General features: G+C 60.3%; 58 protein-coding genes and 1 tRNA gene (1 of these 59 running past the window's edge). 25 read left to right on the top strand and 34 right to left on the bottom strand.

Features of this window, described 5'->3' with window-relative positions; translation table 11 throughout:
- The 5 genes from RHIBUN_RS0120360 to RHIBUN_RS0120335 form a co-directional block, all read right to left on the bottom strand.
- Positions 1-516 carry the 5' portion of a GntR family transcriptional regulator gene (locus RHIBUN_RS0120360; protein ID WP_025660971.1) on the bottom strand. It extends 102 nt beyond the left edge of the window, so the window shows 516 of its 618 coding nt (coding positions 1-516); the start codon lies at positions 514-516; its stop codon lies off the left edge, out of view.
- Positions 517-763: 247 nt separating this feature from the next.
- Positions 764-1,972: an ABC transporter permease gene (locus RHIBUN_RS0120355; protein ID WP_018855009.1), complete on the bottom strand. Its 1,209-nt coding sequence runs from the start codon at positions 1,970-1,972 to the stop codon at positions 764-766.
- A complete protein-coding gene (locus RHIBUN_RS0120350) occupies positions 1,962-2,678 on the bottom strand; it encodes an ABC transporter ATP-binding protein (RefSeq protein ID WP_025660970.1) in 717 nt (238 codons plus the stop codon). The genes RHIBUN_RS0120355 and RHIBUN_RS0120350 overlap by 11 nt, the downstream gene beginning before the upstream one ends.
- Positions 2,679-2,690: 12 nt before the next feature.
- Positions 2,691-3,983: an efflux RND transporter periplasmic adaptor subunit gene (locus tag RHIBUN_RS0120345; RefSeq protein ID WP_025660969.1), complete on the bottom strand. Its 1,293-nt coding sequence runs from the start codon at positions 3,981-3,983 to the stop codon at positions 2,691-2,693.
- A 355-nt stretch (positions 3,984-4,338) separates the two neighbouring features.
- The gene (locus RHIBUN_RS0120335; RefSeq protein ID WP_018855005.1) at positions 4,339-4,530 is read right to left on the bottom strand and encodes a hypothetical protein; all 192 of its coding nucleotides are present in this window, start codon (positions 4,528-4,530) and stop codon (positions 4,339-4,341) included.
- 442 nt (positions 4,531-4,972) lie between these two features.
- Here RHIBUN_RS0120335 and RHIBUN_RS0120330 point away from each other — a divergent pair.
- Positions 4,973-5,048, top strand: a tRNA-Lys gene (locus tag RHIBUN_RS0120330).
- A gap of 65 nt (positions 5,049-5,113) precedes the next feature.
- Here RHIBUN_RS0120330 and RHIBUN_RS37380 read toward each other — a convergent pair.
- Together RHIBUN_RS37380 and RHIBUN_RS0120325 are read right to left on the bottom strand one after the other, a co-directional pair.
- A complete protein-coding gene (locus RHIBUN_RS37380; RefSeq protein WP_169683850.1) occupies positions 5,114-5,299 on the bottom strand; it encodes a hypothetical protein in 186 nt (61 codons plus the stop codon).
- 405 nt (positions 5,300-5,704) lie between these two features.
- On the bottom strand, positions 5,705-5,911 hold the full coding sequence (locus tag RHIBUN_RS0120325; protein WP_018855004.1) for a hypothetical protein: 207 nt from the start codon (positions 5,909-5,911) through the stop codon (positions 5,705-5,707).
- Between the two features lie 782 nt (positions 5,912-6,693).
- Here RHIBUN_RS0120325 and RHIBUN_RS0120320 point away from each other — a divergent pair.
- Positions 6,694-6,945 (top strand): GlsB/YeaQ/YmgE family stress response membrane protein, encoded by a 252-nt coding sequence (locus RHIBUN_RS0120320; protein ID WP_025660968.1) that lies wholly within the window; start codon positions 6,694-6,696, stop codon positions 6,943-6,945.
- A gap of 61 nt (positions 6,946-7,006) precedes the next feature.
- Here RHIBUN_RS0120320 and RHIBUN_RS0120315 read toward each other — a convergent pair whose 3' ends face one another.
- Positions 7,007-7,288, bottom strand: a complete 282-nt coding sequence (locus tag RHIBUN_RS0120315) for a hypothetical protein (RefSeq protein ID WP_007793703.1) — start codon at positions 7,286-7,288, stop codon at positions 7,007-7,009.
- A gap of 217 nt (positions 7,289-7,505) precedes the next feature.
- On the opposite strand from RHIBUN_RS0120315, the gene RHIBUN_RS0120310 reads away from it, so the two are divergent.
- The 6 genes from RHIBUN_RS0120310 to RHIBUN_RS0120285 are packed head-to-tail and all read left to right on the top strand — an operon-like array spanning position 7,506 to position 13,439.
- Positions 7,506-9,398, top strand: a complete 1,893-nt coding sequence (locus tag RHIBUN_RS0120310; protein ID WP_025660967.1) for a peptidylprolyl isomerase — start codon at positions 7,506-7,508, stop codon at positions 9,396-9,398.
- A gap of 16 nt (positions 9,399-9,414) precedes the next feature.
- Positions 9,415-10,431, top strand: coding sequence for an anthranilate phosphoribosyltransferase (gene trpD, locus RHIBUN_RS0120305; protein ID WP_018855001.1), 1,017 nt, complete (start codon positions 9,415-9,417; stop codon positions 10,429-10,431).
- A gap of 9 nt (positions 10,432-10,440) precedes the next feature.
- Positions 10,441-11,253, top strand: a complete 813-nt coding sequence (gene trpC / locus RHIBUN_RS0120300; protein ID WP_025660966.1) for an indole-3-glycerol phosphate synthase TrpC — start codon at positions 10,441-10,443, stop codon at positions 11,251-11,253.
- 1 nt (position 11,254) lies between these two features.
- Complete coding sequence (moaC, locus tag RHIBUN_RS0120295; RefSeq protein WP_025660965.1) at positions 11,255-11,752, top strand: cyclic pyranopterin monophosphate synthase MoaC; 498 nt, start codon at positions 11,255-11,257, stop codon at positions 11,750-11,752.
- Positions 11,749-12,972 carry a gephyrin-like molybdotransferase Glp gene (gene glp, locus RHIBUN_RS0120290; protein ID WP_025660964.1) on the top strand — a complete coding sequence of 408 codons (1,224 nt, stop codon included), beginning with the start codon at positions 11,749-11,751 and terminating at the stop codon, positions 12,970-12,972. The genes moaC and glp overlap by 4 nt, the downstream gene beginning before the upstream one ends.
- A 50-nt stretch (positions 12,973-13,022) precedes the next feature.
- Positions 13,023-13,439, top strand: a complete 417-nt coding sequence (locus RHIBUN_RS0120285) for an ACT domain-containing protein (protein WP_025660963.1) — start codon at positions 13,023-13,025, stop codon at positions 13,437-13,439.
- A 13-nt stretch (positions 13,440-13,452) separates the two neighbouring features.
- Here the strand turns inward: RHIBUN_RS0120285 and RHIBUN_RS0120280 are convergent, their stop codons facing one another.
- The 6 genes from RHIBUN_RS0120280 to RHIBUN_RS0120255 all read right to left on the bottom strand — a co-directional run bounded on the left by RHIBUN_RS0120280 (position 13,453) and on the right by RHIBUN_RS0120255 (position 20,279).
- The gene (locus tag RHIBUN_RS0120280; RefSeq protein ID WP_025660962.1) at positions 13,453-14,148 is read right to left on the bottom strand and encodes a 50S ribosomal protein L11 methyltransferase; all 696 of its coding nucleotides are present in this window, start codon (positions 14,146-14,148) and stop codon (positions 13,453-13,455) included.
- 14 nt (positions 14,149-14,162) lie between these two features.
- Positions 14,163-14,594 (bottom strand): GNAT family N-acetyltransferase, encoded by a 432-nt coding sequence (locus tag RHIBUN_RS0120275; RefSeq protein ID WP_025660961.1) that lies wholly within the window; start codon positions 14,592-14,594, stop codon positions 14,163-14,165.
- Between the two features lie 54 nt (positions 14,595-14,648).
- Positions 14,649-16,523, bottom strand: coding sequence for a DEAD/DEAH box helicase (locus RHIBUN_RS0120270; RefSeq protein WP_025660960.1), 1,875 nt, complete (start codon positions 16,521-16,523; stop codon positions 14,649-14,651).
- Positions 16,524-16,620: 97 nt separating this feature from the next.
- On the bottom strand, positions 16,621-18,480 hold the full coding sequence (locus RHIBUN_RS0120265) for an adenylate/guanylate cyclase domain-containing protein (RefSeq protein WP_025660959.1): 1,860 nt from the start codon (positions 18,478-18,480) through the stop codon (positions 16,621-16,623).
- A 5-nt stretch (positions 18,481-18,485) separates the two neighbouring features.
- Entirely contained in the window at positions 18,486-19,007 is a 522-nt protein-coding gene (locus tag RHIBUN_RS0120260; protein WP_245271696.1) for a FecR family protein, read from the bottom strand.
- A gap of 126 nt (positions 19,008-19,133) precedes the next feature.
- A complete protein-coding gene (locus RHIBUN_RS0120255; RefSeq protein WP_025660957.1) occupies positions 19,134-20,279 on the bottom strand; it encodes a citrate synthase in 1,146 nt (381 codons plus the stop codon).
- Between the two features lie 87 nt (positions 20,280-20,366).
- On the opposite strand from RHIBUN_RS0120255, the gene RHIBUN_RS0120250 reads away from it, so the two are divergent.
- Entirely contained in the window at positions 20,367-21,455 is a 1,089-nt protein-coding gene (locus RHIBUN_RS0120250; protein ID WP_025660956.1) for a citrate synthase/methylcitrate synthase, read from the top strand.
- A gap of 158 nt (positions 21,456-21,613) precedes the next feature.
- On the opposite strand, the gene RHIBUN_RS0120245 is transcribed toward RHIBUN_RS0120250, so the two are convergent.
- The 4 genes from RHIBUN_RS0120245 to RHIBUN_RS0120230 form a co-directional block, all read right to left on the bottom strand.
- A complete protein-coding gene (locus tag RHIBUN_RS0120245) occupies positions 21,614-23,242 on the bottom strand; it encodes a CTP synthase (protein WP_025660955.1) in 1,629 nt (542 codons plus the stop codon).
- A 140-nt stretch (positions 23,243-23,382) separates the two neighbouring features.
- Positions 23,383-23,913, bottom strand: coding sequence for a preprotein translocase subunit SecG (secG, locus tag RHIBUN_RS0120240; protein ID WP_025660954.1), 531 nt, complete (start codon positions 23,911-23,913; stop codon positions 23,383-23,385).
- 107 nt (positions 23,914-24,020) lie between these two features.
- Entirely contained in the window at positions 24,021-24,791 is a 771-nt protein-coding gene (gene tpiA, locus RHIBUN_RS0120235) for a triose-phosphate isomerase (RefSeq protein ID WP_025660953.1), read from the bottom strand.
- 198 nt (positions 24,792-24,989) lie between these two features.
- Entirely contained in the window at positions 24,990-25,874 is an 885-nt protein-coding gene (locus RHIBUN_RS0120230) for a phospholipase (RefSeq protein ID WP_025660952.1), read from the bottom strand.
- 215 nt (positions 25,875-26,089) lie between these two features.
- On the opposite strand from RHIBUN_RS0120230, the gene parE reads away from it, so the two are divergent.
- Complete coding sequence (gene parE / locus RHIBUN_RS0120225; protein WP_025660951.1) at positions 26,090-28,162, top strand: DNA topoisomerase IV subunit B; 2,073 nt, start codon at positions 26,090-26,092, stop codon at positions 28,160-28,162.
- A 5-nt stretch (positions 28,163-28,167) separates the two neighbouring features.
- Here parE and RHIBUN_RS0120220 read toward each other — a convergent pair whose 3' ends face one another.
- Both RHIBUN_RS0120220 and RHIBUN_RS0120215 read right to left on the bottom strand, forming a co-directional pair.
- Entirely contained in the window at positions 28,168-28,623 is a 456-nt protein-coding gene (locus RHIBUN_RS0120220) for an OsmC family protein (RefSeq protein WP_025660950.1), read from the bottom strand.
- Between the two features lie 3 nt (positions 28,624-28,626).
- Positions 28,627-29,244 (bottom strand): GntR family transcriptional regulator, encoded by a 618-nt coding sequence (locus tag RHIBUN_RS0120215; RefSeq protein ID WP_025660949.1) that lies wholly within the window; start codon positions 29,242-29,244, stop codon positions 28,627-28,629.
- Positions 29,245-29,448: 204 nt separating this feature from the next.
- Between RHIBUN_RS0120215 and RHIBUN_RS0120210 the strand changes: the two genes are divergently transcribed.
- Positions 29,449-30,627, top strand: coding sequence for an AI-2E family transporter (locus tag RHIBUN_RS0120210; protein ID WP_025660948.1), 1,179 nt, complete (start codon positions 29,449-29,451; stop codon positions 30,625-30,627).
- Here the strand turns inward: RHIBUN_RS0120210 and RHIBUN_RS0120205 are convergent, their stop codons facing one another.
- The gene (locus RHIBUN_RS0120205) at positions 30,628-31,086 is read right to left on the bottom strand and encodes a GNAT family N-acetyltransferase (RefSeq protein ID WP_025660947.1); all 459 of its coding nucleotides are present in this window, start codon (positions 31,084-31,086) and stop codon (positions 30,628-30,630) included. It lies immediately after the preceding gene.
- 109 nt (positions 31,087-31,195) lie between these two features.
- Here RHIBUN_RS0120205 and RHIBUN_RS0120200 point away from each other — a divergent pair, with 109 nt between their 5' ends.
- Positions 31,196-31,603: a hypothetical protein gene (locus tag RHIBUN_RS0120200; protein WP_025660946.1), complete on the top strand. Its 408-nt coding sequence runs from the start codon at positions 31,196-31,198 to the stop codon at positions 31,601-31,603.
- On the opposite strand, the gene RHIBUN_RS0120195 is transcribed toward RHIBUN_RS0120200, so the two are convergent.
- From RHIBUN_RS0120195 to RHIBUN_RS0120185, 3 genes are all read right to left on the bottom strand, one after another.
- Positions 31,600-32,772: a DUF2336 domain-containing protein gene (locus RHIBUN_RS0120195; protein ID WP_198021166.1), complete on the bottom strand. Its 1,173-nt coding sequence runs from the start codon at positions 32,770-32,772 to the stop codon at positions 31,600-31,602. The genes RHIBUN_RS0120200 and RHIBUN_RS0120195 overlap by 4 nt on opposite strands.
- A gap of 77 nt (positions 32,773-32,849) precedes the next feature.
- Positions 32,850-33,452 carry a flavin reductase family protein gene (locus tag RHIBUN_RS0120190; protein WP_025660944.1) on the bottom strand — a complete coding sequence of 201 codons (603 nt, stop codon included), beginning with the start codon at positions 33,450-33,452 and terminating at the stop codon, positions 32,850-32,852.
- Positions 33,452-34,036 (bottom strand): nitroreductase, encoded by a 585-nt coding sequence (locus tag RHIBUN_RS0120185; RefSeq protein WP_025660943.1) that lies wholly within the window; start codon positions 34,034-34,036, stop codon positions 33,452-33,454. Before RHIBUN_RS0120185 ends, RHIBUN_RS0120190 begins: the two co-directional genes overlap by 1 nt.
- Before the next feature lie 113 nt (positions 34,037-34,149).
- Between RHIBUN_RS0120185 and RHIBUN_RS0120180 the strand changes: the two genes are divergently transcribed.
- A complete protein-coding gene (locus tag RHIBUN_RS0120180) occupies positions 34,150-35,241 on the top strand; it encodes a hypothetical protein (RefSeq protein WP_025660942.1) in 1,092 nt (363 codons plus the stop codon).
- 87 nt (positions 35,242-35,328) lie between these two features.
- On the opposite strand, the gene thrS is transcribed toward RHIBUN_RS0120180, so the two are convergent.
- The 4 genes from thrS to RHIBUN_RS0120155 form a co-directional block, all read right to left on the bottom strand.
- Complete coding sequence (thrS, locus tag RHIBUN_RS0120175; protein WP_025660941.1) at positions 35,329-37,314, bottom strand: threonine--tRNA ligase; 1,986 nt, start codon at positions 37,312-37,314, stop codon at positions 35,329-35,331.
- A 122-nt stretch (positions 37,315-37,436) separates the two neighbouring features.
- A complete protein-coding gene (locus RHIBUN_RS0120170; protein WP_025660940.1) occupies positions 37,437-37,961 on the bottom strand; it encodes a DUF1697 domain-containing protein in 525 nt (174 codons plus the stop codon).
- 137 nt (positions 37,962-38,098) lie between these two features.
- Entirely contained in the window at positions 38,099-38,497 is a 399-nt protein-coding gene (gene yidD / locus RHIBUN_RS0120160; RefSeq protein WP_025660939.1) for a membrane protein insertion efficiency factor YidD, read from the bottom strand.
- A 12-nt stretch (positions 38,498-38,509) separates the two neighbouring features.
- Entirely contained in the window at positions 38,510-38,956 is a 447-nt protein-coding gene (locus RHIBUN_RS0120155; protein ID WP_025660938.1) for an iron-sulfur cluster assembly scaffold protein, read from the bottom strand.
- Between the two features lie 307 nt (positions 38,957-39,263).
- Here RHIBUN_RS0120155 and folE point away from each other — a divergent pair, with 307 nt between their 5' ends.
- From folE to RHIBUN_RS0120135, 3 genes are all read left to right on the top strand, one after another.
- Positions 39,264-39,884 carry a GTP cyclohydrolase I FolE gene (gene folE, locus RHIBUN_RS0120145; protein ID WP_018854970.1) on the top strand — a complete coding sequence of 207 codons (621 nt, stop codon included), beginning with the start codon at positions 39,264-39,266 and terminating at the stop codon, positions 39,882-39,884.
- A gap of 26 nt (positions 39,885-39,910) precedes the next feature.
- Positions 39,911-40,369, top strand: coding sequence for a phosphoribosyl-AMP cyclohydrolase (gene hisI, locus RHIBUN_RS0120140; RefSeq protein ID WP_018854969.1), 459 nt, complete (start codon positions 39,911-39,913; stop codon positions 40,367-40,369).
- Positions 40,370-40,483: 114 nt separating this feature from the next.
- Positions 40,484-41,455 carry a patatin-like phospholipase family protein gene (locus tag RHIBUN_RS0120135; RefSeq protein WP_025660937.1) on the top strand — a complete coding sequence of 324 codons (972 nt, stop codon included), beginning with the start codon at positions 40,484-40,486 and terminating at the stop codon, positions 41,453-41,455.
- 15 nt (positions 41,456-41,470) lie between these two features.
- On the opposite strand, the gene RHIBUN_RS0120130 is transcribed toward RHIBUN_RS0120135, so the two are convergent.
- Both RHIBUN_RS0120130 and RHIBUN_RS0120125 read right to left on the bottom strand, forming a co-directional pair.
- Positions 41,471-41,905: a CBS domain-containing protein gene (locus RHIBUN_RS0120130; protein WP_018854967.1), complete on the bottom strand. Its 435-nt coding sequence runs from the start codon at positions 41,903-41,905 to the stop codon at positions 41,471-41,473.
- 103 nt (positions 41,906-42,008) lie between these two features.
- Entirely contained in the window at positions 42,009-42,767 is a 759-nt protein-coding gene (locus RHIBUN_RS0120125; RefSeq protein ID WP_025660936.1) for a rhomboid family intramembrane serine protease, read from the bottom strand.
- Between the two features lie 292 nt (positions 42,768-43,059).
- Between RHIBUN_RS0120125 and RHIBUN_RS0120120 the strand changes: the two genes are divergently transcribed.
- The 6 genes from RHIBUN_RS0120120 (at position 43,060) to RHIBUN_RS0120095 (ending at position 48,611) form a co-directional block, all read left to right on the top strand.
- On the top strand, positions 43,060-43,698 hold the full coding sequence (locus tag RHIBUN_RS0120120) for a PAS domain-containing protein (protein WP_025660935.1): 639 nt from the start codon (positions 43,060-43,062) through the stop codon (positions 43,696-43,698).
- A gap of 90 nt (positions 43,699-43,788) precedes the next feature.
- A complete protein-coding gene (locus RHIBUN_RS0120115; protein WP_018854964.1) occupies positions 43,789-44,400 on the top strand; it encodes a PilZ domain-containing protein in 612 nt (203 codons plus the stop codon).
- Between the two features lie 646 nt (positions 44,401-45,046).
- On the top strand, positions 45,047-45,652 hold the full coding sequence (locus tag RHIBUN_RS0120110) for a transglutaminase-like cysteine peptidase (RefSeq protein ID WP_025660934.1): 606 nt from the start codon (positions 45,047-45,049) through the stop codon (positions 45,650-45,652).
- 235 nt (positions 45,653-45,887) lie between these two features.
- The gene (locus RHIBUN_RS0120105) at positions 45,888-46,637 is read left to right on the top strand and encodes a hypothetical protein (RefSeq protein ID WP_025660933.1); all 750 of its coding nucleotides are present in this window, start codon (positions 45,888-45,890) and stop codon (positions 46,635-46,637) included.
- Between the two features lie 117 nt (positions 46,638-46,754).
- Positions 46,755-48,224, top strand: a complete 1,470-nt coding sequence (locus RHIBUN_RS0120100) for a serine hydrolase (protein WP_025660932.1) — start codon at positions 46,755-46,757, stop codon at positions 48,222-48,224.
- 108 nt (positions 48,225-48,332) lie between these two features.
- Positions 48,333-48,611: a hypothetical protein gene (locus tag RHIBUN_RS0120095; RefSeq protein ID WP_025660931.1), complete on the top strand. Its 279-nt coding sequence runs from the start codon at positions 48,333-48,335 to the stop codon at positions 48,609-48,611.
- A 5-nt stretch (positions 48,612-48,616) separates the two neighbouring features.
- Here RHIBUN_RS0120095 and RHIBUN_RS0120090 read toward each other — a convergent pair whose 3' ends face one another.
- The gene (locus RHIBUN_RS0120090) at positions 48,617-49,054 is read right to left on the bottom strand and encodes a DUF1489 family protein (protein ID WP_016554039.1); all 438 of its coding nucleotides are present in this window, start codon (positions 49,052-49,054) and stop codon (positions 48,617-48,619) included.
- A gap of 59 nt (positions 49,055-49,113) precedes the next feature.
- Entirely contained in the window at positions 49,114-50,520 is a 1,407-nt protein-coding gene (locus RHIBUN_RS0120085) for an L-serine ammonia-lyase (protein ID WP_025660930.1), read from the bottom strand.
- A 185-nt stretch (positions 50,521-50,705) separates the two neighbouring features.
- Between RHIBUN_RS0120085 and RHIBUN_RS0120080 the strand changes: the two genes are divergently transcribed.
- Both RHIBUN_RS0120080 and RHIBUN_RS0120075 read left to right on the top strand, forming a co-directional pair.
- Positions 50,706-51,470: a DUF599 family protein gene (locus RHIBUN_RS0120080; RefSeq protein ID WP_025660929.1), complete on the top strand. Its 765-nt coding sequence runs from the start codon at positions 50,706-50,708 to the stop codon at positions 51,468-51,470.
- The gene (locus RHIBUN_RS0120075; protein WP_025660928.1) at positions 51,471-52,457 is read left to right on the top strand and encodes a heparan-alpha-glucosaminide N-acetyltransferase; all 987 of its coding nucleotides are present in this window, start codon (positions 51,471-51,473) and stop codon (positions 52,455-52,457) included.
- On the opposite strand, the gene RHIBUN_RS0120070 is transcribed toward RHIBUN_RS0120075, so the two are convergent.
- Together RHIBUN_RS0120070 and mgtE are read right to left on the bottom strand one after the other, a co-directional pair.
- The gene (locus RHIBUN_RS0120070; RefSeq protein ID WP_016554043.1) at positions 52,458-52,850 is read right to left on the bottom strand and encodes a MerR family DNA-binding transcriptional regulator; all 393 of its coding nucleotides are present in this window, start codon (positions 52,848-52,850) and stop codon (positions 52,458-52,460) included.
- 77 nt (positions 52,851-52,927) lie between these two features.
- Positions 52,928-54,340 (bottom strand): magnesium transporter, encoded by a 1,413-nt coding sequence (gene mgtE / locus RHIBUN_RS0120065; protein WP_018854955.1) that lies wholly within the window; start codon positions 54,338-54,340, stop codon positions 52,928-52,930.
- Positions 54,341-54,507: 167 nt separating this feature from the next.
- Between mgtE and RHIBUN_RS33635 the strand changes: the two genes are divergently transcribed.
- The coding region (locus RHIBUN_RS33635; RefSeq protein WP_037217260.1) for a peptide deformylase at positions 54,508-54,785 on the top strand (278 nt) is incomplete at its 3' end.

Raw genomic sequence — 54,785 nt, 5'->3', positions numbered from 1 at the left:
CATGGATTGATCCATCCTGTCGGGACTGCTGGATGCAGACCAGAGCCGACGGGAATGGGTCTGAACCGGTCCGAGCGCCGATGTTATGAAACTGTTCGGGCAGGCTTCTTCCAGGATTTCGTCAAAGGTCTTGTCCGCGGCGAAGAATGCCGCCAAGTCGCCGGTCGTGGCGGACATTTCCATCGTCTGGGCACATTCACCCAGTTCCCTGCGCTGCTCTGATGTCGCAAAGTCGGCTGCCAGGGCGGCAGCGATCGGCTCGAGCTCGCGGCGAACCTGCATGACGTTCTCATGGTCCGTCGGCTTGATTTCGGCCACCTGCAGCCCGACACGCGGCTTCACCACGATGAGCCCTTGCCACGCCAGCTTCTGGATCGCTTCGCGCACCGGCGTGCGTCCGTGACCGGCAAGGTCGATCAGATGCTTCTCGGTAACCAAGGCGCCCGGCTGCAACGTCAGCGTCACGATCGCATGTTCCAGGGTGAGATAGGCACGGTGGCTGAGTGAGTTCTGCATCCGCGTATTCGGCTCCAGAAAGTGTATGCGTGTTGCGAAGCGACTGTAACGTTAATGATATATCAGCGTTCTTTCGAACGGCAAGCCGCGGGAGCGCCTGGATCTTCCGGCGATGCGTCTTCTCAATCACGGTGAAATGGCAAATGGCCTTGCAGCGAGTGGTGACGCAAGAGCGCTGGCCAGCGCCGAGCGCCTAACCCTATGAGGCATGCAGAGCAGCGGCCCGGCCGAAACCAGGCGCCTCCGATCACTCGTGCCTCAATGCGTCGATCGGGTTGAGCTGCGCCGCACTGCGAGCGGGGAAGTAACCGAAGACCATCCCTATCGCGGCGGAGAACGCGAACGCCACAGCGATCATCGTGGGGCTGACCACGAACGGCACCTTCAGCACGGTCACTGCTCCATAACCAAGGCTGACCCCCAGCAAAATCCCTGCGATCCCACCAAACACGGAGAGTGCCACCGCCTCGACAAGGAACTGCAGCAGCACCTGGTTTTCCAGTGCGCCGATCGCCAGGCGTATGCCGATCTCGCGGGTGCGCTCGGTCACTGACACCAGCATGATGTTCATGATCCCGATCCCGCCGACAAGCAGGCTGATCGCGGCGACCGCTCCGAGCAAGCTGGTCAACAGTGTCGTGGTACCGGTCATTGCGTCAGCAATCTGCGTCATGTCATTGACGCTGAAGTCATCGTCACGTCCCGGTACGATCTTGCGCCGCTCCCGAAGCAGGTTTTCGGTTTCGGTCTGAACTTTCGATGTCGACACCCCGTCGCGCGCCGAGATCACGATCATCTGGACATTGGCGTTCGCTTTGCCGCCGACCCGGCGTTGATAGACCTTGACGGGCATGACGACGACATCGTCCTGATCGTTGCCCATGCCGGACTGGCCGCGCTTGGCAAGGACGCCGATGATGCTGCACGAAACCTTGCCGACGCGAATCTGCTGTCCCGTGGGATCGGCGGCGCCGAAGAGTTGCGAGCGTACCGTTTCTCCGAGGATGCAGCGCGGGCGTCCGCGTTCTTCCGCCGCGTCAAAGGTGCGGCCGATCGCCATGTCCCAGTCCTGCGCGATGAAGTAGTCGTTGTTCGTCCCCATCACGGTCGTCGAGTGGCTCTGCCCGCCGTAGATGACGGTCGCGGTCGTCTGATTGAGCGGCGCCGCGGCGCGCAGGCCATTGACCTGATCGCGAATGGCGTCGACGTCCTTGATCGTGAAGCGGCGTGCTTCCGAGCTTGGGCGACCAGGACCGAACTGACCCGGGCGCGCAAACAGCATGTTGGTGCCGAGCCGTGAAAGCTCGGCCGAAACCTGGGCGGTCGTACCATTGCCGATCGTCACCAACGCGATGACGGCCGCCACCCCGATGACCACGCCGAGCACCGTGAGGAAGGAACGAAGCATGTTCCGGCTGATCGCACGCAGCGCAAGTTTCAGCGTCTCAAAGAACATGATCCGCCCTCCCGCGATGCTCGACCTCGGTCTCGAGCTTGCCGTCTATGAAACGCAGCAGGCGCTGAGCGTAGGCAGCAATATCGGGCTCGTGCGTGACCATGACGATCGTGATGCCCTGTTCGCGGTTCAGTCGCGTCATCAGGTGCATGATCTCGACGCTGGTCTTCGTGTCCAGATTGCCGGTTGGCTCATCCGCGAGAAGCAGCGAGGGCTCGGTCACGATCGCCCGGGCAATCGCGACACGTTGCTGCTGGCCGCCGGACAGTTCCTGCGTCTTGTGATGCTCACGCCCGGAAAGCCCCACAAGCCCGAGCGCCTCCTTGGCCTTGCTGTGGCGCTCGCTTGCATGCATGCCGCGATAGATCAGCGGCAACTCGACATTCTCCAACGCCGAGGTGCGCGGCAGCAGGTTGAACCCCTGGAATACGAAGCCGAGCATATGACGGCGCAGCAATGTCAGTTGGCTGCGGTCGAAGCCCTGTGTTGAGACGCCTTGGAAAATGTAGTCGCCGTCGGTGGGCACATCGAGACAACCAAGAATGTTCATGGCCGTCGACTTGCCCGAGCCGGAAGGTCCCATGATGGCGACGAATTCGTGTTCGCGGATCGACAGATCCACCCGGTCGAGGGCGCGGATGGCCGCCTCTCCCTGACCATAGATCTTCGAGACCTGCTTGAATTCGATAAGTGCCGGGCTCTGCATCGTGAGCCTCGCCTACTTCGCCTGCGTAGCGTCGGTAATCACCGCATCGCTTTCCTTCAGGTCACCGGAAACGATCTGAGTGAATTGCCCGTCGGAAGACCCCACCTGGATGATCACTGGTGCCGGCTTGCCTGCTTTCAGCAGCCATACGCGCCGCTTTGCTCCGGTCAGGGCTTCGCCTTGGTTGCCGCTCCGTGGCCCCATGCGCGGTGGTCGGAGCAGGCCGAAGATGCCGCGGCCGCGGGGAGACTCTGCAGCCGGGGGGGCATAGCGAAGGGCCGAATTTGGGATCATCAGGGTATTCTCGACTGCCTCAACGGTGACATCAGCCGTCGCGGTCATGCCAGGACGCAGTAACAGGTCAGCATTGTCGACCGACAGGATCGCCTTGTAGGTCACGACGTTGTTCGTGGTCTCGGATGCAAATCGAATCTGCTTGATCTCGGCCGGAAAGGTCCGGTTGGGATAGGCATCAACCGTGAACGTCGCCTTCTGGCCGACGGCAATCTGACCGACATCGGCCTCGTCGACATCGACCTGCAGTTCCATCTTCCGCAGATCGCCGGCGATGACGAACAGCACCGGCGCGGACAAGGACGCTGCGACCGTTGCGCCGGGATCGACCGAACGCGTGAGAATCACGCCGTTGATCGGCGAGACGATCTTCGCCTTGGCGAGGTTGACTTCGGCCAGCCGCAGATCGGCCTCCGCAGAGAGCACGGCAGCGACGTTGATGTCCTTTGCGGCAACCGCGGAATCGAACTTGTAGCGCGCATCTTCGAGGCTCTGCTGCGTAGAAACGTTGCTCTGAACGAGGTTGCGGGCTCGCTGGAACGAGCTCTGGGCCGACTCGAGGTCGGCGGTCGCCTTCACGACATTCGCTTTGGCCGAATCGAGTTTCGCCCGCGAACTCTTGACGTCCGCCTCAAGCTTGTTCGTATCGAGAGCGGCAAGAACCTCGCCGGCCTTGACCTCGCTGTTATAGTCGACGTTCACCTCGCGAACCGTTCCCGACAGCTCGCTTGATATATCCACTTGCTCTGTCGGCTGCACGGATCCGGTTGCCGTAACCAGCACGGTCAGGTCGCCGCGTTTGATAGGTTGAGTGGCGTAGCTGTATTGGTTGCCTTCTTGCCGCGCATAGAAATAGGCCACCCCGCCGGCCGCAAGAATCAGCAGAAGCAATACCAATAGGCGACCACGCCAACGGCCCTTCGACTGTTTGCGTGAAGCCGCAAGGACGGTCGCCAGGTCGGCGCTCGCCTTGGTCGGCTTGGTTTCGTGCATAGTCTTGACGTCGTTCATTCCGGCCTCGATCAACATGCTGCCAACGCAGCCGCCAGCAAGATGATCATGTCGAAGCTGAACGGCAGATTAGCATCGGCCCGGATTGGCACGAAATGACGGTCGAATGAAATGAAATCTTGGTAATGAAAGTTCAGTTTCCGTAGGCTGAAATGGGACCGAGAGGATTCGCTTTGTATTGGCCGTCGCTCTTAAGCTGGCCTTCGACCTCTTCGATCTGCAGCCGCTGAAACTGCAGAACCGTCGTGGAGAGCTGCAGCCCCTCGCCGGACTGACCGAGTGATGGCCACACCGCAACGGCGACAAAAGCGAATCAACTCGATTTGCTGCAGTCCTTATGCGTTTGATAGAACCATCAATGAACCGGTAGACGCCGCTTGGCGGCCATGAGCAGATCGAGTTCCGTGGCCGATGGCCCGAACTTCTCATAGAGCCGCTTTGCTTCGGTTTCCTCTAGTCTATACTTCCTGGCAAACTCACCGAGGCTGTAAGGTCGCCCGCGCAACACTTTTCGGGTGGTCGTTGTGGGTGTGGTCACGCTGGTCATCGCAGTCTCCTTGTCTGTACAAGGAGCTAGCTAGAGCGTCATGTGACTTTGTGAAGGTATCGACCAGCCTCGGAAAGGATTGATTCGATTAAATCTTTTTCGGTGGAACCTTCTGATCCGTCGCGCATTTATATGCTGAGATTGTGAGCCGAGCCAAGCGGACTCGGCGGCGCGAAAGTATACCCGGATTTTTCCGCTTTCTCCGGGTCGTCAACACTATATTCGAACTTTCGTCCGCCCGGTTCATGACCTCGTTTCCCCCAACTTTTACAAAGCGCCTTCGGGCGCTTTTCTTTTTGGCCGTTTCCAGGGGCCGCCTTTTCAGGCCTAGTCGCAAGAAATGTGCCTAATGCACAGGGAACGGTGATTTTTTGGTTGACCGCAATGGGGCACCTGCATATGTTCCGCGCACTTCCAGCCGGACGCACCGCTCGGCTTCAGGGAGAGCGTAGCTCAGCCGGTAGAGCAACTGACTTTTAATCAGTAGGTCTCGGGTTCGAACCCCGACGCTCTCACCATGAAATCAAAGACTTAGTATAGTTTGGGACGGCGACTGCCTTGCGTCCTCGCACCACGTTCGTGTCTAATAGCTGCACGGGCGGCCGTTACTAGGTCTGAACCCATCTGCACAGGCTGGATTTACAGAGCGATCGCGTAGATAGGCCGATGACGACCCGATTGATGAGGTCTGATCAGGGTTTGTGGTGCAGGCTGAGGTGATTGTGGAAAGGCCGATCAGCGCCACGGCCGCCAGAAATGTGAGAAATATGTGCGTCCGCGCTCCTCCGGGAGGGCCATTGCTCACCGCCGCGCGCGCAATCTAGCGTGTCATCGCAAGCCCGGGCGAGAATTACGGCCCTTTGCCACGGCACAGTTCACGAATCCGCTACCGCCGGCGAGTTCCAGATCCTCTGGGGCATCGCTATGCGGCGTGAGGCACGATGAAGCGAAACTCACCTGATTTTATTCGACAGGTCGCAGATTTTCTTCCTGTAGGTAGTGGGTTGAACTCCACTCCGTGATGTCATCACTCTACTGGCGTGCTGGAAACGCTATTCACTACCCCGGTGCCGCGATGCCTGGACGTGCGGAGATCTTTCCTGCGGGCAAATGCTGCTGCCTTGCCCGCAGATCCGGTGTCCTCGTCCTCGCCCCATTAGCAATGTGACGCCTATCAATGCGACGTCGCCTTCCTGCTGGCCAACAACAGAATGTAGTCATCCGCTGCATCCGCTATTGCCATCGCCACTTCCGCCGGCGCCCACCCCTTTAGTTGCGCATCGCGGATGATCTGATGGAGCGCGGGTTCAACATCGGCGCGGCAATCGAGCAGGCGTTGATCATGAGTAGTGTCATTACGAACCGATTGAAGATTAATCATAGCTAGAACCCCTCTCATGTGAGGAAGCTACCATGACATAGATTGCAGGTTGAGCAAGCAAATGCTTAAGGAAACGCGCGATTTCGTTGAGAATGAGCTTTTTCGATGACACAAGCGGGGTCGGCAAAGCGATTCTCGGTATAATCAGCCATCTGAAACCATCACGGAAGTGTGATGGGTTTTGCGGGCGCCATCCGACGAGAGAGCTCCGGGCTCGTCTTCCGGAACAAAACTGATCGCATATTGGTATTATTCCTACGCGACTGATATACCGGAAAGTACGACGATTGGTATGCATTTCCGACGTTGTCGTCAAAACGTGATGACCCCGTGATACGCTGTTTTGTTCGCGACTTGGCAGCTGACGAATTTGTGCCTGCCTAGCGGAACCATTCAGCATCTCTCAAGGCGCACTCGACACCACGTCGAGTGTTTTGCAAAGGGACGTCCAGTGGTTGTGGTTGCGTTAAGGGGGTGGCCGTCGAAGATTGTTCGGAAAGTGTGTTTGAAGGGATGTGAGGTCGATCGCACAGACTTTGCCGCCGTTGTCCTCGTTTTAGGGCGAACACATTTGCGTTGCGCAACCAAACGGATCGCCTATCTTTTCTCTCGGGGGAATTGAGTCTGACTGCCGGCATTGGACATTTGCGCAGCCTTTGCGTTCGACCTGCCTTACGCTGCCAAAAGCATACCTCTTCTGCCATGCACTGCCCCGGCCGTTACAGAGGCCTCAATTTCTGCCTCAAGCGTTGACTTCGTAGTTTCTCTGGAAGGAAAATCATATGGAAGACGCAGGCGTAGGTTGGGTAGCGGCTATCATTATCGGCGGCATTGCCGGGTGGCTGGCGGAAAAGTTCATGAACAGCAACATGGGCCTGTTGATGAACATCATTCTTGGCATTGTGGGCGCGATCGTTGCGAACGCCATCCTCTCTGGGCTGGGCATCGCGCTTGCCGGCTGGCTCGGGTATTTGATTGCTGGCTTCGTCGGCGCGTGCCTGCTCATTGCCGTTGGGCGAGTCATTCGTCGCTAGTTAAAAACCAAAAGCCGGGCGTCAACACGCCCGGCCCTTGCCTGGTCAAACGCCGTTCGATCTATCGACGGCTCATCAATCCGAAAAGGTAAGCGACGCCGGCTGTCACGGCGAGCGCGAAGATAGGTTCCTCCCTTACCTTGTCGCGCAGCCGTTCCGTCATGACCGATGCCTCATCGGCGACGGCGGTCTTGGCGCCGTGTCCAAGCGCCACAACGCTTTCGGACAGGCGTGCAAGGTCTTCGCGCAATGCGGCGACCTGTGCGGAAAGATCGTCTGCCGCGATCTCCGCCTTCACACGCGCGGTTGCGGACTGGGCGGAGGCGGTTTTCATATCGGCCATGGTCTGCTCCTCTTTTTCCGGATGCTCTTCAACGAATTAGTGCTGGGAAAGGTTCCGATGTCCGGTCTCTTTTGCGGCGCCAGGCGCTCCAGTATGACTGCACATATAGCGCAGATGTTTTCGTGCGATAACCCTTCATTTCCTGCTGGCTTTGTTCTAAGGAACGTCAAAAGCTTTGCCCGCGAACGGGCGAATATAATGCGAGGTTTGCGTTTCGATGTTCGATCTTCTGCGAAGAGCTGCTCACACCTGGGTTGCCAAGCTCCTCATGCTGCTACTTGTCGCCTCTTTTGGTATTTGGGGCGTGTCGCGCTCACTGATATCGGGCGGCACGAGCACGACGGTTGTCAGCGTCGGAGACCAGCACGTCGACGTCAACGAGTTTCGCCTGGCCTACCAGCGGCAGGTCGCAAATCTCAGCCAGCAGTTCGGCATGCGCCTGACACCCGAGCAGGCCCGGGCCTTCGGTGTGGAGCAGCAGGTTCTGGCACAGTTGGTCGCCGGCGCATCGCTCGATCAGTTGGCGGAAGACATGAACCTTGGCCTGTCGCAGGATCGGCTTGCGCAGCTGATCGGCGACGATCCAGCCTTCAAGGCGGTGAATGGCCAGTTCGACCGTACCCTCTTTACGTCGCGCCTGCGCAATGCCGGCATCCGCGAAGATGATTACATCAAGGAGCGCAGCAAGGTCGCCGTTCGGAGCCAGATCGTCGACGCAGTATCGAACGGCTTCACGGCGCCGAAAACGCTCGTCGATGCGCTCAAGCTTTACCGCCAGGAAAGTCGCGGTATCGATTACCTGCTGCTGACCAACGCCAATATCGAGCCGATCAAGGCGCCTGCCGAGGATGTCCTCGCCAAGTGGTTCGAAGGCGCCAAGACGCGCTTCCGCGCGCCGGAATACCGCAAGATCGCGTTCCTGAAGCTGCAACCGGAAGACATCGCCGATGCCGCCTCCGTTACGGACGACCAGATCCGCGAGGATTTCGAAAAGCGAAAGGAGAGCTTCCGCACGCCAGAGGCCCGTACGATCGAGCAGTTGACCTTCCAGAACAAGGATCTTGCCAATGCCGCGCTGGCCGCGCTGAAGACCGGCACGACGTTCGATCAACTGGTGACCGATCAGGGCAAGACGGCAGCGGACGTGTTCCTGGGCGAGTTCTCCAAGGACAAGGTGCCGGATCAGGCGATCGCGGATGCGGCCTTCGCCGTCTCGAAGGATGGCGGAACGACGCCCGTTGTCGATGGCACCTTCGGCCCGGTCATCGTCCGTGTCAGCAACATCAAGCCCGAGAGCGTCAAGACCCTTGACGAGGTCAAGGAAGAGATCCGCAAGCAATTGGCCGTTTCCAACGCCTCGCAGGAACTCATCAACGTTCACGATCAGATCGAGGATCTGCGCGGGTCGGGCTCGACGCTGGAACAGATTGCAGAGCAGCTCAAGCTCAAGGCGATCGTGATCGACGCCGTCGATGCGACCGGTCTCGATAGGGACGGCAACGAGGTCAAGGATATTCCGGCCAAGCAGCAGGTTCTTGGGGCTGCCTTCAAGACTGAGGCTGGGGCAGACGCTCCTTCCCTCTCGATCGGCACCGACGGCTATCTTTGGTTCGACGTCCGCGACATCACGCCGGAGCGTGATCGGCCGCTCAGCGAAGTGAAGGATAAGGCAATCGCCGACTGGACCGCCGAACAGCAGAAGCTCGAACTCGCCAAAAAAGCCGAAGAGCTGAAGCAGCAGGCGCAGAAGGGAACATCGCTGGCCGATATCGCGGCGCCGCTCGGCATTACGGTTGAAAGCAAGAGTGGTATCACCCGCGGCACCGACGATGCCGTTCTCGGCAGAGCTGGTGTCATTGCCGCGTTCTCCGGCCCGATCGACACCATTGCCAGCGCTGTTGGCGGCGATCCGACTACCCAGATCCTGCTCAAGGTCACTGAAGTCAACACGGAACCGACGGGTGACGTTCTCAACAACCAGGACCAACAGATCACCGCAACGGCAAACGCAGCCGGCGACGACATTCTCGATCAGATGGTCAACCTGCTGCAGACGCAGTACGGCGCATCGGTCAATCAACCTCTCGCCGAACAGGCGGCAGTCCGCTAAGGGGAACATTAAGCGCATGACCGATCTGAAGCCGCTTTTGGCGAAGGCTGCAAGCCGCGAGCCTCTGACACGTGAGGAGGCCCGCGAGGCCTTCGACATACTGATGTCCGGTCAGGCAACCCCTTCGCAGATCGGGGGCTTCCTGATGGCATTGCGCGTCCGCGGTGAGACGGTCGACGAGATTGTCGGCGCTGTGACGACGATGCGCTCCAAGATGCTGACCGTCGATGCCCCGGCGGATGCAATCGACATCGTCGGGACCGGCGGTGACGCAAGCGGGACCTACAATATCTCGACGCTGGCTGCCCTTATCGTGGCCGGTGCGGGTGTCCCTGTTGCAAAGCATGGCAATCGGGCACTGAGCTCGAAATCGGGCGCCGCCGACAGCCTCGCTGCCCTCGGCGTCAAGCTGGATGTAACGCCCGAGGTGATCTCGCGCTGCATTCGCGAAGCTGGCGTGGGCTTCATGTTTGCCCAGCAGCATCACTCTGCGATGCGTCACGTTGGACCCACGCGTGTCGAACTTGGCACGCGCACCATCTTCAATCTGCTTGGCCCTCTCTCCAATCCGGCCGGTGTCCGCCGCCAGTTGCTTGGCGTCTACGCGCCGCAGTGGGTCGTTCCGATTGCCGAGGTCATGCGCGATCTCGGCTCGGAAAGCGTGTGGGTTGTCCACGGCAACGGCCTCGACGAAATCACCACGACGGGACAGACGAGCGTCGCGGCACTCGAGGGCGGCAAGATCCGCACCTTCGAACTGTCGCCCGCGGATTTCGGCGTTGAGCCTTGCCGGCTGGAAGCCATCAAGGGTGGCGACGGCGTGGTGAATGCGGCGGCGCTGCGCGACGTCCTGAGCGGCGCAAAGAACGCGTACCGCGATATCGCGCTCGCCAACGCAGCGGCCTCGCTGGTGATCTCCGGCAAGGCTGAGATGCTGAAGGATGGCATGCGGCTTGCTGCGCAATCGCTGGATAGCGGTGCGACGGCGGCAGCCCTCGATAAACTCGTCGCCGTGTCGAACGACATCGACTAGGATAGAGCCATGACCGACATCCTGAAGAAAATCGAACTATACAAGCGGGAAGAGATCGCCGCCGCAAAGACGAAAGTGTCGCTGGCCGACCTGAAGGCGATGCAGGCGGATCAACCGGCGCCGCGCGGCTTCCACCGCTCGCTCGTTGCAAAACGTGAGGCCGGCCAGTACGGCCTGATCGCCGAGATCAAGAAGGCCAGTCCTTCCAAAGGACTGATCAGACACGACTTCGACCCGCCGTCGCTGGCCAAGGCCTATGAACTCGGAGGCGCGGCATGTCTTTCGGTGTTGACGGACACGCCAAGTTTCCAGGGCGCGCCGGAATTTCTGATGGCGGCACGTGCCGCCGGTTCGCTGCCGGCGCTGCGCAAGGACTTCATGTTCGAGACCTATCAGGTGCAAGAAGCCCGCGCCTGGGGTGCCGATTGCATTCTCCTGATCATGGCGTCGCTTTCCGATGACGATGCAAACCGTCTCGAGGATGAGGCCTTCGGCCTCGGCATGGATGTACTGGTGGAAGTTCACGATGCCGAGGAAATGGAGCGTGCGCTGAAGCTCTCCTCCCCGCTCGTTGGCATCAACAATCGCAATCTGCGGACATTCGAAGTCAGCCTCGAAGTCAGCGAAAAGCTGGCGCCGATGGTTCCAGAGGATCGCCTGTTGGTTGGCGAAAGCGGCATATTCACGAACGCGGATTGCAAGCGCCTGCAGGCGGTAGGCATCAACACGTTCCTGGTTGGCGAGAGCCTGATGCGCAAAGAAGATGTTACGGCGGCGACGCGCGCGCTCCTATTCGCCGAAGCCGCTCAGGCGGCCGAGTGATATGAGCGGCCAATCCGGTCTCACCCACATTGATGCCTCCGGCGAGGCGCATATGGTCGATGTCGGCGATAAGGCCGAAACCACAAGGATCGCGACCGCCGAGGGGCACGTGCGGATGGCGACGGCAACGCTCGATCTCATTCGCGCGGGCAACGCGAAAAAGGGCGACGTGATCGGCACGGCGCGCCTTGCCGGCATCATGGCGGCCAAGCAGACGAGCAACCTCATCCCGCTCTGCCACCCCCTGATGTTGACGAAAGTCTCGGTCGACATCACGGAGGATGCCGATCTCCCTGGCTTGCGCGTCACCGCAACGGCAAAGCTGACGGGCAAGACGGGCGTCGAAATGGAAGCCCTGACAGCCGTTTCCGTCGCTTGCCTGACGATCTACGACATGGCCAAGGCCGCCGATAAGGCCATGGAAATCGGATCCATCCGGCTACTCGAAAAATCTGGCGGCAAGTCTGGAGACTTTCGTCATCCGGAGTACGGCAAATGAGCTTGCTGCCGGTTGCTGAGGCGCAGGATCGCCTGCTGTCGCGTGCTGAGCCAATCGAGACCCTTGAAACAGTCCCCTTGCCGGAGGCCGACGGTCGTGTGCTCGCGACCGATGTTGCGGCTAGGCTGACCCAGCCGCCTTTCGACGCGTCAGCGATGGATGGGTACGCCTTGCGCGGTGACGACGCCCCTCAGCCCGGCAGTCAGTTGAAGCTCATAGGGATGTCGTCCGCCGGGCACGGGTTTGAGGGCGTTGTCGGCAAGGGCGAGACCGTCCGTATATTCACCGGCGCCCCGGTTCCGTCCGGTGCGGATAGCGTCTTGCTGCAGGAGGATGCGGAAAAAATCGAGGGTGGCATCCGCACGACCTTTGCAGTTCGTCCCGGCCAGCACGTCCGGCCTCGCGGCCAGGACTTTCTCGAAGGCGAAGCGGTGCTGAAGGCCGGCACTGTATTGGACTTCTCTCGCCTGACCGTGGCGGCCGGAATGAACCACGCGACCCTTGAGGTCCGGCGCAAGCCGGTGGTTGCGTTGCTTGCGACCGGCGACGAATTGTTGCCACCTGGAAGCTCGCCCGCTCCCGCGCAGATCATTGCGTCTAGCACCTTTGGCATCGCTGCCATGGCCCGCAAGGCGGGAGCCGAGGTTCTTGACCTCGGAATCGTCCCCGACGACAAAGCCGGGATTTCGGCGGCGGTCGAGCGCGCAAGGCGGGCCGAGGTCGATGTCATCGTGACGCTCGGCGGAGCGTCGGTGGGCGACCATGATCTGGTGCAGGCAACGCTGCTCGCATCGGGCATGAAGCTCGATTTCTGGCGGATTGCCATGCGCCCGGGCAAACCCTTGATGGTCGGCAGCCTCGGCGAAACCCATGTCATTGGCCTGCCTGGTAATCCGGTGTCGAGCCTAGTCTGCGGGATCCTGTTCCTTGAACCGTTGATTCGGAAACTGGCCTCGCTGCCACCAGTCAGACGCGAGGCGACCGTAGAGGCGGCTGCGACGCTTCGTGCCAACGACCAGCGGCAGGACTACGTCCGAGCCACGCTGTCGCGATCGTCATCCGGCGCGCTGGCGACAAAGCCGTTCACCAAGCAGGACTCGTCCATGATGAAGATCTTCGCCGAGTCCGACTGCTTGATCGTTCGTCCACCGCATGCACCGGAACTGCCCGCCGGAAGTCCCTGCCCGGTGATAATGCTGAGGCCTGATCTTCTGGGCTGAGCCGTCGAGCCTGCCCTGATTGTTTCCTGGGAACAGAAAGCAGGATTGAGATGACGAAGGAGGCTGTCAAAGACACACGGGCCATGCTTTCGCGCATGACGCCTGCGCTCATGGATGGCGAGTTCGTATTCTGCGTGACCTCAGACGAGGATGTGGCACAGCTTGCTGTTCCCGATGCTCTTGCATGGTTTCGCGAGCACGAAGGGACCTCCCTGATCCTCTCGAGAGGCCGAGCTGCGGAACTCGGCTTTAATTGCGATGCGCCGATGCGGCGTATCGTTCTTGAAGTCTTTTCGTCGCTGGAAGGTGTCGGCCTGACGGCCGCGGTTGCTTCTGCGTTGGCAGCCCGCTCAATCCCGTGCAACATGGTAGCGGCCTACCATCACGATCATGTCTTCGTTCCAGTCGCCATGGCGGATTTGGCGCTCGAGATCTTGCTTAAACTACAAGAAACGTCGTCGGCCTAAACGCCGTCTTTGATCAGCGGGCGTCCGCCAGAGTGAACACCCCGCCGATCGCCCCCTGCCCGGTCGAACCGTCGCCGAAATCGGGGACAGCGTATTCAGCGACCAGCTTTAGGGCTGCGAGTGGCAGCGACTGCCTGCGCGGATCTCCAATGAGGACATCGACGCCTGCCTTGCGACTGGCCGCAAGGAACGGCAAAACCCTCCCGGCAAGCTGGGGATTGTAGAAGACGTCCCCAGCGAGGATGACATCGACATCCGGCGGGGAGCCGGCAAGCACGTCAGCGCTCGTCACTTCGATCGCGACGCCGTTCGCCGCCGCGTTGAGGCCAATCGCCGCGATCGCGTTCGTGTCGATCTCGGCTGCGATCACGAGGGATGCTCCGCATTTTCGGGCCACGATCCCGACGATGCCGGACCCTGCGCCGAGATCGAGGACGCGGCGGCCGCTAACGATGTCCGGATAATTCAGAATATGCCGAGCGAGCAGCGTTCCACCAGCCCAGTTGTAGGCCCAGTACGGCGGCGCATCCTCCGCGTCGCTGGTTCTGAGGCGCGACAGCCCACTGCCGGGATGAGCCGTGTAGAGAACTATCTCCTGCAGGCCGGGTGCGGGTTTCAGGTGAAGGTTTTCGACGATAAAGGCGCGGACATCCCGCGGAAAGAAAGCATCGCGATTTGGTTCAGCCTCAGGATGGCGGTGTCCGCTCATTCCGCTCGGCCGGATCAATAATTCTTCATCGCCAGATGCGGTATGCCGCCATCAGGGAATTCGTCGCCGTAGGCGGCAAATCCGAAGCGTTCGTAGAGTGCTATTTTATCGCTTTGTGCCGTCAGATAAAACCGGTTCTCACGGGCAGATCGGTGCTCGTTCATCGCATAGGTCAACATCGCGCTTGCGACACCATGTCCGCGCCATGCCTTGCCGACGGCGACACGGCCGATCTTCACATGCTCGTTCGCATGGATGATCCGGAGCGTCCCGCAGACCTCACCGCCTGCAACCGCGACGACATGATGCGCAGTAAGATCAAGCGCATCGAATTCTTCATCGGCGGGTACATTCTGTTCGGCTACAAAGACCGCGCGCCGGAGCTTGAACGCCTCATTGCAAAGGGTACTGAAAACAGGAACCGTTAAAACGATGGTATCTGCCATTGTCCTCTCCGCGGGTTCAAGCGGCGACGCAAGGCTGCGCCGCCGGTGGGATCATTATGCCTTCTTTTTCGAGAACTTGGGCTTAGGGCCGCTGCCGCCCTTGCCCTCGAACTTCGGCTTGCCCGGCTTCTTGCCCCAAGGCTTCGAGTCGCGTCGCTCGTCGCTCCCGCCCTCGCCGCGGGCTTCCTTGCGGAAATTGCCTTTGGGGCGCTCATCCGTGAATTCACGACGCTCGCCAAAGGCCTTCTTGCCGGCATAGGGTTTTGCGGCGGCAGGTTTGCTGAAATCAGGCGTGCCGTTCAGCGGCGTCACGCGGATGCCGCGCTCCATCGTCTTGTTTGGACCGATCGACTGCAGGAAGCTGTCGGCGCTGGCCGCGGAAATCTCGACGTAGGTTTCCTCGGGCTGCATCTTGATCGCGCCGATCTCGCGCTTGGTCAGATTGCCATTCCGGCAAAGCATCGGGATCAACCATCGCGGCTCTGCATTCTGCTTGCGACCGACCGAAATCGAAAACCAGACGCTCGCGCCGAAGTCGTCGCGCGGACCTTTCTGATAAGGCTCCCGTAAACCCTCGGCATGCTCGCGGCGCTTGCCGCCACGGCTGTCCTGAACCGCGACCTCGATCAGATCCTCCGGCGCGGACTGGTTCGAACGATAGAGGTTGACGAAGGCTGTGGCGAGCTTTTCGGCGCCATGCGTATCGAGAAGCCGCTTGACCAAGTCCTGGGTTTCCTCGCTAGGGGCTTCATCAAAGATGGGGTCGGCAAGCAGACGGGCTTCATCACGTGCTATGACCTCTTCCGCTGACGGCGGACGAGCCCAGGCGGCCGAGATGCCGGCGTTGTCAAGAAGACGCTCTGCCTTGCGGCGGACGTTCAGCGGCACTATCAGCGCGCTGACGCCCTTGCGACCGGCGCGACCCGTGCGGCCGCTGCGATGAAGCAGGGTTTCGGGATTGGTCGGCAGGTCGGCATGAATGACAAGGTCGAGACCCGGCAGGTCGATACCACGGGCAGCAACGTCCGTTGCGATGCAGACGCGGGCGCGTCCATCCCGCATTGCCTGCAGCGCATGGCTGCGCTCGTTCTGCGTCAGTTCGCCCGACAGGGCGACGACGTTGAAGTTGCGATTGTGAAAGCGGGCTGTCAGATGGTTCACCGCCGCGCGCGTCGAACAGAATACGATGGCGTTGGTCGCTTCATAGTAGCGCAGGACATTGATGATCGCGTTCTCGCGGTCGCTCGGCGACACGACAAGAGCCCGGTATTCGATGTCGCCGTGCTGCTTTTCCTCGGTAGCCGTCGCGATCCGCACCGCGTTCTTCTGATAGCTCTTCGCCAGTTTCGCGATGGCTGCTGGCACCGTCGCCGAGAACATCAGCGTGCGACGGTCATCGGGGGAAGAATCCAGAATGAACTCCAGATCTTCGCGGAAGCCGAGATCAAGCATTTCATCGGCTTCATCAAGTACAACAGCCTTGAGCCCGGAAATGTCGAGCGCATTGCGCCTGATATGATCGCAGAGACGACCGGGAGTACCGACAACGATATGGGAGCCACGCTCCAGCGCACGGCGCTCGCTGCGGATGTCCATGCCGCCGACGCAGCTGACAATCAGCGCGCCCGTCGCTTCATAAAGCCATTCGAGTTCGCGCTTGACTTGCAGCGCGAGTTCGCGCGTCGGTGCGATCACAAGAGCCAGCGGTTCCGCTGCAGGGCCAAAGCGTTCCGCGTCCTCGAGCAGCGTCGGCGCCAGCGCGAGGCCGAAGGCTACGGTCTTGCCGGAGCCGGTCTGGGCCGAAACGAGGGCGTCCGACGCGGCGAGTGCCGGGTCGAGCATGGACTTTTGGACCGGCGTCAGCTCGGTGTAACCGCGCTTCACCAACGCCTTGGCGATCGCCGGAACGACGCCGTTAAAATCTGTCATGTTGTCTATCTTTCGGAAGTCTCACGCGCATGTTGCGCCCTAGCCGGCAATTGCCGGTGAAGAAGTTGGCCGTTCCTACTTGGTCAGGCGGCAAATGTCAAAGCGGATGTCCCTGCCATAGCCACACGTCGATGCCTTCGCTTCTGCCACGAATGCGTGCTTTTGCAGGGCCCTCGAGCCGGCCGGCGCGAAGCGGCGCGCTATCGGCGCCTGCCGCTTTCATCAGTGCGGCGCTCAACGCAAGTTCGACACCACGTTCTGCCGCAACCTCCATCAGGCGGCTGGCGACATTCACGGTGTCACCCGTTGCGGTAATCTGCTGGCGGCTGCCGGTTCCTAGGCGCGAGGCAACGACCGGACCGCAATGAGCTCCAACCTTGAAACCAGTCTTTCGGCCGCTCAGCGCGGGATGTATTGCAAACCAGGGACGCATTCGCCCGCACAGGCGCACGGCGCACGCGGCGGCTCGCGCGGCGTCGTCATCGGCCGGTTGCGGCAGGCCGAAAAGAATCATCGCGCCATCGCCCATGAAGCTGGTGACCGCGCCGCCGTGCGAGCGTGCCTCCTCGTCGACCAGTTCGAAGAAATCGCTGAGAACTTCGCGGACATTCGTCGCGCCGATTGCTTCGCTCAAGCCGGTGAAGCCGGAGAGGTCGATGAAGACGACTGCGGCGTCTTGCCGGACCGGCTTTGCGAGAAAGTTGGGATCGCGGGCGAGCCACTCTCCCAGGCCCGGGGCCTCGATGCGCTGCAGGAGGTCGCTTTGCGCCGCAAAGTGTGCGGCCTGGCGACGATCCATCCAGATCTCGGCCGCGCCGAAAAGCAGCACGGGCGGCAGCGCCGCAGCGATTGGCAATGCCGCACTGAACCAATAGCCGTGCGCGAAGGCGACAACGTTCAGGGCGGCCCATGCAAGCGCCGCCGACGCAATGATAGCGTAGCCGATGGCGCTGCGTCGCCACGCAAGCAGGCTGATCAACAGCACCGGCAGACCCACTGCGATCAGCGAATCGAGCAGGCGCACATTGCGGTCCCTGATGATGCCGTCGCCGGCAATCAGATGCGTCGCTGCCGTCGCCATCACCTCGACGCCCGGCAATACCGGATCGAATGGGGTTGGGAAGACGTCGCCACCGCCCGTCACCGTGGAGCCGATCACGACGATCTTGTCCTCTATTGCCTTGGCGGGGAGGTTGCCGGCCAGCACATCCGCCGCGCTGAAAGTCGGAATGGTCCCGCGTGGACCATAGAAGGTGATCGGCAGGCGCTGCCCGTTGTCGGTCGGCAGATGCCGGTCGCCGAGCGCAAGCCCGCCAGGCGAGAATGCCGGATTGATACCCAGTGCCAGTGACGCCACCCGCAACGGAAATGATGCATCGACTCGTGCGCCGCCACGAGAGATCAGCGGAATGAAACGCGGTGTGCCTGACTCGTCGGTGGCGACGTTGACGACGCCAATGGCAGCAACGTCGGAAAAGCGACTTAGAGGCAACAGCATCTGGCTGGCTGCCGGTATCGCTGCCAGCGGATCATTGGCGTCGTGATCGACCGCCTGTGTGTCCTTCGGGAAGACGCCGGCGGCGGCGATAACGCTGGGGCTCTGATGGAGCGCCACGGCAAGCGCCGCATCTCCCTCTTCTGGTCCGGGATCAACCAGTAAAAGATCAAGTGCGATGACCTTCGGCTTGAAAGCGCTGACGGCGGCAACCACGCGGGCAAGCGTTGCCCGATTGAGAGGATAGCCGTTGTCGACGGCAGTCTGGTCGTCAATCGCAACAATGCTGGTAACCGGCGGAGGCTCCTTTGCGCCGATCACCGTGCTTCGCACGTCAGTAATGGAAGCTTCGAGGCGGTCGAGGAAACTCATGCTTCCCGAAAGATGCATATAGCCGAGGAGTCCGCCCCAGAGCGCGGATAGCAGCAGAGCAATCGTGACCAGGAGCCGTCTGCCCTGCATCGGCGTTATTGGCCGAGGCGGGCGAGCAGGGCCGCGCTACGGGCCGGCGGCCAGCGGCGGACGGTGAGTGGTGCGCTGCCCGGCGCGACATCAACACCCTCGCCTTCATTCAGCACGACGCGTGCTGCTGCTCCTGCCGAAGGACGGCCGACCGCTACGCGTCCGCGTACGACTAAGACAGAGGTCGTGCCGTTCTTGACATCGACAGCCCAACGTGTGCCGCGGACGGCGGCAATTGCCTGTGGTGTGACGACCTCGAATCCGTCCGGGTGCCGAGCCCGGTCGACATCGACGAGCACGGCCTTGTTGCGCAACGAGACCGCATCCGGTCGCCCGTTGCGATTGCGGTCGACGGCGTTGAAGCGGGCCCCAGCCTCGGCGATGATCGTCACGCCATCCGCGCACCGCATGATCTGTCGCGCCGTTCCCGCCACGCGCGCCATCGTGCATCCGTTCGCTTGCGCAAGTGCCGGATCTGAGCTGAACAGACAGGCAGCGCTTGCCCACGCTGCCAGCACCAGGAGCATTCTGGAGTTCACAAGCATATTCGTCCCCTACCTGAATGCATGGCCGGACAGCCCGGGCGTGCGACGGCATCATACGCTGATAGCTGCAGCACGCATGTCAAAACGTCAACGCCTATCCGACATTGTCTATTTCTTAAGCGGTCTTTCGATTGCCGGTCCAGTATAGCGCGCCCTCGGCCGAATAAGGCGGCCGCTCTCGATCTGCTCCATGGCATGAGCGAGCCACCCGACGGTTCGCGCGAGCGCGAAAATCACGAGGGGCGCATCATCGGGAAGATCGAAGGCGGCGCTCATGGCTGTCAGCGCGAAATCGATGTTGACGCCTTCCCCCACGATCTCTTGTCCCGCGGTCGCCAGTTCGGCGTAGCTCGGCGGCAAGTCGAACTGAGCCATCAGCGCCTTTGCCCTGATGTCTCCATCCGGATACAGAGGATGGCCGAACGCCGGCAGCGGTCTTCCCTGTGTCAACGCCTGCCGTATTGCTTGACTGGCATCGAGCGCGTCGACCTCTGCGATCAACGAGGCGACGCCATGCCAGGCGCCACCGTGGAGCGGTCCGCTCAAGGTCGATAGGCCCGACAGGACCGCGGCCGATAGCGTTGCGCCTGAAGAAGCAGCCACTCGCGAGGCAAAGGTCGACGCGTTGAGTTCGTGATCGGCAAGGAGCACAAGCGCGCGCCTGATGCAATCGGCGGCTTCTGGCCTGGACCAGCTGGTGGCGAGGCGCAGATGCAATGGTGAAGCTGCCGCATCTGGAGCAAGGACACTGGCCACGATCGAAAGAATACTTTCTGCTTCGGCTTGCAGTACGGTTGGCGCTCTGCCGAGAGTCGGTAAGTCGCGGGTCACGCGCTGTGCGAGCAAAACAAATGCCCGCTCTAACGACGGTCCCGTTTCAGAAGACTCGCTTGCTGCGGCTGTAATCGGTCCGGACTTCCACAGAAGTGCCGCGGTCTCCTCGAGCGTCGCATGTTCCGCCCATGTCGCCACATCACGGCCGCGATAGTAGAGTCGGCCATCCAGAATGGTGGAAATGGCAGATGGCAACACGGGATCGCCCCATTGGATGGCGTCTGCCGCAACTGTCTCGGTCTTTCGTCGGCCAGCGTGACGTGCGGCAAGCCGCATGACGTCGACCGCATTGTAAAGACTTCGCCGTGGATCGCTGGCATCTGCTTTGGCCCGGATACGGCCGCGACTTACATTGGCGTACAGCGTTTGTGGCTTGGTTCCGAGTTTCTCGAGCGCCTGCTCGGCTGTCAGCCAAAGCATTTTGTCCTCTTTACATTGATCATTTGCATCAAGATTGACGTCAATCAATCTAAGCTTGATCCTGTTGCACGTAAAGGAGAAAACACCATGAAAAACGGTTTGGAAGATGTTATCGCAGCGGAAACGCAGCTCTCCGATGTCGACGGCGAAGCGGGCCGCCTGATCATCCGTGGCGTGTCGCTCGATAATCTCGTATCGACAGCAACCTATGAAAGTGTTGCCGCGCTGTTGCTCGACGGCCTGACGGAACGGCATTTTGGTCCTGCAGAACTCCGCGATTGGTTGGGTGAAATGCGGGTGCGCCTATTTGCCCATGTGGCGGCCCTCCAATCGGACCTGCTGGCCTTGCCGCCAGTGGACGCGATGCGCGCTCTCATCGCTCGCCTGCCAGATGGCGAGGACTTCGAAGCGGCGCTTCGATTGCTGGCAGCGCCCGCAGTTTTCCTGCCGGCGATACTCCGTCTGCAGGCCGGCAACGAACCCGTGGCCCCGGACGCTTCGCTACCCCAGGCAGCCGACATCCTGCGCATGCTCACAGGCAGGATGCCGAGTGCGGAGCAGAAGGCTGCTCTCGACGCCTATCTTGTGACCATTTCCGACCATGGCTTGAACGCCTCGACCTTTGCTTCGCGCGTCATCGCCTCGACGCGGGCCGGCCTCACTTCATCAGTGCTCGCGGCGATAAGTGCGCTTAAAGGACCTTTACATGGCGGCGCGCCGGGGCCTGTGCTCGATATGTTCGATGAGATCGGAGCCAGCGAGAATGCGCGCGGGTGGCTCGGTCGAGCATTGGATCGCGGCGAACGCCTGATGGGCTTCGGTCACCGCATTTACCGGGTGCGTGATCCGCGCGCCGATGCATTGAAGAAGGCGCTGCGACCGCTCGTCTTGGCTGGGCAGGTCGATCGCCAGCGCGTGGAGCTTGCGGAAGCCGTCGAACGTGCGGCGCTTGCTGTCCTGAGGGAGCGCAAGCCAGACCGGCCGCTGGACGTCAATGTCGAGTTCTACACCGCCTTATTGCTCGATGCGCTGGGCTTTCCGCGCGAATCATTCACCGGCGTATTCGCGATCGGCCGGACCGTGGGGTGGATCGCGCATGCGCGCGAGCAGGCGCTGCAAGGCAGATTGATCCGTCCTCGGTCGATCTATGTCGGGCCGGTGCCGCAGGCGGCGTGAGCATCGACAATAAGAAGAACCGGCGGTCCCAGCCGCCGGCATATCGTTTATAGTGGGTCTCGGTGCGGGGAAGCCTCTAACCGCTGAGATAGGCCGCAAATTGCTAAGTGTCTCTCGGCAATCAAAAAGGCCGCCTCGTTGAGGCGCCCTCTTGAAGGTCAGACCAGGCGGCTCTGTTCGGTTGCGGCTTCGATGAAGCTTGCGAAGAGCGGATGCGGGTCTAGAGGACGGCTCTTCAGTTCCGGATGGTACTGAACGCCGATGAACCAGGGATGCTCAGCATACTCGATCGTCTCGGGCAGTACACCGTCCGGTGACATTCCCGAAAAGATGAGACCGCAGTCTTCCAAACGGTCCTTGTAGTCGATGTTGACTTCGTAGCGATGGCGATGGCGCTCGGAAATATCGGTCGAACCGTAGATCTCCGAGATCTTCGTATCCTTCTTCAACGCAGCCTTGTAGGCGCCGAGGCGCATCGTGCCGCCGAGATCGCCCGCTTCCGTGCGCTTCTGCAGCTCATTGCCCTTCACCCATTCGGTCATCAGGCCGACAACGGGCTCCTTCGTCGGGCCGAACTCGGTCGACGAGGCGCTTTCCACGCCGGCAAGGTTGCGGGCGGCTTCAATAACGGCCATCTGCATGCCAAAGCAGATCCCGAAATAAGGTACCTTCCGTTCGCGTGCGAAGCGGGCCGCATGGATCTTGCCTTCCGAGCCGCGCTCGCCGAACCCGCCGGGAACGAGGATGCCATGGACCTTCTCGAGATACGGCGCCGGGTCTTCCTTTTCGAAGACCTCGGATTCGATCCATTCCAGGTTGACCTTGACGCGATTGGCAATGCCGCCGTGATGCAGCGCTTCGATCAGCGACTTGTAGGCATCCTTGAGGCCGGTGTACTTGCCGACGATGGCAATCGTGACCTCGCCCTCAGGCGTGCGGATGCGGTTGCAGACCTCTTCCCATTGGTCAAGGCGGGGCTTAGGTGCCGGCTCGATGCCGAAGGCTGCCAGCACTTCGTTGTCGAGCCCTTCCTTGTGGTAGGCCATCGGGACGTCGTAGATGTTGGCGACGTCGAGCGCCTGGATCACCGCGGACGGACGGACGTTGCAGAAGAGCGACAGCTTGCGGCGTTCCGCTTCCGGAATTTCGCGGTCGGCGCGCACCAGCAGGATGTCCGGATGAATGCCGAGCGCCTGCAGTTCCTTGACGGAGTGCTGGGTTGGCTTGGTCTTCAGTTCGCCGGCAGCCGGAATATACGGCATCAGCGTCAGGTGGACGTAGATCGCAGTGCCGCGCGGCAGATCGTTGCCGAGCTGGCGGATCGCTTCCATGAACGGCATCGCCTCGATATCGCCGACCGTGCCGCCGATCTCGCAGATGACGAAGTCGTAGTCGCCGTTGCCTTCGGTGACGAAGTCCTTGATCTCGTTGGTGACGTGCGGAATGACCTGAACGGTCGCGCCGAGATAGTCGCCGCGGCGTTCCTTGTCGATGATGTTCTTGTAGATGCGTCCGGTGGTGATGTTGTCGGTCTTGGTCGCCGAACGCCCGGTAAAGCGCTCGTAGTGGCCGAGATCTAGATCCGTTTCGGCACCGTCATCGGTGACGAAGACTTCGCCGTGCTGGGTCGGGCTCATGGTGCCCGGGTCCACGTTCAGATAGGGGTCGAGTTTGCGAAGCCGCACCCGATAACCACGGGCCTGCAGCAACGCTCCGAGAGCCGCGGCCGCAATTCCTTTACCGAGAGAGGAAACCACGCCGCCAGTGATAAATACGTATCGCGCCATGGGAGTCACCGGATACCTTTTCAAAAACGATTCCACCAGCCCAAAAATTCTTTTCCAGAACTTTTGGTGCCAGCGCGGAATTTGAACAAAAGAAAACCGGCAGACCCGAGGGCCTGCCGGCGGTTGATGCTGTGTGCCGCTTACTGTCCGCTTGGGACGGTGGCGGGCGCCGGAGCGGAAGGCGTAGTCGCCTGCGGTGCTGCCGGAGCAGTTTGAGTAGACGGAGCCGTTTCGGCAGGTGCCGGTGCGGCCGGAGCAGTTGCTGCCGGAGCCGCCGGCGCGGTTGCTGCCGGAGCCGGAGCGGTCTCACCGCCGGTCGGGACGCCGTTGTTGTTCTGCGCGGCCGGTGCAGCCGGAGCGGCATTGCCGTTCTGGCCGCCGAGCGAATCGAGAATACCCTTGCCCTCACCGCTCGTCGCCGGAATACGATTCAGAATATCCGTCGGACGGCTTTCATAGCGGTTGAGAATGCCGAGGCCGAGCGACGTGATGAAGAACAGCGTCGCCAGGATCGCGGTCGTGCGCGTCAGCGCATTGGCCGTGCCACGGGCAGACATGAAGCCCGAGCCGCCGCCGATGCCGAGGCCGCCGCCTTCCGAGCGCTGAATGAGCACGACGCCGACAAGCGCCAGCACGATCATGAGATGGATGACAATCAAAACGGTCTGCATGGGTCCAGTCCTGCCCACGCGCGCGGCGGGCATAAAGTAAAATTCTGGCGCTCTTTACATGAGGTGATCCGCTATTCCAAGCCCTTAGGCTCGGAATATACACGGCTCTAAGCAAGCAGCGCTTCGTATGCGCCGTAGATGGCGAGGAAATCGGCCGCTTTCAAGCTTGCACCGCCGATCAGTGCGCCATCGACATTCGCGACGCCCATCAACTCCCTTGCATTGCTTGGCTTGACCGAGCCGCCATAGAGGATGCGGATCTTCTTGCCAGCCGCCCCGAAGCGGGCGACGAGCTCGGAACGCATGAAGGCGTGCGCCTTCTCTACGTCTTCCACGGTTGGGGTAACGCCGGTGCCGATCGCCCAGACGGGCTCGTAGGCAATGACGGCATTCTCCGGCGTCGCGCTATCCGGCACCGAAGCGGAAAGCTGACGCTTGATGATGTCGAGGGTCTGGCCTGCCTTGCGTTCGTCCGCCGTTTCGCCGATGCACACGATTGCCGTCAGGTCGGCCGCGAACGCAGCCTCCGCCTTGGCGCGAACAAGATGGTCGGTCTCGGCATGGTCGGTGCGACGCTCCGAGTGTCCGACGATCACGTAAGTGCCGAAGCAGTCTGCGATCATTTCGGCCGAAATATCGCCGGTGTGGGCGCCCGAGGGCTTCTGGTGGCAGTCCTGTGCGCCGATCGCCAGCGGGCTGTCGGTGGAGAGCGCAGTGGCGACATAAAGCAACGTTGCCGGAGGGCAGATCAGCGCCTCCACCTTATCGGAAAGTGGCCCCTGAACACCTTCGGCAATTGCCTTGATTTGGTCGAGGGAGGCACGCGTGCCGTTCATTTTCCAGTTTCCCGCCACAAGCGGACGCACGTCAGGTGTCATGCCAGCCTTCCCATCTTCCACGTATCGTGGGGCCTTAGCAAAAGCGGGGATCAATGAAAAGGTTTGGGCACCTTCCCTAAGGGAAATAACGGCCTTTTGTCGCGCAAATGCTTAAAATTTGGAGCCCATGTTGCTGAAAATGATAGACCAGGCGGCCGCCATGACGCTCGCCCGGCGGTCAGGCGACTTAGGTTGTCGTCACGAACCCAACATCCAGTTCAGCGTGCGGCGCCAGTCGATCATCCGGATCGGTGTTCCGTGATTTCCCGTCTGATAGAGCGTGAAATGTGCAGGGTAATCCCCCTTCAGCAGGTTTTCGAAGAGTGCCTGCTGGTCTGTCGCTGCATAGACCGGATCCCGGCTGCCATGCGCGAACCAAAGCGGCAGTTTGGCCTTGAAGAACGGGCTCTTGCCGAAATCCGGATCGGTAACGCCGCTGAGGATCACCATTCCCTTGAGGGCTTTCACGCTGGCGGGGTCACGGCTCAAGCCCCAGCAGACCTGGCTGCCCATCGACGCACACGCCAGAATGACCGGCTTGCCGGGCGACTGCTGGGAAGCGTAGCGGATCAGCCCTTTGATCGCGGCGACGCCATCGCTGTCGAAGCTCTTGACCGTCGGCGAATAATAGACACCGCCATTGCCGGCGACCAGGTTCTTCAGGCGATTGAAGTTGCCCCCGAAACTGTAGTCGTTCACGCCGAGGCGCCGGTCGCCGTTACGACCGTGAATGAAAATGACCGTAAATGCCGCTCCCGAGCTTTGTCCCACCCTGGTGACGTCGAGTCTTTGCGAACCAAGCTGCAAGGTCTCGTCCGACTGCTGCCTTTTGACGCCGAGAGACACGTATTTTTGTTGGGCGCGCTTTTGGGGTATCTGATCGCGGCCGTTGATGTCCCGCATCTCGTCGTATTCGATGACGTCAAGGGCGCCATTATCGCTCGTCCGCAGCACATTTTGTGTGGAGAAGAGCTCGTCCTTAAAGGGCGGCAGGCTCTCGGCCGCTCGGCCGCTTGCCGTCGTCGTCAGGAAAAAGGCCGCAATTGCGGTAATAATGGTGCAATGACTTGTGGACATTCGCATGAGCATGGTTCCCTGAGCCTTCTGGCCGCTTGCCATTCCACGCCCGCCAACGCAAACCACTTCCTAAGGAAGTCCGCCTGATCGGGCGGCGTCGCGTAACGAGGCGCTTTCTGGCAGAATCTGCCTGATTCGCAAACGTGACATCAAATGCGGTGATTTTGGGTCAGGCTTGGCGTAAGGCCCCTGCCCGACAGGATAAAGATCTGAACGGCCCCATGGACAATAGCAACGACCTCTTTTCCGGACTGCCCCTGACACCGAAGCAGGAGGAAGCTCCAAAGTCTGCCGAGCCACAAAAGGCCGCACCCGCTAAGGCTGCTGCCCCCGCCCTGCGTCCGGCGCCCGTGAACTCGACGTCGGAAGACTACGGCGCGTCCTCGATCCGCGTTCTCGAGGGTCTTGAACCCGTCCGCATGCGGCCGGGCATGTATATCGGCGGCACCGACGAAAAGGCTCTTCACCATCTCTTCGCCGAAGTCATCGACAATTCGATGGACGAAGCTGTCGCCGGCCACGCGAACTTCATTGAGGTTCACCTTGACCTGCAGGGCTACTTGACGGTCAGCGACAATGGCCGTGGTATCCCCGTCGAGAATCACCCGCAAGTTCCCGGGAAGTCGACCCTTGAAGTGATTATGACGAAGCTGCACGCGGGCGGCAAGTTTGACGGCAAGGCATATGAGACGTCAGGTGGTCTGCACGGCGTCGGCGTTTCCGTCGTCAACGCGCTTTCCGACGTGCTGGAAGTCGAGGTTGCGCGCAATCGGAAGCTATATCGTCAGCGCTTTTCCCGCGGTTTGCCCCAGGGCGAACTGGAAGAACTCGGCGACGTCCACAATCGTCGTGGCACGCGAGTCCGCTTTCACCCCGATCCGCAGATCTTTGGCGAGCACGCGAAGTTCGATGCCGGGCGTGTGTTCCGTATGGCACGCTCCAAGGCTTACCTCTTTGGCGGCGTCGAAATCCGCTGGAGTTGCGAGGAAGGCGTTCTGCCGCAAGGCTCGGAGATACCTGACAAGGCGGTCTTCCACTTCCCCGGCGGCCTGAAGGATTACCTGCAGGCGACGATGGGCAAGGAATTCACCGTTACCCGCGAGATATTCGCAGGGAAAACCGAGAAGACCAGTGGTCATGGCTCCCTGGAGTGGGCGATCACCTGGTACGGCGGCGATCCCCAGGTCCACTCCTACTGCAACACGATCCCGACGCCCGAAGGCGGCACGCACGAGGCGGGCCTGCGCATCGCGCTGACCAAGGGCCTGAAGAATTACGCCGAACTGACGCAGAACAAGCGCGCTGCCCAGATCACCACCGATGACGTGATGATCTCCGCCGTCGGCATGCTCTCGGTCTTCATTCGCGAGCCGGAATTCGTCGGCCAGACGAAGGACAAGCTCGCCACGGTCGAAGCCCAGCGGATCGTTGAAAACGCACTCCGCGACCCCTTTGACCACTACCTTGCCGACAATCCGAACGAGGCAGCCAAGCTGCTCGACTGGGTTATAGAGCGTGCGGAAGAACGCCTGCGCCGTCGCAAGGAAAAGGAAGTCAACCGCAAGACCGCCGTGCGCAAGCTGCGCCTGCCCGGCAAGCTAGCCGATTGCGCACAGAACACCGCCCAGGGTGCCGAACTCTTCATCGTCGAAGGTGACTCGGCAGGTGGCTCGGCCAAGCAGGCTCGCAATCGTGCCAACCAGGCGATCCTCCCCCTGCGCGGCAAAATCCTCAACGTCGCCAGTGCCGGTCGCGAAAAGCTTGGCGCCAACCAGCAGCTCGCTGATCTCGTTCAGGCGCTCGGTTGCGGTACGCGCTCGAAGTATCGTGAGGAAGACCTTCGCTACGAACGCATCATCGTCATGACCGATGCCGACGTCGACGGTGCCCACATTGCCTCGCTGCTGATCACGTTCTTCTATCAGGAAATGCCGGAGCTGGTCCGTGGCGGTCACCTCTTCCTGGCCGTGCCGCCGCTCTACAAGATCACCCAGGGCGCGAAGTCCGCTTACGCCCGCGACGATGCGCACCGCGCCGAGCTGATGGAGACCGAGTTCAAGGGCAAGGCGAAAGTCGAAATCAGCCGCTTCAAAGGCCTCGGCGAAATGCTGCCGGCGCAGCTCAAAGAAACCACCATGGACCCAGGCAAGCGCACGCTGTTGCGCGTGATTATCGACGAGGTGGATTTCGAGGGTACGCGCACGGCGGTCGACGACCTGATGGGAACGAAGCCGGAAGCGCGCTTCCGGTTCATTCAGGATCGCGCCGCCTTTGCGGAATACCTCGATATCTGAACCGGCTAGTCGAGGCGCACCGTAATTTCCGTCTTCACGGAGTTGGCAAGAAAGCACAACTCGTGCGCTTCGTGGTGGAGTTTCTGTTCGATCTCTCGGTTCGGCCTGTCGCCGGCATAGGTAACCTGCGGTCGAAGCTCCACGCGGCTCACCATTGTCCTGCCCTGCACAGTTTCCATAAGGCCGGTTGCCGCATCGATATAGCTATCGACCAGGATGCGCTTCTTTGAGGCCAGCCAGAGATAGAAGAGCATGTGGCAGCTCGACAGTGCTGCAACGTATGCCTCTTCCGGATCAACATTCTCGGCAAGCGCATACGGCAACGGCACATTGTGCGGCGAAGCGGAGGCAGCGACGGTGGCGCCGCCATCAAAGCTCCATCTGTGCCCGCGGCTATAGCGTCCGTCGATAAAACTTGCCGCGCCCCGCTCCCATGCGACCTCCGCGGAAAAAGTCGTCATCTCTCATTCTCCCTTGCGCGCCAGGCGCGCTGTTGTCATCTGCAGGTGGCCCGACAGGGCCTTCAGTGCCTCACCCTCGTCGCGACGCGCGCACGCGTCTATGATGGCGCGATGCTCGGCGTGGAGGATCACACGCTCGTTGGAGCCCTTTGGCTGCCTCAGATAGGCACGACGCGATTCACGCCGCAGTTCGTCGATCATGGACAGAAGGCGGCGATTGCCACATCGCCCGTAGAGCGTTCGATGAAAGGCGACATCCAGCTCCTCCAGCGCGGCCGGATCATCCTCTTCGATCAGATCTTCATTGAGACGGCGCGCCTTGCGCAGGTCACTGTCGCCGAGCAGCGCCAGCGCAGCGCGCAGCGCCATGCTCTCCAAGGCTGCGCGGATCTCGGCGAGTTCACGTGCTTGCTCTTCCGTCAAACCGGCGACGGCCAGGCTTCGGTCAGGCCGCCGGTCGAGCAGGCCTGACGCCAGCAACCGATCTAGCGCCTGGCGTACCGGCTGGCGGCTCACGCCAAACCGCTCTGCCAGGAGCTCTTGTTTCAGGACGGTCCCTGGCGGCAGGCTCCCGCCTTCTATTTCGCGCCGCAGCGCCGTTGCAATCAGGTTTGTATCCATGGATCCAAAGTAAACGCGCAAGTGTATTTTGGCAACGCTGTGGCATGATTTCTGTCATATTGATTGCGAAGAATAGCGTTAGGGAGCGTAGTATGGATCGCCGGTGGTCTCACGGGCGCCAGTCGATGACAGAATCGGTCATTGTGCTTGCGCCCGAGGGGCGCATGGCCCATATCCATAGCCAAAACAGGGGAAAAGAACGACGTGAGCCTTCCGAACAACAACATCCAGCGAGAGCCGCGATGGCTCGGCCCCTCAGGCCCAGCCCGCACGCCGTTAATTCCCTCGATCTCCGCGGCGCGCTGGCTGCTCGTGCTTGTTGTCGCTGCTGGCGTCTACTTCTTCTACGGCTTTGCCGTCCCGGTTCTCGCCGCCCTTGTCATCGGTTTTGCAAGCTGGCCGCTGTATCGCCGGCTTCTCAGCCGTGTCGGTGGAAACACAACGGTCGCCGCCACCATCGCGATTCTGATGATCGTGACGTTTCTCGTGTTGCCGATCTTTTTCGCCGTCACCTATACGACAGGTGAGGTGCGCGAATGGGTGGCCTGGGCCGTGCACGCAAACAGGTCCGGTGCGCCAACCCCGCAGTGGATCATCGCCCTGCCTTTTGCCGGTCCGTATCTCGATGAACTGTGGACCAGATATATCGGCAGCCCCGGTGCCATGGGTGAGCTAATCCAGGCTGTGAGCGGCGCCCATATCGGCAACATCTATCGGGCGATTCTGGCAGCTGGCGGTGGCGCCTTCCACCTGCTCCTCACGCTGCTCTTCATGTTGATCGCGCTGTTCTTCGTCTACCGCGATGGTTCCTCCTTCTCGCAGCAGATCGATATGCTCGGCGAACGCATTCTTCCGAACCGCTGGGAGCGAATTTCCCGCGTCGTTCCGGCAACCATCAGCTCGACTGTCATGGGCATGACACTGATCGCGATCGGCGAAGGCATCGTGCTCGGCGTCGCTTATTGGATCGCCGGTGTCCCCTCGCCCGTCACGCTCGGCGTCCTGACCGGTATCATGGCCCTGATACCCGGTGGTGCCCCGCTGTCCTTTACCCTGGTGTCTGTCTACCTGCTCGCCAGTGGCTCACATATCGCAGGCATCGGCCTTTTCGTTTGGGGAACGGTCGAGTTGTTCATTGTCGACAAGACACTTCGTCCGAAGCTTGTTGGCGGTCCCATCAAGCTTCCATTCCTGCCGACCTTCTTCGGCCTTGTCGGCGGCGTGAAAACCATGGGCTTTCTCGGCCTCTTCATCGGGCCGGTGCTGATGGCCCTCATTGTGGCGATCTGGCGCGAATGGATGCACGAGGTCCGGAGTGCCGAAACCGGCCCGAACGTCATGACCGACGAGCAGGCCCCGCCGGCGTCTCGCGCGGCCGAATGATCAGGGCAGCCGCTTTTCCATGAACAGGCTAAGTGGGTCTGGCAGGTAGCTGCCAAACGCTTCGATTTCGCCATAGCCGTACTTGCGGTAGAGAGCGATCGCTTCTGGCTGGTAAATGCCGGTTTCAAGACGGACGGCTTGGAGCTTCTTTTCAGCGGCCGTCGTTTCGAGTGCGTCTATCAGCTTGCTTGCCACTTTCAAGCCGCGAGCGTCCGGGTCGACGAACATCCGCTTGATCTCCGCTGTTCCGTCGCCAGCCTCGACCAGTGCACAGCAGCCAACGATCGCACCCTCGTTGCGGGCGACGAAGAAGCTGACGGTCGGCTTCTCCAAGGTCGATACATCGACGAGGTGATTGCTCTCTGGCGGATACAGAGACTGGGCATATGCGTCGGACATGTCGAGCAAGCGGAGCACGCCGTCTTGGCGCGGTGTTTCCAAAGCAATCGTAACGGACACGGGACTTTTCCTATCTTGCGGCGCCCGCGTAAAAAATGTTGGGGCGCCTTCATTCTGTTGGAATTTCAGCATCTAAGAGGCGAAGGTTCAATATTCAAAAGGCGATATTATGCAAGCGGTGCTGGTTGCAATGACGATCCTAGGCTGCAACGACTCGGTCACACAATGCAACTATCTCGCCACGGTTGAGCAGAAATGGCAGACCGTCGCCATGTGCGACGCCGATTCGGAAAGGCAGCTGAAGCGCTATACGAATGTCAGCTACCCAACGGTAATTGCTGTCTGTGAGCCACCGAAGCCTGCTTCCCCGGAAGCGCCGAAGGCGGTCGTGGAAAACGCGCCGACGCCGCCCGTTCCAGCCGGAACGCAGGGTCGGTTGTCGGCCCTCGCTGACCGGGTGGCGAGTGAGGTGCGCGCGTACCTGCCGTCCGGTAGCGAAATGAAAACAGCGCTGGCTTCACCCGTCCACTTCGTCTCGGGCAGCTATTCCTGGGTCGCGAAGCGGCTGCACCGCTAGGCTGCGGCGAGCGACGTCAATTGAGCGTAAGCGCGTGCATGCTGCCGCTGTTCAGCGATGTGCAGCCTTTCGATCATCTCCAGGAGTTCCTGCACGGCCCCATGCGTTGCATGCCGGCGGAACTTCTCAAGCAGCTTGCCGCAGACGTCGCCGAGCATCGTCGCTGACAGATCTTTCGATGCGTCCCGCCACAACAGCGTCGCTTCGACGAAGATCGTGCTGATCTCGCGGGAAAGGCCGGCCGTCTCATAGAGGGCGCGCACCGCGTGCATGCGACCGGTTGCGAGGATGGAGCGAACGCGTCGCTCTTCGCAGCCAGTCAGGTTGACGATGGCGCCTGCGAAGAACTCGACCTTTCCGCAGCAAAGAGCGTGGATCAGGCACGACGGCGTTAGGTGGCCACTAACCCGTAAATGCTCGACAAGGTCTGAAATCTCGCGCGGCGGAATCTCGCCAGCAATCGACACGATGGCAGTTTCATTGGCCTCTCTGCTGATCCTGTGCAGTCGGCCGGGATCGATCGTCGCTAGCGCCAATGGCAGACCGACGAGGGCGGCGCTGACATGCTGCGTCAACAACTGACGCGCGTCCGCCGCAAGATCCCCGCGCTCCAGCAGCAGATTGCGGATTTCGCAGTGATGGCCGAGCCGCTCGGCAATTCTTTTAAGAGAGTAAGGCGCGATGGCCGCCCCGCCGTTCTCGAGAAGGCAGAGGACGGCCTCTTCTTCACCGATTTCGGCGAGCGCGGCTGAAACCGGCCGTGAAATTGTGCCGCGCGCGGCAATCAGCATTCGAGTGATGTCGCTGCCGCTGGCGGCGAGATCCACCAGGTCTGCGTCCGACAGCAAGGGTGAGCATGTGACCGCATGGCAGGCGATCTCCGGCTGATCCGCAGCCAGCGAGAGTATAACCGCTCGCGGCGCCTCCGGTGACCAAGAGATTGCTTCGGCAAGCGCCAGCCTCACCTTGGGGGATGGGTCGTCGAGCAGGAAAGTCATGGCCATCTCGGCCGCGGCGCGTTCTTCTGCTGCCATTTCGGACTGCAGATAGGCTCTGCCGAGGGCACTGGCCGCACGGGCCCTGTCTCCGGCCTTGGCGGTTTCCGCCCAACGAAGAAATGCTTCTACGATCACCCGTGTGCCCCATGCCCGAATGCGATTCTCTCGCATTCCAATCAGTGGGATCACGGTATCTTGGAAAAGTTTATGATTGGTTCACCATGTTCCTTAAGCTCTGACGGCCAACGTCAAACCTGCGGCCGGAACATTTCGAATACGTCGCTGCCTTCGCTATAGTCCATGTAACCCATGCGGGCGACTGGCCTGGCGATCGCCATATCGAGGCGCCCATCGCGAATGATCGTCTCGTCGATGTGGATGCCGATGACCTGACCTAGGATCATGATGTTCTCGGAATTTTCACCGGTGAGTGACTTCGGCACAAGGGTTTCCGTTACCTTGCATTCGAGCACGGCAAAGGCCTCGGCGACGTAGGGCGCGTCGACAAGCTCACCCTTCCTGGCGGTGAGGCCGGAAAGAGCAAACTCGTCAACGCCATAGTCGACGGCTGCCGATGAGATATTCATCTTCTCGACCAGGTTTCGGCTGACAAAGTTGCAGGTGAACTCGCCGGTCTCGATCGCATTCCTCTGGCTATGCTTTAGACCGGCGGAGGAAAACATCACGAGTTTTGGGCGATCGGAAATCGCATTGAAGAAGGAGTACGGTGCAAGGTTGATCGAGCCGTCGCTTCCCTTGCTGCCAATCCAGCCAATCGGGCGCGGCGAGACAATCGCCTTGAAGGGATCGTGCGACAGGCCATGCCGGTTCGTATCGGCGGTATAGAACATCAGTCACCTCCGCCAACCCAGGTCACAGTCTCGATCAGTTCCGGGCGCGGGCGCTCGACGGGCGGAAACGTCGTCGAGCCCATGTGAATGAAACCAGCGATCTTTTCGCCCGACTTGACGCCGAGAAGTTCGTAGGCGCGCTCGTCATAGGCGAACCATTCGGTCAGCCAGTTGGCGACCCAGCCATGGGCGTTGGCGGCGAAGATGATGTTGAGGCAGACCGCGCCTGCCGACATCAACTGCTCCCACTCGGGAATCTTGATGTGCGGGCCGGACTTGCTGACGACGGCAACGACAACAGGAGCGCGGGTAAAGCGCGTACGCTCCACCTGGACCATTTCCTCAGACAGTTCTGGCTTGGCCTCGAGCGCGAGCTTGAGGAGCTCTTGGCCAATCCGGGCACGCTCTTCGCCGCGATAGACGATGAAGCGCCATGGCGCGAGCTTGCCGTGGTCGGGCACGCGGGAGGCCAGGCGCAAAATCTCTTCGATCTCGGCTTTGTCGGGGCCCGGCTCGCACATCTGGAAAGCGGGAATAGAGCGACGGACACCGAGATAGTCGATCAGCTTGATATCGGATTTCATGCGGGAGAGACTTCCATTTTCATGACAGCATTTGGGATGGGTCTTGAATTTGCCATCGCGTTGGTCTTGAAGTGGCCTCTGTGATTTCAGATGTCAATTGGTTCGCACGACAGATGGTTGGCATTTCGCCATATGCAAGCATAAGCCTGGCCTTGGTTTTGACCGCCCTACTGCCTTTAAGCAGCCAGGCGCAGGACGCCTTCCAGACCTTCAAGCAGTTGGATACGACTGCGAAAATGCCGAAGCTGAATGCCTTCATCGCGCCGGGCACCGCCCCGCAGGGCTCGAAGCTGCGCGAGATCGCGCTCGAGGCGAAACTGACCGCCAACGGTGATCCTGTTCAGGATGGTCTCTCCTGGTATGTGTTCAGCCCGATAGCGGGTACCGACGGAAAGCTTCCGCTGATCGCGTCTTCGCAAGGCGGCTCCGCGGATTTTCAGCTCGCGCCGGGAGACTATTTCGTCAACGTTTCTTTCGGTCGCGCCGGTGTCACGCGCAAGCTGACGGTTCCTGAAGAGGGTGAGGTCGACAAGCAGACGATGGTGCTGGAAGCCGGTGGCTTGCTGCTGAACGCGGTCTCGGGAACGGACGTTCGCATTCGCCCGGATCAGCTCAGCTTCTCGATTTACTCCGCCGAGGTGCGTGAGGACGGCGAGCGCGGTCTTGTCATGGCTGACGTGCCGCCAAACACCGTGGTTCGCTTGAATGCCGGAACCTACCACATCGTCTCCGAATACGGCGACACCAATGCCTCGATCCGCGCCGATATCCAGGTGGAGGCAGGCAAGCTCACGGAAGCAACCATCCAGCACAAGGCAGCACAGATCACGTTCAAGCTCGTGTCCGACGCCGGTGGGGAAGCGATCGCCGATACCGCCTGGTCGATCCTGACGGCCGCTGGCGACAGTGTCGGCGAGAGCGTCAGCGCTTTCCCGACCATGGTGCTCGCCGAAGGCGAATACTCCGCCGTAGCTCGAAACAAGGACAAGATCTACCAGCGGGATTTCAAGGTCGAAGCCGGCAAGAACACAGACGTCGAAGTTCTGATGAAGGACGTGCAACCCGAAGAACCGACAGAGGCCGCCAAAACCGTTCAGGTTCAGCCTGATCAGCAACCGCCAGCGACTGACGGCTCGCCGAGTACACAGGCACCGCTACCTACTTACGATCAGCTCCAGGGCGGCACCGGCGCCGGCGCGGACTGATCGACCTCCTAGGGGTACACAGACAAAGAAAAACCGCCCGGTTCTTTTAGAAACCGGGCGGTTTTGTATTCACGGGCTGGAGGCAGCTCAGGCTGCCTTTGCCTTCCTCGCTTCCGCCTTCCGGCGCACGTCCGGCGGCGTGGCTTCGAGCCCGAGGCTTGCGATTGCCTCGTCAAGCGACATCGAGGTTTGCTCCTGGCTGCCAAGACGGCGGATGTTGACTGTGCGCTCTTCCGCTTCCTTCTTCCCGCAGACAATGATGACGGGAACTTTCGTAACGGAATGCTCGCGGATCTTGTAGTTGATCTTCTCGTTACGGAAGTCGGTCTCAACAGTCAGGCCGGCGTCGCGCAATGCTGCCGCAACTTCGGCACCATAGCCGTCGGCCTCGGACGTGATCGTCGCGACGACGACCTGCTGCGGCGATACCCACAGCGGCAGGTGTCCTGCAAAGTTCTCGATCAGGATGCCGAGGAAGCGCTCCATCGAACCGCAGATCGCGCGGTGGATCATCACCGGCTGCGTCTTTTCCGAATTGCTGTCGATGTAGAAGGCACCGAAGCGTTCTGGCAGGTTGAAATCGACCTGCGTCGTGCCGCACTGCCATTCGCGGCCGATCGCGTCCTTCAGCGTATACTCGAACTTCGGACCATAGAACGCGCCCTCGCCCGGCAGAATGCCGGTCTTGATGTTGTTCGACTGGTGCTGGATCGTGTCCAGCACATCAGTCATCACACTTTCGGCGCGATCCCAAAGGTCATCCGAACCAACACGCTTTTCCGGGCGCGTTGAGAGCTTGATGGTGATCTCGTCGAAGCCGAAGTCCTTGTAGACAGAGAGGATCAGATCGTTGATCTTCAGGCACTCGGCTGCCATCTGCTCGTCGGTGCAGAAGATGTGCGCATCGTCCTGCGTGAAGCCGCGCACGCGCATCAAGCCATGCAGCGCACCGGACGGCTCGTAGCGGTGAACGGTGCCGAATTCCGCAAGACGGATCGGCAGTTCGCGATAAGACTTCAAGCCATGCTTGAAGATCTGCACATGGCCGGGGCAGTTCATCGGCTTCAGCGCGAACACGCGGTCGTCATCCGTGTCGTCGCCGGCGACGGTCACCTTGAACATGTTGTCGCGATACCAGCCCCAGTGACCGGAGGTTTCCCAGAGCGACTTGTCGAGCACCTGCGGCGCATTGACCTCCTGGTAGTCTTCGGCAAGACGGCGGCGCATATAGGCGACCAGCGTTTGGAACATGCGCCATCCTTTGCCGTGCCAGAAGACAACGCCCGGACCCTCTTCCTGGAAATGGAAGAGGTCCATTTCGCGGCCGAGGCGGCGGTGATCGCGCTTCTCGGCTTCCGCAAGCACGTGCAGGTAGTTGTCGAGATCGGCCTGTTCGGCAAATGCCGTGCCGTAGATGCGGGTCAGCATCGGATTGTTGCTGTCGCCACGCCAGTAGGCGCCGGCCACCTTCATCAGCTTGAACGCCGTCCCGATCTGGCCGGTCGACGCCATGTGCGGCCCGCGGCAGAGGTCGAACCAGTCGCCCTGATAGTAGATTTTCAGATCCTGGCCTGCCGGAATCGCGTCGACGAGTTCAACCTTGTAGCTCTCGCCCTTCGCGGCGAACACTTCCTTGGCCTTCTCGCGCGACCAGACTTCCTTGGCGAACGGCGCGTTGCGAGCGATGATCTCCTTCATCTTCTTTTCGATCTTCGGCAGATCGTCCGGTGTGAAGGGCTCGTTCTTGGCAAAGTCGTAGTAGAAGCCGTTCTCGATAACAGGGCCGATCGTGACCTGCGTGCCGGGCCAGAGTTCCTGCACGGCTTCCGCCATCACGTGGGCTGCGTCATGCCGGATCAATTCCAGCGCGCGGCCGTCGGTGCGGGTGATGATTTCAATTGCGCCCGCCGTCACCGGATCGGAAAGGTCACGGACCTGACCGTCGATAGCGATCGCGACTGCCTTCTTGGCAAGCGACTTGGAAATGGATTCTGCGACATCCTTGCCGGTTGCGCCAGCATCGTAGCTGCGCACGGAACCATCTGGAAATGTCAGGGAAACGGATTGGGACATCTAGAATTCTCCTTGTCCAGTCCCGCCAACGAATGCGGGTGGTTGCAATGAAGCGCTTCGTCCGCACGAATGCGCCGCCGCCTGATACCGAGATTTGCTGCTTGAGTAAAGAAAAAGCCAACTTAGCCGATCATTTCGGCAAGGCCACGCACCGTGTTCCAGTTCCGCAGTGTTCCGACGCCCATGCGCTTGGTCGTCAGTGCCGAGAGCAACTTCCACTCGCTCGGCTGGCCGGCAAAGTCGATCCAAAGATCGCCGCCGGTTATCGCGAGACGCTGTTTCGGATTGGCATAAGGGCGAAGCGCCTCCATGGCCGCAGGGGTAAGTGGCTTGCGCATGACGCGCACGATCACCTGACTGCCCTCGCCGTCTGCAAAAGGATTGGACTTCGCAAGGGTCAACCAGTCGATACCTTTGCGCACAATGATATCGACCGGTTTGCCGAAGCGAGCCTTGAAGGCCGCTTCCAACTTCGCCTCGATCTCCGCGAGCGGCGCAGCATCGGCCTCGAAAACGATGTTCCCGGTCGAGACCAGTGTCCTCGGATTCTCGTACCCGATGTCCTTTGCCATGTCGCGAAGGTCGGACATCACCACGCGGCGACCGGGCGCAAGCACGATGCTGTGCAGGAGCGCGACGTAGATCATGCTTTGCAGAACTCTGCCGCGCCCTCGCCAAAACCTTCGAGTCCGTGCTTGGACGCGACCGCATCGACATGTTTGCACGAGGCATCGGGGAGGTCGAGGCGACGGCGGGACACCCGAAATGCGCCTTGCGTCATCGTTCAGCCCGCCTTGCGACCAAGCGTGAGATAGCGCCAGAGTGTCCACCAGTGAAAGCGTTCGCCGAGCTGCTCGGGAACCGGGTCGAGCCCGCTCGTGCCTCCCGGGCCGCAGCGCGCGACGCGAAACAGCGTCATCCATCCGCCGCTCCACAGCCCGTGACGTGCGACTGCCTCGTAGCCATATTCCGAGCAGGTCGGGATGTGTCGGCAGGAATTGCCGATGAAACCTGAGAGCGTCAACTGGTAGCCGCGGATGAAACCCATACCGACCAGTCGGCCGGGTGTCTTCCGAAACGGGCCGGAGTAATTTCGGGAGTAGGAGCGTGCGGCCCGACGGGGTGCGGCGGCGCCACCGTCATCTTCGTCCTCATCGCGATTGATCGAACAGAATTCGCACATCGGCTATGCCGCTCAGGCCTCGATGGTTTCGCCGCGCTTGGCCTCGATCTGACCGACCGCATCGACGACGGCGTCGAAGGTCAGCATCGTCGAGGCATGTCGTGCCTTATAGTCCTTCACGGGGCGGAGATAACGCATGTCCTCGAAGCGGCCCTCCGGCCCCTCGCCGTCCGCCTTCAGCATCGCCAGCATGTCCTCGCGCGCCTTGCGCAACTCAACCGCGTTGGCGCCGATCACATGGCGGGCCATGATCGAAGACGATGCCTGTCCGAGCGCGCAGGCTTTTACGTCGTGCGCGAATGCGGTGACCGTATCGCCGTCCATCTTCAGCCAGATCTTGACCTTGGAGCCGCAAAGTTTGGAGTGCGCCTGGGCGCTGGCGTCCGCGTCCGGCAAGCTGCCGATCAGCGGAATATTGCCCGCGAATTCCAGGATTTTGCTGTTGTAGATATCGTCCATCGTGGATTCCGCTCCAGAATTCATGCGGATCGGCGCCTCAAAACTCATTGTAGCACAAAAGAAAAACACAGCGTGTCGTGCCGGGAGACTTACATAAGGATGCCGTTTTCCTATATGTATGTCGTTCGAAGGCCAGAAAAATGCAATGGCCTCGGCTAAGTTTGATTGGGAAACCGTGCCGGAAGGGCAGCAAACCAAGCCCTGAAAGCCCCGGAGCCTGCCAAAGGTGCATGAATTCCCTTGAGTGGAATTGCCAGTGGCTAGTCCGAAAGACGGTCCGCCAAAGCGGATCAGGAGACTGTTACATATGGACGCCATCATCAAGAATTTTCCGCAGACCCCCGCCGATCTCGATGCGGATCGGCCCAGCCAGAAAGAAGCAGAGGACGCCGTCCGCACGCTGTTGCGTTGGGCAGGTGACGATCCGACGCGCGAAGGCCTGCTCGATACGCCAGCACGCGTGGCCAAAGCCTATCGTGAACTCTTTGCCGGCTATGATATGGACCCGGAAGATGTGCTGGGCCGTACCTTTGAAGAGGTTGCCGGCTACGACGACATGGTCCTGGTGAGGGATATTCCGTTCTTCTCTCATTGCGAACACCACATGGTTCCAATCATCGGCAAGGCCCATGTTGCCTACATGCCGGATGGCAAGGTGCTGGGCCTTTCGAAGATCGCACGCGTCGTTGAGATCTACGGTCGTCGCCTGCAAACGCAGGAAACCATGACCGCCCAGATCGCTAAGGCCATTGACGACACGCTCACTCCGCGCGGTGTAGCCGTCATGATTGAGGCCGAACACATGTGCATGGCGATGCGCGGTGTGCAAAAGCAGGGCTCGACCACATTGACGACAACTTTTACCGGAACGTTCAAAACTGAGCCGGCTGATCAAGCCCGATTCATGTCCATGGTCCGGAGCCGCTGAATACGGCTTCAGTTAAGAAAGCCGCGATGATGCCCTTTGCGTTCAATGCGCCGTCCGATGATAAATCAGAACTTGAGGACGCGGGCGACTTCACGCCACGCTTTGACGATCGCGGCCTGATCACCGCGATTGTCACCGATTCCGCCGATGGCGAGTTGCTGATGGTGGCGCATATGAACGCCCAGGCCCTCGCACTGACCATTCAGACCGGGAAGGCTCATTACTTCAGCCGCTCGCGGGGCAAGCTCTGGATCAAGGGCGAAACCTCGGGCAACACCCAGATGGTCAAGGAAATCCGGACGGACTGCGACCAGGATGCCATCTGGCTGAAGGTCGAGGTCGCAGGCCATGATGCCACCTGTCACACCGGTCGCCGATCCTGCTTCTATAGGACCGTGAACCTCGAAGACGGCAAGCCGATGCTCGAAATCGTCGATGACGAGCTCCAGTTCGATCCGGACGAAGTCTACGGTAAAGAGTCGTAAAAGCAGGCAATTGCCTCTTATTGGGCCAAAATCTACGCCTATATACGAATTGGAAAGGGACGCGGGACACTAATATAGTTCGTTTTTAATTGTTTGCCGGGAGGGAGACGAGCCATGCTGAATTGGGGATTGTACCGCCAAAGCTCCGAGGCGGGCGCGTCCAATGCCAGCACCCCGACCGCGCCAGACATGAACGCTCCCGCATCTCCTCCGCCTGCCCCCAAGAGAACCAAGCTTGCCCTTGCGCTCGGCGGCGGCGCCGCACGCGGCTGGGCGCATATAGGGGTTCTGCGCGCCTTGGACGAAGAAGGTATCGAGATCGGCATGGTTGCCGGAACCTCGATCGGTGCGCTGGTCGGCGGCTGCTATCTGGCGGGCAAGCTCGACGAACTGGAAGGATTCGCTCGTTCGCTGACGATGCGGCGTATAGCGAGCCTGCTTGATCTGACTATCGGCGGCAGTGGCCTGTTCGGCGGCATGCGGTTGACGAAGCGCATGCAGGAGCATCTTGAGGGGCTCAACGTCGAAGATCTGGACCGGCCATTCGTGGCTGTCGCCGCCGAAGTAAACACCGGGCACGAAGTCTGGATCGCAAACGGATCGCTAATTACGGCTCTTCGCGCCTCCTATGCCCTCCCCGGCATTTTCGAACCCATCCGCAGCAATCAACGGACACTCGTCGATGGCGCGCTGGTCAATCCGGTTCCCGTTTCCGTATGTCGCGCCTACGAGCAACCGCTCGTGGTTGCCGTCAATCTGAACTACGATCTTTACGGTCGATCGGCTGTCGTCCGGCACAATGCAACCCTCTCGCGCTCCGAAGTCCAGCGACGCGAGGAGGTGCCCTATACCAAGCTCGGCATGACCGGTGTGATGGTGCAGGCTTTCAACATCATCCAGGACAGGATTGCGCGTGCGCGCTTGGCGGGCGATCCGCCGGACATATCGCTTCAGCCGCGTCTCGGCGATATCGGCCTCTCGGAATTCCATCGCGCTGGAGAAGCGATCGAGCGCGGCTATGAAGAAGCCAAGCTGAGGCTTCCCGAGTTGAAACGGATGCAGGAACTATTCGCCGGCTCTTTCTAGGCGCCGGCGAAGCATTCAGCCGGCGATGTAGGCCTTGATCTGTTCGGCTTCCAGTTCGACTTCAGCAATACGCGTCTTCACGACGTCACCAATCGAAATGATACCGGCAAGTTTGCCGTTCGTTTCGACAGGAACGTGACGGAAGCGTCGGCTCGTCATCAGCCCCATCAGGTCATACACTGTCGAATCTTCATGGCACCGATAGACCTTTGCGGTCATAAGCGAGCCAACCGGCTGATCGAGGCAGGCCGCCCCCGCCTTGGCGATCGCGTGCACGACGTCGCGCTCCGTGAAAATCCCGGAAATCTTGTTTTCCATCCCGACGATAACGATAGCGCCGATCTTCTTCTTGCTGAGAATCACAGCCGCCTCGGCAACGGTCGTGTTTGGCCCGGCGGTTACGACATCCCTGCCCTTCGCATCGAGTATGGCCTTGACTGAGTTGGACATTCTTGAACCTCCTATGTCGAAAGTGAAACACTTCAACTGATCACAGGCATCCGTGGCGGCTCTCCTCCCATCACGGATCAGGAGGAATGGTGCACTCCAATGCTCAAGATTGCAATATATCCGATGTCTCTGAAATGAGCGGCTGCTCGGGTGGCTCCCGGTCGAAAAAGCCGAAGAGAACGAAGCCGAAAACGAAGCCCCCGATATGGGCGTCCCAGGCGATTGCCTGGGATCCGTCGCCAATCAACGGGACGCCGACGGCGATCAGGAGATTGCCCACGAACCAGAAGAGAATGAAGGCGACGACCGTGCGGCTGCGAAACGCTCCCAGCATCGAGAGTCGCGGATTAAGATGCGCCGGCCCGCTCATCCGCTGTTCAGGCGGGAACGCAAAGCGGCAGGCAGCGCCCATCAGGCCGGACACCACGCCCGACGCGCCGATCAGCAGCGTGGCCCCTCCCCAATTCAGGGCCGCATGGAAGGCGGCGGACGCAGTTGCCGAGAGCACCCAGAAAACGATGAAGCGAAGCGTTCCAATCCGGCGCGCCACCGGTGTGCCGAAGGCCATGAGCCACAGCCCGTTGAAAACGATATGCTCTATACTGCCGTGAAGCAGCGAATAGGTAATCGGCGTCCAGAAAAGTTGCGGGCCCTGCTCTGACAGCGGCGTGATGTAGCGCAACGGAATGAAGCCGAAATTGAAGAACAGCCAGTCGAGGCCGCTGCCGGATAGAAGCAGCGATTGAACCGCATATATCAGCCCCAGCAGCGCAAGTGCCGCGAGCACCGGGCCCGGAAGGTTGAAGATGGGCGACGGCGGCGGGGGCTCTATCGCCGTTTGCGGCTCCGACTGCTCGTTCATCTTCGTCCTCAATTGATTGCGGCACAGCCTTACAGGACGAAAGGTCAAAAAAAAAGCCGTCCGGCAAAGACCGGACGGCTTCGAGCGTCGAGGATATCCGCGCCCGACAGTCTGTGCTGAACTTCCCGAAGACAGGAAGCGATGGACAGACATTGTCACGGCGCGATGCGCGGCTCAATCGAAACCGTTCCTTAACCTTAACTGTTCCGAGCTGGCACGAGATACGCACAGCATCATAGCGCATGGCCATGACGGCCGTGTTTTGATCCAGAATGAAACAGCCGGTGCAGCAATGCGTCTCAAAACGACGATCGACCTATTCGAATATTGGACTCGGATCCGCGGCAAGGACGTTGCGCCGTTGAGATCGCAGGTCGAGCCAACGCATTTGCGGCAGATTCTGTCGAGCGTGTTTCTCCTCGAAACAGGTGATTCGGGCCGCATCGCATTCCGCCTTGCCGGAACCCGTATTTGCGATCTCTTTGGTCGCGATCTCCGTGGGGTCCCGTTTTCCGAGCTTTGGGCGCATGGGAAGGACGACATCGAACAGATGGCCGCGGGCCTCATGAGCAACGCGATGCCGGAGCTGCTCAACGCCACGGGTTTCACCGCGGCCGGCCATTGTGCGTCCTTCGAAATTGTCCTCCTGCCGCTTCGCTCGGACGAGCGTGAATGCGACAAACTTCTGGGGGCTATCGCCCCCGCGGTCGCATCAAGCTGGCTGGAAGTCGTGCCGCTCCAGTTCCTCGCTCTCGATCGCATCCGATCACTGCACGAAGGGCTTGGCTCCGACAGCGAGCTCAAGGATGCCGAGTTCGGAGATGAACACCCGGTATACGGGCGTACCCCGTCGATCGCTGACACAATGCGACGCGTTATGTCCAATCTATTTGCTGAATTCGGCGTTCCAGGCTCGGTTCGGCACAACTGAATGCGTGCATAGTGGACGAATCTGAACAACCTTCTGTTAAGGGATTCCGGGTAATGATCGGATGGTTGTATTTCATGAAGAAGCCCTTTGATGCACGCGTTCCAGCAAGTTCAGACGCAACGAACTGCGCCTCGCCTCGAACAAGGTGCCTTTCAACGCGTCCCAATCAACATGCAGGGCCGGCTTATGCTGGCGAACTACGAGGAATTTGAGTGCCTGGTCATCGATATGTCGCCGGGCGACATGTACGTGACTTGCCTGGGCCGCCCTCGTGCCAACGAGCGTGTGGTGGCCTATATCGATCACCTCGGGCGCGTCGAAGGCTATGTGCAGACGATCGATGGTCGTGGTTTTGTCATGTCGATCCATGCGACCGAACGCAAGCGCGAAAAGCTCGCAGCACAGCTAACTTGGCTTGCAAACAAGCATGAGCTTGGCCTTCCGGAAGACCGCCGTCACGACCGCCTGACGCCGCGCGAGACGAAAACCGAAATCACGCTGGAAGACGGCGCCCGCTACAGCTGCCGCATCATGGACCTGTCGCTTTCCGGCGCCGCAGTCGATGTCGAGGTGCGTCCGCCCATTGGCACACCTCTCCGCCTCGGCAATATGCGCGGCCGCGTCGTACGCCATTTCGTGGAAGGCGTTGCGATCGAATTCCTGTCGATCCAGTCGCGGGAAACACTGCGCGAATTTCTCTAATCGCTGCCACAGGCGCGCCGCCCGGGTGCCTGCTGTTCGATGTTCGCTTATCGCGAATTTGATCCCTCGGCCTGTTGCACATCATTTTCTCGATCAACGCAACGGCGGCCGCACTCGCCCAGCCCTGCCGATTGGTCACTCGGCGCCTGCTCAAAGGCAGCTGGACCTTGAGAAGCCGCTTTCGGGCGCATGGCAATTTTCCCGAGCCTAGCCGCAAAGTAATTCTCATCGATCGTGGGTCGTGGATCCGACAGCTGCTCTTCCGCAAAATTTCTCGATAATAATTTTGCTGCCGAAACGTGCCAATCGGCGAATTTCACCGCCAGCACCGCGATTATGATCTAGGCGCGGACCATCGCGGCGGCAGCCCAGATGGTAAATGAAGTCCTCCCAAAGCCTCGGATCCGGACGCTGCGTTAATAACTTGTCCCAAAATGCTGCGATTAAACGCCGAACCTCTTTCCGAGGAAGGAGCAATTTTAATCAAGTTTAGCGCGAAAGCTCTTCGAATTTTAGGCGAATTCGATTTTGTTTTTAGTCGATTTCTCTGCGTGTTTGAATCAACTAAGCCTTTAATTTAACTGCGTAATTTTGCGTCGAATAAAAACGTCTGTGTCAGGTTCTCCTCACAACGGGGACACGACAAATGACAATAACGAGTTTCATCAAAGGCAGTCTGGCCGTCGGTGCAATGTTGATCGCGATGGCGGGTTCGGGACAAGCGAACCCCCTCAACATGACGGTCCTTGGAAATGCGAGCCCGCCGATCGGTGCCTATCAGTTCTGCAAGGAAATGCCTACCGAGTGCGCGAATGCGGACGGCGATCAAGGCGAGCTGCTTCTGACGGAGGAGCGCTGGAAGACGATCCTCAAAGTGAACTACCAGGTCAATTCGTCGATCACGCCGTTGACCGACAAGGAAATCTACGGTGTCGAAGAACGCTGGGCCTATCCGCGCACCGCCGGCGATTGCGAAGACTATGCGCTGCTGAAGCGCAAGATGCTGATCAATGCCGGCTTCTCGGCTTCGGACCTGCTGATCACCGTCGTCCTGCAGCCGAATGGCGAAGGCCATGCGGTGCTGACGGTCCGCACGGACCGCGGCGATTTCATCCTCGATAACATGCGCAACAAGGTCATGCTTTGGGCCGATACCGAATACACCTACCTCAAGCGTCAGTCCGCTAACGATCCGAGCCGCTGGGTCAAGCTGCAGGACGGTCGCGCGGTGGCGGTCGGCAGCGTCAAGTAAGCGCGTATCGCCGGGAATACCCGGCGTGACCATACGGCTCCGGTCGTCCCCCGCATCCCCGTGCCTGACCGGCGCCACAGAGCCGCTCCCGCTGTCCCGGGAGCGGTTCGTTTTTTCCTGCCTCAAGGCGGCAGTTAAACGTTCGTTAACCGTATCGGCCAGAGAATTACCGCATCAACCAACGGCACCGGCGACTCTTGTTCCTTTCGCGGCGGTCTGACATCCGAAGGCCGCCATGAACCATACCGGTACCGCACGCGAAATTGAGGAGTCGCCACTCTTTTCTACGCGTTTCGTCGTCCGCCTTACGATCGCTGTCGCCTGCCTCGCGGCTTTGACATTGGCCATCAGTTTCGGTGGTCGCTGGTTTGGCGCTCGCATTTCCCTCGCTGGCAATACTGATGCGATAACGCCGATAACCCTGACGATTGGCCGCGACACTCTCCGCCTTCCCGAAAACACGCTGCGCTTCCCCAGCCAGCGGAAGAACGGCCTGTCCGAAAGGGCGGACCTCTATCTCACTTGGCCGGAAATGCAGGGGTACAGCAAGGAACACCGCGAGCGCTTCGACGATGTTTCCCAGTCGTCGGGACTGATCTTCCTTCAGGTCACCCAAAGCACGATGTCCCGGGACATGTCGGGACGACTAGAACCGATCTACTCGCATCTCGTCGAGGGCGACGGAGTCCCCTTTGCCAATGGCATGACGCTGCATCACCTGCGCGCAGACGCGGGCTATGCCGATGAGGTTCTCTTGACCGCGCCGCGTGCCGACGCCCAGGACTATGTCGTACGTTGCGCCTTGCCGGCGACGCCTCAAATGGCCACCAGCGGGGATTGCCAGCGTGACATAAAACTCGGTCGCGACTTAACTGTGCTTTACCGGTTCTCCAGCACGCATCTGCCTGATTGGGACCATATTGATGCCGCTATTCGCCATTTTGTGGAAGCGCGACTTGTGAACGCTTCTGCGACAGGTCGCTAGAATGATCCGATGTGGCGAAAGAAACGATTAATCATAAACGGATTGGTAACCCCGGACGGATAATTTGCTGAGAGAACGATCGCGCCGGGAGGGCGGCCGATCTCTCCAGTGTCCGAAATGCAAGCGAAGAGTAGAATAGTGCCAAGGTCAGTCTCCTCCGTATCACCATCGCGATCCCGCAATTTTCTTATAAGAGCGATCACGGCGCTGTCTCTGGCGGCCGGTATCATTATGGCCGACTCGATCGATGCCGATGCGGAGGCAGCCAACTCAAAATACGCGGGAATCGTCGTCGATGCGAAAACCGGCAGCGTTCTCTATAGCGAGAACGCGGATCGCCTGCAGTATCCGGCTTCTCTCACAAAGATGATGACGCTCTACCTGACCTTCGAAGCACTGGAGCAGGGGCGCATCCGCCTGGACACGTCGGTTCCCTTCTCCGCACACGCTTCCGCCCAAGCGCCGACGAAGCTCGGTGTTCGCGCAGGTGGCGCGATCTCCGTCGAACAGGCAATCCTTGGCCTCGTGACGCTGTCGGCCAATGACGCGTCCACGGCTCTCGGCGAGTTGCTTGGTGGCACAGAGGATCGTTTCGCCCAGCTGATGACCGCGAAAGCGCATGCGCTTGGTATGACGCGTACGACCTATCGTAATGCCAACGGCCTGCCGAATACCGCCCAGATGACGACGGCGCGCGACCAGGCCCGTCTGGGTATCGCACTTCGCCAGCATTTTCCGCAGTATTACGGTTATTTCTCCACGCAGAGCTTTAAGTTCGGCAATCGCATCATCCGTAGCCACAACCGTCTTGTCGGCTCCGTGCGCGGCGTCGATGGCATCAAAACGGGTTATACCCGGGCGGCTGGTTTTAATCTGGTAAGCTCCGTTCAGGTCGATGGAAAATCGATCGTTGGCGTTGTTCTCGGCGGGGCTTCGACCCCTGCCCGCGACAATCAGATGCGCAAGCTGATCGCCGCCTATCTGCCGAAGGCATCCAGCCGCGGTGGTTCGTCGGATCTGATCGCCCAGACCGCGCCGCAACCGGTAGCGCCCGTCACCGAAACACGCGTCGCTTCGGCTGCGCCTGAGGTCAGCCTGCCGCGCACCGCGCCGACGCCGGATGCCCGCGATCAAGCGGCCTCCGCGCAGGTTGCGTATGCCGACGTTGCCAAGTCAAAGTCCGACAATCCGCTCCTCCAGCAGGAAATGCCGACGCCGACGAAGGTCAAGACCCAGGCGATCAAGCAGGCTGCTGTTGCTACGCCCACATCTGCTCCTGCCTATGTCCCGCCGGAACAGGGCGATACGTCTGTCGACGAGCTGACGACCGCATCGACCAAGGAACCGCAGCTGGCCGGTTGGGCCGTTCAGATTGGCGTTTCTTCCAGCAAGGAAGGCGCCATGGACCTGCTCGACAGCGCCAAGAACAAGGGTGGCAAGTCCCTTCGTTCCGCAAAGCCGATCGCAGTCGCCAATGCCGGAAGCTACCGTGCTCGCTTCAGCGGTTTCGATGACCAGCGTTCTGCTGTGAACGCCTGCAACGCCCTCAAGCGCGCCGGCGTGAAGTGCTGGGCCACCGCCCAATGATCAGCGGACATGCCGCCCTAGACCGGGCGGCATGTCCCAAGCGTCGTGATCGTGTGTTTGATCCGACGGAGTTCTGAGACTCGGTTTGTAATGCGTACGGGGATGAGAATGGCGATCAACGAGAATGTTCCGGAATTTCCGCCACATGGCCGGGTGACCGGCAAAAATCCGCGAGCCGGTTTGCACCCGCTGCATGAAGCGGCTTTGCGACTGGCAGAGGTAGGGTTGCAGCGGCAGAAGCCGAAATCGGCAAAAACCAAGGACTTGATCAATCTGCTGTTGTGCCACGGCGCGCGGGCGTGGCGTTGCTCCCAGGCGGAAGCGAGTATCCACCTTCACGTCACCTGCCCGGAAGGTCGGGCACCAGTAACGTTGCGCCTGCGCTAATCTAATCAGAGCAGGCCGAGTTCGGAAAGCTCGCGGCGAAGGTCCGCGGGCATTTCCGCAATCCCTTCCCCGAGGCTGTTCAGATCGCGCGGGACGTCGTCCTGCGGATAATAGCGCCAGCCCTGGAATGCTCGTTTCGGCTGGACTGCCGTTTCGATGACCTCAGGCCCCAGTACAAGATGGCAACGTGAGATTCCCTCGCCATCGGTAAACGTCTGGATATCGAGCAGCTTCTGGCGCGCCTGTACCTGCCCCTTGATCACCCAGTAGAGCGAACCTCCGTCAAGCAACTCCTCGACCCGCTTCGGGACCATCCTCGTCGTATGCACGGAATGAGGCTCTAGCCCGGCCGCAATCGCTCTGAGAGACCGCTCGGCGACCCACTCACGCAGATCGTCGATCGAATCCGCGCCCACACACAGTTTAATGAGATGCAATGCCATGCCGCCGTTCAAATCCTTTTATCGGGCAGCGTCAAGCGGCAAGTCGCATGTTCACAAAGTCAGCATTCCACGACGTTGACGGCAAGGCCGCCGGTGGAAGTCTCCTTGTATTTCTCGCTCATGTCGTTGCCGGTCTGCCGCATGGTTTCGATGCAGGCGTCGAGCGGAACGAAGTGCTTGCCGTCTCCCTTGATGGCCAGTGAGGCAGCCGTAACTGCCTTGACCGCGCCGAGGGCATTTCGTTCGATGCAGGGAACCTGCACGAGACCCGCGACCGGATCACAGCTCATGCCGAGATGATGTTCCAGCGCGATTTCGGCAGCGTTCTCGATCTGCTCGGGGGTCCCGCCCATGACCGCCGCAAGACCGGCAGCCGCCATGGCGGCCGCGGAGCCCACCTCGCCCTGACAGCCGACCTCTGCGCCGGAAATCGAGGCGTTGTGCTTGATGATCCCACCGACCGCAGCAGCGGTCAGAAGATAATCGCGGATGCCGTTCTGGTCCCAATCGTCGTGGAAATGCTCGTAATAGCGGATCGTCGCCGGGATAACGCCCGCGGCACCGTTCGTCGGAGCGGTCACGACGCGACCACCAGCAGCATTCTCCTCGTTGACGGCCATGGCGTAGACGCTCAGCCAGTCGTTCGCGAGCAGCGGGTTGCTGCGGTTGCTGCGCCATTCCTCCTGCAGTTTGTCATGAATCGCGCGGGCGCGACGGCGAACGTTCAGCCCGCCCGGCATGATGCCATCGACCTTGAGCCCGCGTTCGATACACGAGCGCATTGCTTCCCAGATGCGATCAAGACCGGCGTCCAGTTCCTCGCGGCTACGCTGCGTTTCCTCATTGGCGCGCTTCATCTGCGCGATCGAGAGGCCGGAGCGCGCGGCCATGTCGAGCATCTGCTTGGCCGAGGAGAAAGGATACGGAACCCTGAGCGAATCGGACGGCGTCTTCTTCTTTGCACGCATCTGCTCGAGTTCAGTGTCGGTCACGACGAAGCCGCCGCCGACTGAATAGTAGATGCGCTTGACCAGCATCCGCCCGTCCTTGTCGAAGGCGGAAAGCGACATGCCGTTGGCGTGGCCCGGCAACGGCTGCTTCTTGTCGAAGACCAGGTCGGTCTTCGGCTGGAAGCCGTAGCTCGGATGCCCGGGCGGCGAGATGCGACCGGAGCGCTCCACGTGGCTGATGATACCGTCCATCTTGTCCGGATCGACGCTGTCAGGCTGCTCGCCCATCAGGCCGAGGATGACGGCCCTGCCCGTCCCGTGCCCGATCCCTGTATGCGCCAGTGAGCCGTGCAGGCTGACCTTTATCGACGCGACCTGGGCGCCAGAAGTCGGGCGCGGCCAGTCGTTTGACAGGATCAGATCGAGGAATCGATTGGCTGCAGTCATCGGACCCATCGTGTGTGAACTGGAGGGCCCGACACCGATTTTGAAGACGTCGAAAACGGAAAGGAACATGACTGCGTCCTGTAAAGTTGCTGCGCAAACCTACGCTACCGGCTCCCGCGATCCCGGCGATGGACCGACATGGCATTTCACGCGTGCGACATCTGTAAAACGAAGCGCTGCGACTTGCCAGTCATTGCGGCGTGCCACCGCATCTGTAGAGTGACGCGGCGACGGGAGCCTGATTCAATATAATGATGACGACAGCGGATTACATTGCACTGGTGTTCTTTGCAGCGATCTGGTTCGGCTATGCGCGCCTGCTGCAAAGCTCGAGTTTCTTCGGCAGAACCAGCCTCACCCACGCCATGCGGGAACGCCGGCGCGAGTGGATCTACAATTCGCTGCGCCGCGATTTGAAGATGATCGACACCCAGATCATGGCCGGCCTGCAGAATGGCACCGCATTCTTCGCCTCGACGTCGATTTTCGCCATCGGCAGCTGCTTTGCTCTGCTGGGGGCAACGGAGAAAGTCGACGCCGTCTTCGCCGACCTGCCCTTCGTCTTTCATAGCGGGCATGCCGTCTTTGAAATGAAGGTCGGCGGCCTCGCGGCGCTTTTCGGATACGCCTTTTTCAAATTCGGCTGGTCGTATCGCCTCTTCAACTACTGCACCATCCTCTTCGGCTCAATCCCGATGATGCGCGACAGCGAACACGATGTGATTGCCGCCGAGCGCGCGGCGGAACGCGTCATCCGCATGAACATCATTGCCGCGGGTCATTTCAACGAGGGGCTGCGCGCCATCTTCCTCTCGATCGGCTACCTCGGTTGGTTCATCAACCCTTATGTTTTCATGCTGACGACGACGATCGTGATCGTGGTCCTGACAAGGCGGCAGTTCTTCTCTGAAGCGCGGCTGGCGATCATGGATGCCCGGCCGCCATCAAATCTCCACCTTTCTCCTATTCCCCGCGCCAAGCCGTCGAACGACGGCAACGACTCATCCGAGGGATTGTGAATGACCGCTCTGGCGACGGAAACACATGCGAGCGTTAAGCCGCCTCGCATTGGCTTGCTGGACACAGCGCGCGGTGTCGCCCTGCTGGCGATGGCGACCTATCATTTCACCTGGGACATGGAGTTCATGGGCTACCTCCCCCCAGGTACTGCTGAAACCGGCTGGCTGAAGCTCTATGCCCGCGCCATCGCATCGACCTTCCTGTTCATTGTCGGCGTCAGCCTGGTCCTCGCAAACACGCCGGAGATCCGCTGGCGCCCGTTCTGGAAGCGGTTTGGGATGATCGTTGCCGCAGCGCTTGCGATCTCGGTGGTGACGCGGTTTGTCTTCCCTGGCGAATGGATATTCTTCGGCATTCTCCATTGCATCGCAGTCCTCAGCCTGCTGGGGCTTGTCTTCCTGCGTCTGCCCTTGCCTGTTGCCATCGCCGCGACCGCTGCTGTTACCGCGGCATGGGTCGTGGATACCTGGGTCGCGCCCAACCTGTTGCGCTCGCCGATCTTCAATCCGCGCTACCTCGCCTGGATCGGCCTGGCAGAGATGCCGCAACGGTCGAACGACTACGTCCCGATCTTTCCTTGGGCGGTGCCCTTCCTGCTTGGCATGACGACGGCTCTGCTCGCCCTGAGGACGGGGCTTCCCGCGAGGCTTGCAAAGCTTGGCACCGGCTCAAGCCTGCCGGCAAGGGCCGGGCGTCATAGCCTCGCCTTTTACCTCATTCATCAGCCGGTGCTGATCGCAGTTGCCTACGGACTTTCCGTGATCATTCCGCCCGCTAAGCCGGACCCGGTCGAAACCTACCTGAGGCAATGCAATGCCTCGTGCATGATGCAGGAAGGCGAAGCGCTATGCCGCAGCTTCTGCCAGTGCACCCTCGATGCGCTGAGGACGCAAAAGCTCTTCACGGAATTCCAGTCTGGCGCCGTCAAGCCGGATGACGGGCGGATCATGGCGTTGGCGAGCGAGTGCAGCGCCAACACGCAATAATCAGGTGCCGACGCCGATATCGGCCAGACGACCGAGGCATGCCTCTTCGATATTGTCGAGCTCGGCCAGGGTGTCGTCGATGTCCTTGCGCTTCTGGCGCAGGTCTTCGCGCTTCTCGTCGACGCGCTTCATCAGGAGCTTCAGCTGGCCCAACTCGCCCGGCGGCTCCTTGTAGACCTGAATGATCTCGCGGATCTCCGCAATGGTGAAACCGATGCGCCGGCCACGCAGGATTTCCTGGATCAGGCGGCGGTCTGCCGGACGGAACAACCGGGTGCGTCCGCGCCGCTCTGGATGGATCAATCCTTCGTCTTCGTAGAACCTCAGCGTACGCGTCGATACTCCAAACTCGCGCGTCAATTCGGTTATGCTATAGTACTTGCTGACCGGCATGGGCTCCCCACCATTAAGGGTGCCAATAATATTGACTTTTACGTAATAGTCAATTTCTGCGCGGAAATTCGAGCCGGCTAAATCCCGAACCACCATGTAGCGATACCGAGAAAGGCAAAAAAGCCCGTACAATCGGTTACTGTCGTGACAAAAACCGACGACGCAATGGCTGGGTCGGCTCCGACCTTATGCAGGAGCAACGGCAGGAGAATTCCGGCAAGGGCGGCAGCAAACAGGTTGATGATCATCGCTGCGCCGATCACGAAGCCCAGTTGGTAGTCGTGAAACCAGGTGGCGGCGATGGCCCCCATGATGACGGAGAACAGCGCGCCATTGGCGACGCCGACCCCCGCCTCTCTGCGTATGATGCGGCCGGCGTTGTAGATGTCGATGTCGCCGGTCGCCAACGCGCGGACGGTAACCGTCATCGTCTGCGTGCCCGCATTGCCGCCCATGGATGCCACGATTGGCATCAGCACCGCGAGCGCAATCATCTTCTCGATCGATTCGTCGAACAACCCGATGACGCTTGCAGACAGCAAGGCCGTTCCGAGGTTGATCACGAGCCAGAGAAAGCGAGAGCGGACGGTTGAGAAAACATTGTCCGACAGCTCTTCGTCGCCGACACCGCCCAGACGCTTGATGTCTTCGTCGGCTTCCTCGTGAATGACGTCGACCACATCATCGATCGTAAGCACTCCGACCAGCCTGTCGTTCTCGTCGACGACGGCGGCGGAGAGAAGGTCGTACTGTTCGAAAAGCTGGGCGGCCTCTTCCTGGTCCATCTCCGCGGGGATCGGATGATTCGTCTCCCGCATGATGGATTCGATCTTGGTCTGCCGCTTCGTACGCAGGATCTTGTCCAGATCGACGGCGCCCAACAGCTTGAATGTCGGGTCGATGACAAAGATCTGCGAGAATGAGTACGGCAGGTCTTCCTCGTCGCGCATGTAGTCGATCGTCTGCCCGACCGTCCAGAACGGCGGGACCGCGACGAACTCCGTCTGCATACGACGGCCGGCCGAGCTTTCCGGATAGTCGAGCGCGCGCCGCAGCCTTACACGTTCGGTAAATGGCAGCTGCGCGAGGATTTCTTCGCGATCCTCGGTGTCGAGGTCCTCGAGAATGTAAACGGCATCGTCCGAATCGAGTTCGCCGATCGCTGCGGCGATCTGCTCGTTCGGCATCTGGTCGACGATTTCGCGACGAATCGTTTCGTCGACCTCCGTCAACGCCGTCATGTCGAACTCGTCGCCAAGCAGGCGAACGAGCGCAAGTCGCTGGTCGGGCTGCAGCGATTCGAGAAGGTCGCCTATTTCAGATTCGTGCAGGCGGGCGACGTGCTGGCGCAGGAAGATCGTATCGCGATCGGCAATCGCGGCACCGACCAGCGCCAGGAAATCACCTCGGACGTTGCCATTTTCATCATAGATGTCGGCGTCGCCGCTGTCTGGACGCGGGCGGACGAGCTCTTCTGCGTCGTTCGTCATGGTTGCCGCCCTCGCATCCCGTTTGAAGTTCAATGACTAAGCGCCGAATTATATAGCTTCGTGCTAGCTCAAAGCTTGAAGTCCGTCCAGCCGCAAACGCCTCGCGTGGATGACAATGCGCGTGCGCAGCGATAGTTTCCGCGCATCTCAAAACAGGAACTTTGCCAGTGGCTGTCCGACCCATATTGCGCTTTCCCGACATTGGCCTGAAAACCGTTTGCGAACCCGTCGAACTCTTCGACCAGAGGCTGCGCGACCTCTCGGACGATTTGCTGGATACGATGCGGGCGGCGCCAGGTGTCGGTATCACTGCTGCCCACATCGGCGTCTTTCTGCGGGTAGCCGTCATTGAGCTTGGCCGAAACGAAGGCGTGCGACACTACGTCAATCCGGAGATTGTGTCAGTGTCAGACGACACGATTCGCCATGTCGAAGGGAGCGTCTC

It is taken from the genome of Rhizobium sp. IBUN (assembly GCF_000510625.1).
Taxonomy (GTDB): Bacteria; Pseudomonadota; Alphaproteobacteria; order Rhizobiales; family Rhizobiaceae; genus Rhizobium; species Rhizobium altiplani.
The sequence above is the reverse complement of the archived record's forward strand: the minus strand, read 5'-3'. Positions and strand labels throughout refer to the sequence as shown.

Bases quoted from the DNA above. Each gene is read 5' to 3' on its own strand.
- RHIBUN_RS0120155 (WP_025660938.1), bottom strand. From the start codon at position 38,956: ATGGACGATATCTACAACAGCAAAATCCTGGAATTCGCGGGCAATATT.
- RHIBUN_RS0120170 (WP_025660940.1), bottom strand. From the start codon at position 37,961: ATGATCTACGTCGCGCTCCTGCACAGCATCGTGCTTGCGCCCGGTCGC.
- RHIBUN_RS0120355 (WP_018855009.1), bottom strand. From the start codon at position 1,972: ATGTTCTTTGAGACGCTGAAACTTGCGCTGCGTGCGATCAGCCGGAAC.
- RHIBUN_RS0120270 (WP_025660960.1), bottom strand. From the start codon at position 16,523: ATGACAGATTTTAACGGCGTCGTTCCGGCGATCGCCAAGGCGTTGGTG.
- RHIBUN_RS0120200 (WP_025660946.1), top strand. From the start codon at position 31,196: ATGCAAGCGGTGCTGGTTGCAATGACGATCCTAGGCTGCAACGACTCG.
- yidD (WP_025660939.1), bottom strand. From the start codon at position 38,497: ATGTGCGAATTCTGTTCGATCAATCGCGATGAGGACGAAGATGACGGT.
- RHIBUN_RS0120280 (WP_025660962.1), bottom strand. From the start codon at position 14,148: ATGAGCGGACACCGCCATCCTGAGGCTGAACCAAATCGCGATGCTTTC.
- mgtE (WP_018854955.1), bottom strand. From the start codon at position 54,340: ATGACGAACGACGCAGAAGAGCTCGTCCGCCCGCGTCCAGACAGCGGC.
- RHIBUN_RS0120325 (WP_018855004.1), bottom strand. From the start codon at position 5,911: ATGATTAATCTTCAATCGGTTCGTAATGACACTACTCATGATCAACGC.
- RHIBUN_RS0120320 (WP_025660968.1), top strand. From the start codon at position 6,694: ATGGAAGACGCAGGCGTAGGTTGGGTAGCGGCTATCATTATCGGCGGC.
- RHIBUN_RS0120195 (WP_198021166.1), bottom strand. From the start codon at position 32,772: ATGCGAGAGAATCGCATTCGGGCATGGGGCACACGGGTGATCGTAGAA.
- RHIBUN_RS0120130 (WP_018854967.1), bottom strand. From the start codon at position 41,905: ATGTCCAACTCAGTCAAGGCCATACTCGATGCGAAGGGCAGGGATGTC.
- RHIBUN_RS0120105 (WP_025660933.1), top strand. From the start codon at position 45,888: ATGAACCATACCGGTACCGCACGCGAAATTGAGGAGTCGCCACTCTTT.
- RHIBUN_RS0120255 (WP_025660957.1), bottom strand. From the start codon at position 20,279: ATGCTTTGGCTGACAGCCGAGCAGGCGCTCGAGAAACTCGGAACCAAG.
- secG (WP_025660954.1), bottom strand. From the start codon at position 23,913: ATGCAGACCGTTTTGATTGTCATCCATCTCATGATCGTGCTGGCGCTT.
- RHIBUN_RS0120265 (WP_025660959.1), bottom strand. From the start codon at position 18,480: ATGCAGGGCAGACGGCTCCTGGTCACGATTGCTCTGCTGCTATCCGCG.
- RHIBUN_RS0120185 (WP_025660943.1), bottom strand. From the start codon at position 34,036: ATGAAATCCGATATCAAGCTGATCGACTATCTCGGTGTCCGTCGCTCT.
- hisI (WP_018854969.1), top strand. From the start codon at position 39,911: ATGATGCCCTTTGCGTTCAATGCGCCGTCCGATGATAAATCAGAACTT.
- RHIBUN_RS0120110 (WP_025660934.1), top strand. From the start codon at position 45,047: ATGACAATAACGAGTTTCATCAAAGGCAGTCTGGCCGTCGGTGCAATG.
- trpD (WP_018855001.1), top strand. From the start codon at position 9,415: ATGACCGATCTGAAGCCGCTTTTGGCGAAGGCTGCAAGCCGCGAGCCT.
- RHIBUN_RS0120335 (WP_018855005.1), bottom strand. From the start codon at position 4,530: ATGACCAGCGTGACCACACCCACAACGACCACCCGAAAAGTGTTGCGC.
- RHIBUN_RS0120285 (WP_025660963.1), top strand. From the start codon at position 13,023: ATGACGAAGGAGGCTGTCAAAGACACACGGGCCATGCTTTCGCGCATG.
- tpiA (WP_025660953.1), bottom strand. From the start codon at position 24,791: ATGACACCTGACGTGCGTCCGCTTGTGGCGGGAAACTGGAAAATGAAC.
- glp (WP_025660964.1), top strand. From the start codon at position 11,749: ATGAGCTTGCTGCCGGTTGCTGAGGCGCAGGATCGCCTGCTGTCGCGT.
- RHIBUN_RS0120215 (WP_025660949.1), bottom strand. From the start codon at position 29,244: ATGGATACAAACCTGATTGCAACGGCGCTGCGGCGCGAAATAGAAGGC.
- RHIBUN_RS0120120 (WP_025660935.1), top strand. From the start codon at position 43,060: ATGCGTCTCAAAACGACGATCGACCTATTCGAATATTGGACTCGGATC.
- RHIBUN_RS0120345 (WP_025660969.1), bottom strand. From the start codon at position 3,983: ATGAACGACGTCAAGACTATGCACGAAACCAAGCCGACCAAGGCGAGC.
- RHIBUN_RS0120230 (WP_025660952.1), bottom strand. From the start codon at position 25,874: ATGCGAATGTCCACAAGTCATTGCACCATTATTACCGCAATTGCGGCC.
- RHIBUN_RS0120315 (WP_007793703.1), bottom strand. From the start codon at position 7,288: ATGGCCGATATGAAAACCGCCTCCGCCCAGTCCGCAACCGCGCGTGTG.
- RHIBUN_RS0120115 (WP_018854964.1), top strand. From the start codon at position 43,789: ATGCACGCGTTCCAGCAAGTTCAGACGCAACGAACTGCGCCTCGCCTC.
- RHIBUN_RS0120180 (WP_025660942.1), top strand. From the start codon at position 34,150: ATGGTTGGCATTTCGCCATATGCAAGCATAAGCCTGGCCTTGGTTTTG.
- RHIBUN_RS0120085 (WP_025660930.1), bottom strand. From the start codon at position 50,520: ATGTTCCTTTCCGTTTTCGACGTCTTCAAAATCGGTGTCGGGCCCTCC.
- RHIBUN_RS0120095 (WP_025660931.1), top strand. From the start codon at position 48,333: ATGGCGATCAACGAGAATGTTCCGGAATTTCCGCCACATGGCCGGGTG.
- RHIBUN_RS0120245 (WP_025660955.1), bottom strand. From the start codon at position 23,242: ATGGCGCGATACGTATTTATCACTGGCGGCGTGGTTTCCTCTCTCGGT.
- folE (WP_018854970.1), top strand. From the start codon at position 39,264: ATGGACGCCATCATCAAGAATTTTCCGCAGACCCCCGCCGATCTCGAT.
- RHIBUN_RS0120190 (WP_025660944.1), bottom strand. From the start codon at position 33,452: ATGTTCTATACCGCCGATACGAACCGGCATGGCCTGTCGCACGATCCC.
- RHIBUN_RS0120080 (WP_025660929.1), top strand. From the start codon at position 50,706: ATGACGACAGCGGATTACATTGCACTGGTGTTCTTTGCAGCGATCTGG.
- RHIBUN_RS0120350 (WP_025660970.1), bottom strand. From the start codon at position 2,678: ATGCAGAGCCCGGCACTTATCGAATTCAAGCAGGTCTCGAAGATCTAT.
- RHIBUN_RS0120125 (WP_025660936.1), bottom strand. From the start codon at position 42,767: ATGAACGAGCAGTCGGAGCCGCAAACGGCGATAGAGCCCCCGCCGCCG.
- RHIBUN_RS0120275 (WP_025660961.1), bottom strand. From the start codon at position 14,594: ATGGCAGATACCATCGTTTTAACGGTTCCTGTTTTCAGTACCCTTTGC.
- RHIBUN_RS0120220 (WP_025660950.1), bottom strand. From the start codon at position 28,623: ATGACGACTTTTTCCGCGGAGGTCGCATGGGAGCGGGGCGCGGCAAGT.
- RHIBUN_RS0120250 (WP_025660956.1), top strand. From the start codon at position 20,367: ATGAAAAACGGTTTGGAAGATGTTATCGCAGCGGAAACGCAGCTCTCC.
- RHIBUN_RS0120090 (WP_016554039.1), bottom strand. From the start codon at position 49,054: ATGGCATTGCATCTCATTAAACTGTGTGTGGGCGCGGATTCGATCGAC.
- RHIBUN_RS0120100 (WP_025660932.1), top strand. From the start codon at position 46,755: ATGCAAGCGAAGAGTAGAATAGTGCCAAGGTCAGTCTCCTCCGTATCA.
- RHIBUN_RS0120075 (WP_025660928.1), top strand. From the start codon at position 51,471: ATGACCGCTCTGGCGACGGAAACACATGCGAGCGTTAAGCCGCCTCGC.
- RHIBUN_RS0120135 (WP_025660937.1), top strand. From the start codon at position 40,484: ATGCTGAATTGGGGATTGTACCGCCAAAGCTCCGAGGCGGGCGCGTCC.
- RHIBUN_RS0120260 (WP_245271696.1), bottom strand. From the start codon at position 19,007: ATGCTCCTGGTGCTGGCAGCGTGGGCAAGCGCTGCCTGTCTGTTCAGC.
- parE (WP_025660951.1), top strand. From the start codon at position 26,090: ATGGACAATAGCAACGACCTCTTTTCCGGACTGCCCCTGACACCGAAG.
- thrS (WP_025660941.1), bottom strand. From the start codon at position 37,314: ATGTCCCAATCCGTTTCCCTGACATTTCCAGATGGTTCCGTGCGCAGC.
- RHIBUN_RS0120070 (WP_016554043.1), bottom strand. From the start codon at position 52,850: ATGCCGGTCAGCAAGTACTATAGCATAACCGAATTGACGCGCGAGTTT.
- moaC (WP_025660965.1), top strand. From the start codon at position 11,255: ATGAGCGGCCAATCCGGTCTCACCCACATTGATGCCTCCGGCGAGGCG.
- RHIBUN_RS0120310 (WP_025660967.1), top strand. From the start codon at position 7,506: ATGTTCGATCTTCTGCGAAGAGCTGCTCACACCTGGGTTGCCAAGCTC.
- trpC (WP_025660966.1), top strand. From the start codon at position 10,441: ATGACCGACATCCTGAAGAAAATCGAACTATACAAGCGGGAAGAGATC.